Source organism: Bradyrhizobium sp. CW1 (assembly GCF_023100665.1).
GTDB classification, from domain to species: domain Bacteria; phylum Pseudomonadota; class Alphaproteobacteria; order Rhizobiales; family Xanthobacteraceae; genus Bradyrhizobium; species Bradyrhizobium canariense_D.
Genome location: NZ_CP064684.1, coordinates 8,142,561 through 8,199,610 on the forward strand (window position 1 = coordinate 8,142,561; position 57,050 = coordinate 8,199,610).

Sequence of the window (57,050 nt, forward strand, 5' to 3'; positions counted from 1 at the left end):
GCGTTCAATGGGCGGGCTGGATTTGTCATGAGATCGATGCTTGCGGCAACACTGATGTTTGCGGCTGCGACAGGCGCGAACGCCCAGATGACGACACCGCAGCTTCCCGGCACCAAGCCGAAGCCGGTCCAGACCGTTCCGATCCGGCCTCCTGCATTGCAGACGCCGGCTGCGACGGCCGATGCCATGGCGCAGGCGGAGCGGCTGTCGCTGCAGTCCGACCTCGCCTGGGTCGGCCAGTATAACGGCGCCATCACCGGCGACGTCAGCGCGCGCCTGGTCGAGGCCATCAAGGAGTATCAGAAGGCCAAGGGCGGCAAGGCGACCGGCGTGCTCAATCCGCAGGAACGCGCAGCGCTCGCCGAGACCGCGCGCCGCAAACAGGACAGCGTCGGCTGGAAGATCGTGACGGAAATGACCAGCGGCGCGCGGCTCGGCATTCCCTCAAAGCTGGTGCCGCAGCAGGCGACCGACGCCAACGGCTCGAAATGGACCTCGCCCACTGGCACGGTGCAGGTTCTGCTCAGCCGCCGCAAGGAGGCGAACCCGACCACAGCCAAGCTTGCCGAAGCGGAGAAGAAAGAGCCGGGTCGCAAGGTCGACTACACCGTGGTAAAGCCCGACTTCTTCGTGCTGTCGGGTCTGCAGGGCCTGAAGAAATTCTATTTGCGCGGCACCTCCAGGGGTGACGAGGTCCGCATCATGACGATCCTCTACGATCAGGCGACCGAGAACACGGTCGAGCCGGTCGTGATCGCGATGTCGAGCGCCTTCAACGCGTTTCCGTCGGGGCCACAGGCGGGGCCGCCGCCACGCAAGACCGTCGAATATGGCACCGGCATTGTCGTCAGCGACGATGGCGCGATCCTCACGGACCGCCTCGTCACTGATAGCTGCCTCGCGATCACGATCGCCGGCTATGGCAGCGCCGACCGTCTCGCCGAGGACCGGGAACACGACCTCGCGCTGCTGCATATTTACGGCGCCCGCGGCCTGGAGCCCCTCAACCTCGCGGCCGGCGCAGCGAAGACGAGTGTCGATGTCATCGGTATCGCGGATCCGCAGAGCCAGGGCGGAGCCGCGGGTGTGTCGAGCCTCAAGGCTACGCTGGCATCCGTCGGTGGTGGCGATTCCCCACTCTCACCGCCACCGTCTGTCGGCTTCTCCGGCAGCCCCGCCATCGACGGCGACGGCAAGTTCGCCGGCATCGCACTATTGAAGCCGGCGATGGTTGCGGGCCCCGCGACGTCGGTGCCGGCGTCGCAGGCGGTGATGGTCTCCGCGGAGACGGTGCGCGATTTCCTGAAGGCGAACGGTGTCGCGGCGAACGGAACGTCCACAGATGCGAAAGCCGCTGTCGTGCGCGTGATCTGCGTGCGCAAGTAGCTCTCGTGTCCCGGGCGCGGTGCGGCATGAAATGCGCGCCGCTGAAGAAGCGCTGCGCTGCGTCCGGGGCATGAGACCTAGCTCAGCCTGAACCTGATCCCGGCCTTCGCAAGACCACCCGAGATCCCGACCGGCGTGCCGTCCGCACGCCAGCAAGCGGCGCCACTCATGGTGCCGTCGTCGTGGAAGGCGATACCATTCATGCCGCCGGCGACTGCCGCGACAGGCTGCACCTTGTGGCCGAGCTCCGCGAGCTTCGCGCGCACGCTCTCCGGCACCCTCTGCTCGACCTCAAGCGCATTGCCTTCGGTCCAGACCCGCGGCGCCTCGACTGCTTCCTGCAAGCTCATACCGTGGTCGATCAGATTGAGCAGCGCCTGCATCGCGCTCGGGAAGATTCGTTTTCCGCCGGGCAAGCCGAGCGCATAGCGCAACTTTCCATCACGGAGTGCCATCATCGGCGACATCGAGGTCGTCACCCGCTTGCCCGGCGCCAGCGACAGGGCGTGGCCTGGACGCGGATCGAACAGGTTCATGTAGTTGTTGGCGATGGCGCCCAGGCCCGGGATCATGATCTTGGCGCCGAACAGATTGTTGATGGTCTGCGTGGTCGCAACCACGTTGCCGAACGCATCCGCCGCCGTCATGTGCGTGGTGTGAGCGCCTTCAAGCTGCGACACGCCGGCGCCCCAGCTCTGCGCCCGTGCCGGATCGATCGCAGCGCGGCGCTCCTCGGCGTAGGCCTTCGAGGTCAGCCGCTCCACGGGGACGCCGACATAATCAGGATCGCCGCTGGCCGCGGCGCGGTCGGCGAATGCGATCTTCAGGACCTCGGCAAGATAGTGGATGGTCTCGGGCGTACCGAAGCCGAGGCCTTGGATGTCGTAGCCTTCCAGGATGTTCAGCATCTGTGCGATATGCACGCCGGAAGCCGCGGGCGGCGGCGGGCCAAAGATAGTCCAGCCGCGGTAATCGGCGCGGATCGGCTGCCGTTCGACGGTCTTGTAGCTGGTGAGATCGTTGCGCCGGATGAAGCCGCCGGCCTTTTCCATATAGTCGACCAGGATATCGCCAAGCGGCCCCTCATAGAGCGCCTTTTCGCCGTGGTCGGCGATATGCCGCAACGTCTCGGCATACTCGGCCTGTACCACGCGCTCGCCGACCTTGAGCGGCTCGCCGTCTGGCAGATAGATCGCCGCGATCGGCTTGTCCTTGCGCATCTCGGCGGCGCTCTCGGTGATGCATTCGTGCAGATAGGGTGTCGTCGCATAGCCGCGCGCGGCGTGCTTGATCGCGGGCTGCATGACGTCGGCAAGGCTCATGGTGCCGAAGCAGCGCAGCGTCTCGCACCAGGCTTTCAGCGAGCCCGGCGTGGCGACCGCCTTTGGTCCGTTGAGATTTTCATTGCCGACGGTGTCGAACACATCATGCGCGGAACCCGGCGTGGGGGTGTAGCTGGTGTCAAGCACCGCCGCGGGCACGGTGCTCTGTCCGTCGATGAAACGGTGGCTGCCGTCGGCGAGCCGGATGTGCGCCATGCCACCGCCGATGATGCCCACCATCATCGGCTCGACCACGGTCAGCGTGAACAGGGTCGCTATCGCGGCGTCGATGGCGTTGCCGCCGGCGGCCAGCATCTCCGCGCCGGCGCTGGAGGCCAGTGGATGGTTGCTGACCACCATGCCGCGGCTCGATACCGCCGGCATCTTCTGGCATTCGAAATTCGTCGCCGTCCGGTCGCGCCAGTTTCCGCCCATGCCGCTTGTCCTTATTATTCACGGCTGCAAGCACAGCACACGGACGAGTACGGGTCCAGTAATGGTACGGATTCGTTGGCATTCCCGATTCCGCCATCATCGTGACTGCTGATTCGGACCTCCGCGATCCCCTTTGGATCGGGCCGGCACGTCCTGAGCGAGAAGAGCTCAGCATCGAGATCGATGCACGTTCGCGTGGCGTTTCCCGAGACCCAAGCACTCCAAAGGATTGATCTTCAATGCACACGATCGCACTGGCCACCCAAAAGGGTGGCAGCGGCAAGAGCACGCTCGCCATCGGCCTCGCGCTGGCAGCCAAGCAGGCCGGCTTCACCGTTCGCCTGATCGAAACCGACCCGCAGGGCACACTGTCGAACTGGCAGCGCCGCCGCACCACCGATGATCTCGTCGTCGAGCCGATCTATCACGCCGCCGATATCGAGCCGCGCCTGAAGATGCTCGCCGACGGCGGTCTCCAGATTGCGATCGTCGATACCGCCGCCGGCCTCAGCGCCGCGACCACCGCCGCGATCCGCCATTCCGACCTCTGCCTGATCCCGGCACGCCCGAGCGTCGCCGACATCGAAGCGACCGTTTCGACGCTGAGCGTCGCGCGCGCCTGGAAGCGGCCTTACAGCTTCGTGCTGAACCAAACCCCGATCCGCGGCCAGCGCATCGACAACGCCGCCAACACGCTCGCCGAGGAAGCAGCGCTTGATCTCGCCGAGGTGCTCGCGCGTCCCCTGATCGTGATGCGCAACGATCACCAGGACTCGCTCGCCAGCGGCCTTGCGGTGAGCGAATTCGCGCCGAACGGCAAGTCGACCGAGGAGATCCGCGGCCTCTGGCATTGGATTGAGACCCGGCTCGAGCTCGACGTCACGACCAATGTCTTGATCGACCAGGTCATCGCGGCCGCGGACGGAATGTTGCACGTCGCCGCCGAGCTGGCCGCCGATGAAACTACGATACTGGCGTCCTGAGCGGGGGTATCGCTCGGATGGCAGCCGGACCTTCACCATCCGGAAGGGCCTTAGCGACGAAGCAATCCGGCCACCAGCCCGGCCGGATTGCTTCGCTTCGCGTTTTTGGGAAACTCTATCTCCGCTGTCATTGCGAGGAGCTTTGCGACGAAGCAATCCAGACTGCTTCGTTGGAAAGCTTCTGGATTGCTTCGCTGCGCTCGCAATGACGGTCGTGGTGGGCTCGTCACCGCCGCTGAACTTACGACCTCTCGGATACGAGCCTGATTTTCACTTCTGACATTTCGGACACCAGAAGGTCGACCGGCCGTTCTGCGTAAAACGCTTGACGATGCCGCCACATCGCGGCGTGGTGCATTTCTCGCCCTCGCGATCGTAGACCTTGAACGAGTGCTGGAAATAGCCGAGCTCGCCCGAGGTCTGGCGATGATCGCGCAAGCTGGAGCCGCCGGCCTTGATGGCGTCGTTCAGCACGGTGTGGATCGCGCCGACCAATCGCTTTGCATGGTCGGTCGGCTCGCCCCCGGCAACGCCCTTGCGTTGTCCGGCCTTGGTCGACAACGTCGCGGCGATCCGGCGCGGCGACAGATGCGAACGATGCAGGGCTTCGCAGACATAGATATTGCCGAGCCCGGCGACCACGCGCTGATCGAGCAGCGCGGCTTTCAGGCTCGTGGTCTTGCCGGCGCAGGATCGCGCCAGCATCGCGGCGTCAAATTCGTTGCCAAGCGGCTCGGGCCCGAGCCCGCGCAGCAGCGGCTCCTCGTCGAGCGCGCTGCGCGCGATCACTTTCATGTAACCGAAGCGGCGCGGATCGTTGAAGATGATGTCGGCGCCGGAGGACATCCGAAACAGCACGTGATCGTGCGCGGAGTCCTTGGCTCGCGGATAGTGAAACTCGCCCGGCGCCGCCTCGTTGTCCGGCTTGATGACGCGAAACGAACCCGACATGCCCAGATGCATCAACAGCACGTCGCCGGAGGTGAGATCGGCCATGAGATATTTTGCACGGCGGCCGAGCCCCGTGACGACCTGCCCCTTCAGTCGGGCCACGAAGTCCGGCTGGAAAGGAAAGCGCAAATCAGGCCTGCGGGTCTCCGCGACCAGGATTTTCGCACCCTCCATGACAGGCTGAAGGCCGCGGCGGACGGTCTCGACTTCGGGCAATTCGGGCATGGTCAGGCATTCACCTTATGAGAGCGGTGTGATAGCGCCATTGCGGCGGGCGCGCTATGGTCCGCCTCGTGGAGTAGAGTAATGGATCGGCCGGGCGAAACCACGCATTTTGGCTTCAGGGACGTCCCCCTGGGCGACAAGCAGACGCTGGTGAACGATGTGTTTCACAGCGTGGCGTCGCGCTATGATTTGATGAACGATTTGATGTCCGGTGGCCTGCATCGGGTCTGGAAGGACATCATGATCACCGCGCTCGACCCGCCGCGAGGCGACCGGCGGTTCGCGCTGCTCGACGTTGCCGGCGGCACCGGCGACATCTCGTTCCGCGCCGCCAAGGCCGCAGGCCCCGGCTTCCATGCCACCGTCTGCGACATCAATTCCGGGATGCTGGAGGTAGGCCGCGAGCGCGCCGCAAAGCGGCATCTCAAGACCCAGGTCGATTTCGTCGAGGGCAATGCGGAAGCGCTCTCCTTCGCCGACCGCAGCTTCGACGCATATACGATCGCTTTCGGCATTCGCAACGTGCCTCGGATCGATCTCGCGCTGGCCGAGGCCTATCGCGTGCTCAAGCCAGGCAGCCGCTTCCTCTGTCTGGAATTCTCCACCGTCGAGATGCCCGGACTCGATCGTCTTTATGACCTGTTCTCGTTCAAGGTCATCCCGCCGCTCGGCCGCATGATCACGGGTGACGCCGAGTCCTACCAATATTTGGTCGAGTCGATCCGCAAGTTCCCAAGACCCAACGCCTTCGCCGATATGATCCGTAATGCCGGCTTCGCCCGCGTGAACTGGCAGATATTGTCCGGCGGCATCGTCGCACTGCATTCGGGCTGGCGTTTGTGATCTCTGCCATAACCCATAGTGCGCGCCTGATGCGCGCCGCGTTCGTTTTCGCGCGCGAGGGCGTGTTCGGCGCCGTCGATCCCAGCCTGGTGCCGCCGCCCGGACAGCTCGCGCTGAAGCTTGCGCGCATCGTCGAACGGGGCGGCCCTAAGGACGGGCCTCGGCTGTCGCGCGCGCTGACCCGGATGGGCCCGGCCTATCTCAAGCTCGGGCAATTTCTGGCGACGCGCCCCGATGTGGTCGGCGTTGCCATGGCGCGCGATCTGGAAAGCCTGCAGGATCGCCTGCCGCCGTTTTCGCAAGTCGAAGCGGAAGCCGTGATCGCGACGTCGCTGGAGCGTCCGCTGACGGACGTATTCGCGAGCCTCAGTGCGCCGGTCGCAGCGGCCTCGATCGCACAGGTGCATCGCGGCGAAGTCTTGCGCGATGGCATCCGCAAGGCGGTCGCCGTGAAAGTGCTGCGCCCCAACGTGGCCGCACGCTTCCGCCGCGACCTCTCCGACTTCTTCTTCGTCGCATACAAGGCCGAGTCCTATTCGTCCGAGGCGCGGCGCCTGCGTCTCATCGAGGTCATCAACACCATGTCGCGCTCGGTCGCGATGGAGATGGACCTGCGCCTCGAGGCCGCGGCGCTGTCGGAGATGGCGGAGAACACGCGCGACGATCCTGATTTCCGCGTACCGACCGTGGACTGGGACCGCACCACGCACAACGTGCTGACGATGGAGTGGATCGACGGCATCGCGCTGAACGATCACAAGCGCCTGGCCGAGTCGCAGGTCGACCTGCCCGATCTCGGCCGCAAGGTGATTCAGAGTTTCCTGCGCCACGCGCTGCGCGACGGCTTCTTCCACGCCGACATGCATCCGGGCAATCTGTTCCTGGATGACGCCGGTCGCCTCGTCGCGGTTGATTTCGGCATCATGGGCCGGCTCGGCATGAAGGAGCGGCGCTTCCTTGCCGAAATCCTGCTCGGCTTCATCACCCGCGACTATCGTCGTGTCGCGGAAGTGCATTTCGAGGCAGGCTACGTCCCGGCGCATCACTCGGTCGAGAACTTCGCGCAAGCGATCCGCGCCATCGGCGAGCCCATTCATAACCGCACGGCGGAAGAGATCTCGATGGCGCGGCTGCTGACGCTGCTGCTCGAGGTCACCGGCCTGTTCGACATGACCACGCGGCCCGAGCTGATCCTGCTCCAGAAAACAATGGTGGTGGTCGAGGGCGTGGCACGCGGCTTCGATCCCAAGCTCGACATCTGGAAGGTCGCCGACCCCGTGGTGCGGGAATGGATCGAGCGCAATCTCGGTCCGATCGGCCGGGTCCAGGGCGCGATCTCCGGCACCGGCGATCTCGCGCGCATCCTGATGCGCCTGCCTGATATCGCCGCGCGCTCGGTTACGGTGCTCGAACAGCTGGAGACCATGACCCGGGAGGGCATCCGGCTGTCGCCGGAGAGCATCGCGGCGATGGGCCGCAGCGAAGGCCGCAAGAACCGTTGGCGCACCGTGGCGCTCTGGATCATCGCCGCGACCTTCATCGGCATCCTGATCGCCGTCCGGAATCTTTGATTGCAGTGCAATCATGCGAATGATAGCATCGCCATCATTTGTGCTGGAGGGGTGTCATGGCGAGCCTGACCATTCGCAAGCTCGATGAAGGCATCAAAACTTACCTTAGGCTGCGCTCGGCCAGGAACCGCAGGTCGGTCGAGGAAGAGGTCCGGGTCATCCTCGGCGAGCTGATCGAGGGCCGCGAGGAGCCCCTGACGCCGTTCACGGCGCCGCCCGCGGCTTCCGCCACCCCCACGCCCCAGCGCAGCGGCGCCCTCCCCGAGGCCAACGTCACCCTGATCATCGGCGGCGGGATCGCGGCCTACAAATCGCTCGACCTGATCCGCAGGCTCAAGGAGCGGCGGATCGAGGTCCGCTGCGTGCTGACCAAGGCGGCGCAACAATTCGTCACGGCATTGGCCGTGAGCGCGCTCTCGCATGAGCGCGTCCACACCGACCTGTTCGATCCCGAGAGCGAGTTCGACGCCGGTCATATCCGGCTGGCGCGCGAGTGCGACCTGATCGTGGTGGCGCCTGCGACCGCGGATTTGATGGCCAAGATGGCCAACGGCCATGCCGACGATCTCGCCAGCGCCATCCTGCTTGCGACCAACCGCAAGGTCCTGCTCGCGCCGGCGATGAACCCGCTGATGTGGAACAACGCGGCGACGCGGCGCAACGTCGCGCAACTTCAACGCGACGGCGTGATGCTGATCGGGCCGAATTCCGGCGAGATGGCGGAAGCCGGTGAAGCCGGCATCGGTCGCATGTCCGAGGCGATCGAAATTGCGGCTGCCACCGAGCGACTGCTGCGGCCGCCGTTGCCGCGCCCCCTCGCCGGCAAGCGCGTGCTGATCACGGCTGGTCCGACCCACGAGCCGATCGATCCGGTGCGCTACATCGCCAACCGATCCTCCGGTAAGCAGGGCTTTGCGATCGCCGCCGCGGCACAGGCCGCGGGCGCCGAGGTAATCCTGGTCAGCGGCCCGGTCGATCTCAGCGATCCCCAGGGCGTGACAGTCAAGCATGTGGAATCGGCACGGCAGATGCTGGAGCAGGTGCAGGCCGCGCTCCCCGCTGACATCGCGATCTTCGCCGCCGCCGTCGCCGACTGGCGGGTCGCCAATGAAGGCGAGCAGAAGCTGAAGAAGACTTCGGCCGGCATGCCGCCGCTCCAGCTGGTCGAAAACCCCGACATCCTCGCGACGATCTCCAAGCTGACCGACCAGCGGCCGCCACTGGTGATCGGCTTTGCCGCCGAGACCGAGCACCTCATCGACAACGCCAAGTCGAAGCTTGCCCGCAAGGGCTGCGACTGGATTGTCGCCAACGACGTCTCCCCCGCAACCGGGGTGATGGGCGGAGACCGCAACACCGTGCACCTCATCAGCAAGAGCGGTGAGAAGAACGATGAGAAGGATGGCGACATTGCAGTTGATTCCTGGCCGGCGATGACCAAGGAACAGGTCGCCATTCGATTGGTCGCGCATATCGCAAAGAGCGTGACCGGCAAATCCCGGGAGCCCGCATCTTGAGCACCAAAGTCACCGTCGAACTGCAACGCCTGCCCCATGCGGAGGGGCTGCCGCTGCCGGCCTATCAGACCAATGATGCCGCCGGTCTCGACCTGATGGCGGCGGTGCCCGAGAACGAGCCGCTGACGCTCGCGTCCGGCCAATACGCGCTGGTGCCGACGGGACTCGCGATCGCGTTGCCGCCCGGCTACGAGGCGCAGGTGCGGCCGCGCTCCGGGCTTGCGGCCAAGCACGGCGTCACCGTGCTGAACTCACCGGGCACGATCGACGCGGACTATCGCGGCGAGATCAAGGTGATCCTGATCAACCACGGCCAGACCGCCTTCGTGGTCAAGCGCGGCGAGCGCATCGCGCAGATGGTGATTGCGCCAATGGTGCAGGCCGCGCTGGTTCCCGTGTCGACATTGTCCGCGACCGATCGCGGGACCAGCGGATTCGGCTCGACCGGCCGCTAACACACCGAATCACCCGAGGAATTACGCGAATTGGAACACCGCCTTCGGCATTTTTTTGGGACCGCCGTTGCGTTCACGATCTGGACTCTTACCGGTGGAGTCACGGTGAGGGTATTGTCGTTTGATTCGCGCGCGACGGGGGTCGCCGCGCGCAAATTCGTGCGATCTTGGGGCAACTATGTCAGGCGTGATCGTGTCGATGCGTCGGACGCTGCTGTCGTGCACATCGCTGGTGCGCAACGGCTTGTTGGGAAGCGCTCTCGCGGCGCTGCTGCCGGCTGCGCCGGCTGAGGCCGCCGACCTCGTCGACACACTCTCAACGTTGCTGGATTTCAACCGGCAGGAGCTCGCGGTGCTGGCCACCGCGCTGGCCTTGCTCGGCTTCTCGGTGGTCGCCGCGATCCTCCTGATGCGCACGCGCGTGCGCACGGCGAAGAACGAGGCGCGGCTGCGCGCCCGGATCGGGGAACTCCAGCTCCAGGCCGACCGCTTCGGCGCATTGCTGTTCGCCGAGCCGCAGATCCTGATCTCTTGGCCGGCCGGCGACAATCGCGCGCAGATCTCCGGTGACATCTCCATGGTGCTGCCGCGCGACTCCTCTCCGCAGCGCGTGCTCGCGTTTGGAACCTGGTTGCCGCCGGAACCGGCGCTGCAGATGGATCACGCCGTCGATGCGCTGCGCGACCGCGGCGACGGGTTCCAGCTGACGCTCACCACCGCGCATGGCCACACGCTGGAGGCCATCGGCCGCGCCATCGGTGGCCAAGCCATCGTCAGGATTCGCGAACTCTCGGGGCTCCGCCGCGATCTGGCCGAGACCAATCTGCGTTACAAGGCACTTTCCGACGAGACGGAGATGTTGCGCGGCTTCGCGACCGCCGCCCCCTGGCCGATCTGGGCCAAGGGCGAGAACGGCGCGCTGGCTTATGCCAATCCCGCCTATGTCCGTGCGACCGAGGCGGCGAGCATCACCGACGCCCAGGAGCGCAAGCTCGAGCTGCTCGACAGCGCCGACCGCACCGCGATGGAGCGGGGACTGAAGGAAGCGGCCAATTTCACCTCGCGGCTGCCGATCGTGATCGGCGGCGAGCGGCGCATCTATGATGTGCGCGCCGTCAATGTCGGTGGCGGCAATGTCGGCGTTGCCATCGATGCCAGCGAGGCGGATGCCTTGAGCTCGGCGCTGGTGCGGATGGCGGAGGCGCATCGCCGTACGCTGGACCAGCTCTCCTCGGGCGTTGCCGTGTTCGATGGCCAGCGCCGGCTTGCCTTCTACAATGATTCCTACCGCCAGCTGTGGGACCTCGACCGCACCTTTCTCGACGCCAACCCCGATGATTCCAGCGTGCTCGACAAGCTTCGCGCCGCGCGCAAATTGCCGGAGCAGCCGGACTTCCGCGCCTGGAAGGCCAAGCTGCACGAGGCTTATCGGGCGGTCGAGGCCGCCAAGGACACCTGGTATCTGCCCGATGGGCGCGCGCTCTCCGTCGTCACCACGCCGAATCCCGAGGGCGGCGTCACCTATCTGTTCGACGACGTCACCGAGAGCCTGGAGCTCGCCCGCCGCTTCGACGGCATGATCCGGGTCCAGCGTGAGACGCTGGATAGCCTCGCCGAGGGCGTTGCGGTGTTCGGCAGCAATGGCAGGGCGCAGCTGTTCAACCCGGCGTTCGTCCGGATGTGGAAGCTGTCCGCTGACGCCATGCGCGACGAGCCGCACATCCAGACGGTCGAGGGCTGGTGCCATCAGCTGTTCGACGACGCGATCGTTTGGCGGCAGATCCGCGAGGCCGTCACCTCGATCGAGAGCCGCGCCGACATTCCGCTGAAGCTTGAGCGCAAGGACGGCAGCGTGCTCGACGGCATGATCCGGCCGCTGCACGACGGCGCCACGATGCTGACGTTCCAGGACATCACCGACACCGAGAACGTCGAGCGCGCTCTGCGCGAGCGCAACGAGGCGCTGGAGGCGGCCGACCAGATGAAGGTGGATTTCGTCCACCACGTCTCCTACGAGCTGCGCTCGCCGCTCACCACCATCATCGGCTTTGCGCATTTCCTCAGCGATCCCTCGACCGGGCCGCTGACCCCGAAACAGGCCGAATATCTCGACTACGTCACCAAATCGACCAATGCGCTGCTGGCGCTGACCAACAACATCCTGGATCTCGCCACCATCGACGCCGGTGCCATGAAGCTGGAACTCGGCCCGGTCGACGTCAGCAAGACCATCGAGCTCGCCGCCGAGGGTCTTCAGGACCGGCTCGCCACCGACCGCATCCGCCTCAAGGTCGAGATCGCGCCCGATGTCGGCAGCTTCACCGGCGACGAGAAGCGCGTGGTGCAGGTGCTCTATAATCTCCTCGCCAACGCCGTCGGGTTTTCTCCACCGGATTCCACCGTCGGCATCAGCGCCCGCCGCACCGAACGCAGTGTGGTCTTCACTGTGACAGATTCCGGGCCTGGAATACCTGCCGACATGAAGGACAAGGTGTTCAACTGGTTCGAGAGCCGCTCGCAAGGCTCGCGTCATCGCGGCGCCGGGCTCGGCCTGTCGCTGGTGCGCTCCTTCGTCGAGTTGCATGGCGGCAATATCCGGGTGGATTCGATCGTGGGCAGGGGCACGGTCGTGATCTGTGACTTCCCGACCGACCAGGCGGCGCATCGCGACGCCGCCGAATGACTGCGCCAACCACATTCGCCGTCGCGCTCCGCAACGAGACAGCCACTGCGCAACTAGTGGCCGACCTCGCGCTGCTGGTCGGCCCCGGCGATGTCATCACGCTCACCGGCGATCTCGGGGCCGGCAAGACCGCGGCGGCGCGGGCCATGATCCGCTACCTCGCCGGCGACGATGCACTGGAAGTGCCGAGCCCGACCTTCACGCTGGTGCAGGGCTACGAGCTGCCACCGTTCCCGGTGATGCATGCCGACCTCTACCGCGTCGAGGACGAGAGCGAGCTCGAAGAGATCGGGCTGTCGCCGCTGCCGGAAGCAACCCTCGTCCTGATCGAATGGCCGGAGCGCGCGCCGTCGGCGATGCCTCAAGACCGCATCGACATCGCGCTGACGCACCGGCCGGCGCTGGGCTCGAATGCACGCGCCGCCGACATCACCGGCCATGGCAAGGCTGCCGCCATCGTCGCGCGGCTGCAGGCGCTGCGCGAATTCCTCGATGCATCCGGCTACATGGAGGCAACGCGCAAACGCATGGCGGGCGACGCCTCGACGCGCTCCTATGCGCGGCTGCAGCGCGACGACGAGATCGTCATCCTCATGAATTCGCCGCAGCGCCCCGATGGTGCTGCGATGTACAACGGAAAATCCTACAGCGCCGCGGTGCATCTCGCCGAAAACATCAAACCCTTCGTCGCCATCGACGAGGGCCTGCGCGCGCAGGGAATCTCGGCGCCCGCGATCCATCATTCCGACCTCGACCACGGGTTCCTGATCAGCGAAGACTTCGGCACCGAAGGCGTGATCGAGGGCGATCCGCCGCGCCCGATCGCCGAACGCTACGAAGCCGCGGCCGATCTGCTGGCCGTGCTGCACGGCAAGACGCTGCCGCAAACGCTGCCGCTCGGGCGGCAGACCTACGCCATTCCCGTCTTCGATATCGAGGCGCTGCTGATCGAAATCGGCTTGATGCCGGAATGGTACCTGCCTGATCGCAACGCGCCGCTGGACGACGCGAAGCGCGCCGAATTTTTCGCCATGTGGCGCGAGTTGCTGCAGAAGGCGCAGGCCGCGCCGAAGACCTGGATCATCCGCGATTATCACTCGCCGAATCTGATCTGGCTCAGCAATCGCACCGGCATCGAACGCGTCGGCGTGATCGATTTCCAGGACACCGTGCTGGGGCCGCAATCCTACGACGTGGTGTCGCTGCTCCAGGACGCCCGCATCGACGTGCCCGAGGCGATCGAGCTGACGCTGCTGTCGCGCTACATCAAGGCGCGCCGCGCCAGCGAGGCGAGCTTCGATGCGGCCGGCTTCGCCGAGCTCTACGCCATCATGTCGGCGCAGCGGAACACGCGTCTGCTCGGCACCTTTGCCCGCCTCAACCGCCGCGACGGCAAGCCGCATTATCTGCGTCACCAGCCGCGGATCTGGACCTATCTCCAGCGCTCCCTGGCGCATCCCACGCTCGCCCATCTGCGCGACTGGTATCTCGCCAACGTCCCGCCGCCCCAAAGGCAGGCCCAAGGCCCGGCCCAAGGCTGAGGCCCAAGGCGGAAAAGGCTAGTAGGGGCTGAAAAGGCTGATTCAGGGCTCGATTTACCGGCTGTTAGCCAAGACGCCGGTAACCTGGCGGCGGAGCAGCCGGATGATTACGGGGCTGGAGCAGGGCAGATGGCGGTGAAGACGGACCAGCGCGGCAACAGCCGGGTTGTTTTCGAGCGCGGGATCGCGGCCCAGATGATGGGTATCGACGGCACCTGGCGGCGCGATTGCACCATGGAGGACGTCTCCGACAGCGGCGCCAAATTGACCATCGACGGCTCAGTCGAAGGCCTGCATCTGAAGGAGTTTTTTCTGCTGCTGTCGTCCACCGGACTTGCGTACCGACGCTGCGAGCTCGCCTGGGTGAATGGTGACCAGATCGGCGTCAACTTTCTCAAGCTCGGTGACAAGAAGAAAAAGGCGCGGTCAACGTCCATCGGGGCGTAACGGCAACACCTGTCGTACAAGCGTCACGGCAGGTGGTTAAGGCGGTTAAGACGCGGTGCGGTCGGTCGAACCTCATGTTAGGATTGCTGCGAACGCGAGATCAGTAGGTCTGAGAAAGCGAAGGATGCCCGTCAAACCGACCAAAGCCATGGTGCTCGCCGCAGGGTTCGGCCTGCGCATGCGTCCGTTGACGGACAAGATGCCGAAACCGATGGTTCCGGTGGCCGGCCAGCCGCTGCTCGACCATGTGCTCGACAAGCTCGGTCGGGCCGGCGTGAGCGAGGCGGTGGTCAACGTGCATTACCTGCCGGACCAGATCATCGATCACACCGCATCCCGCCAGCATCCGCGCGTGACCATCTCGGACGAGCGCGACCAGGTGCTCGGCACCGGCGGCGGCGTGGTCAAGGCACTGCCGCTGCTCGGGGACGCACCGTTCTTTCACGTCAATTCCGACACGCTGTGGATCGACGGCGTACGCTCCAACCTGACGCGGCTCGCCGAAAACTTTGATCCCGCGCGGATGGACATTTTGCTGCTGATGGCGCCGACGGCGACCAGCATCGGCTATAGCGGCCGCGGCGATTACGGCATGCTGGCCGACGGTGCCCTGCGCAAGCGCAAGGAAAAAGAGGTCGTTCCGTTCGTCTATGCCGGCGCTGCGATTTTGTCGCCGTCGATCTTCGCCGATGCCCCCGCGGGCGAGTTCTCGCTGACCAAGATGTTCGATCGTGCCAACGAGCAGGAGCGGCTGTTCGGCCTTCGCCTCGACGGCGTCTGGATGCATGTCGGCACGCCTGATGCCGTGCACGCGGCGGAAGAGGCGTTTCTGGAGAGCGTGGCGTAGGGCTGCGCCATTGTCCCCTACGGCACCTGTTCTGGTCCGGCAAACAGCGGGGACTATCCCACCTCCGCCCATGACCATTTGACTCCGCCTCCCTATATTGGCGCCTGATTCCCGAATCAGGCAGCTCATGCGCGTTTTCAGCGTTCCCATCTCAGTTCCGTTCCTGCGCACCGTCGTCTCAGGCTTGCTCGACGGCCGGCTGGTCGAGGGCTTTGAGGCACGCAAGGAGCCGGCACGGCTGGCGGATGCCACGCTGTACCTGCCGACACGGCGCGCCATGCGCGTCGTCCGCGAGATCTTCCTCGACGAGATGAAGGCGGAGGCTGTCGTGCTGCCGCGGATCGTCGCGCTCGGCGACATCGACGAGGATGAGCTCGCTTTCGCCGATGAGGGCGAACAGTTTTCCGGCGCAACGCCGCTCGACATTCCGCCGCGGCTCGGCGAGCTCGAACGGCGGCTGACACTGGCGCAACTCGTCGCGGCCTGGGCCAAGGGTCCGGTGCTGTCTCCGCTGGTCGTCGGCGGCCCCGCGTCGACGCTGGCACTGGCGTCCGATCTCGCGCGGCTGATCGACGACATGGTCACGCGCGGCGTCGACTGGAGCGCGCTCGATGGCCTCGTGCCCGATATGCTCGACCGCTACTGGCAGCATTCGCTCGAATTCCTGCGCATCGCGCGCATCGCCTGGCCCGGTCATCTCGCCGAAATCAAACGCATCGAACCCGCTGCCCGCCGCGACCTCCTGATCAATGCCGAAGCCAGGCGGCTGACCGTGCATCGCCATGGCCCCGTGATCGCGGCCGGTTCGACCGGCTCGATGCCGGCCACGGCAAGATTTCTCCACGCAGTCGCTTCGCTGCCGCATGGCGCCGTGGTGCTGCCCGGCCTCGACACTGATCTCGATGACGATGCCTGGCGCAGCATCGGCGGCGTCCGCGATGCGCTCGGCAAGTTCGCGGAGCATCCGGTCTCGAACCATCCGCAATATGCCATGCACGCGCTGCTGGATCGCTTTGGCATCAAGCGCAGCGACGTCGATATCCTCAAGCCTCCGGCGGAAGGCGGTCGCGATCTGCTCGCCTCCGAATCGATGCGGCCATCGGCCAAGACCGAGATCTGGCACGATCGGTTGAAGCAGCCGGATGTGGCCTTAAAGATCACCGGCGGTATGAAGAACCTCGCGGTTGTCGAAGCTCCCAACCCTGAAATGGAAGCGCTCGCCATCGCCATTGCGATGCGCGAGGCGCGGCACCTCGACAAATCCGCCGCACTTGTCACGCCCGATCGCGCCCTGGCGCGGCGGGTGATGGCCGCGCTGACCCGGTGGGATCTCGCATTCGACGATTCCGGCGGCGACGTCCTGATGGAAACCTCCGCCGGCGTCTTTGCCCGACTGACAGCTGAGGCTGCGACCAAGGGACTGGAGCCGCCGACGCTGCTCGCAATGTTGAAGCATCCGCTATGCCGGCTCGGCCGGGCCCCTGGCGCATGGAAGGCTGCGATCGAAGGCCTGGAGCTCGCCTTGTTGCGCGGCACGCGCCCGCCTGCAGGCACCGCCGGCCTCTTGCGCGAATTCAATCGCTTTCGCGAGGAGCTGGCCAAGCTGTGGCGCAGCGAAGTCTCCGCGCTGCATAAGGCCGAGCCGCGCGCACGTCTCAAGGCGGAAGACCTCGATCGCATCCAGGCGCTGATCGATGCCTTACGACAAGCCTTGGCGCCGATCGAGAGTCTTGCGTCATCAAAACCGTATGACTTCGCCGAACTCGCGCATCGGCATCGCGAGATCATGATCGAGCTGTCGCGCGACGAGCAGGGCATTTCCGTGGCCTTCGAGGACCGCGAGGGCCTCGCGCTCGCGAGCGCCTTCGACGATCTCCTGCGCGGCGGCACGACCAGCGGACTGATGGTCACGCTGCCCGACTACGCAGACGTGTTCCAGACCGCGTTCAGCGATCGCGCGGTGCGGCGGCGGGACAGGCCAGGCGCGCGGCTCCAGATCTACGGACCGCTGGAATCACGCCTGATGCAGGCCGACCGCATCATCATCGGCGGGCTGATCGAGGGGGTCTGGCCACCGGCGCCGCGCATCGATCCGTGGCTGAGCCGGCCGATGCGGCACCAGCTGGGCCTCGATCTGCCGGAACGCCGTATCGGCCTCTCCGCGCATGATTTTGCGCAACTGCTGGGCGGCGACGAGGTCATCCTCACCCACTCCGCCAAGGCTGGCGGTGCCCCGGCGGTTGCCTCGCGCTTCCTGCACCGGTTGGAGGCGGTCGCGGGCGATGCGCACTGGAAGGCCGCGATTCGCGCGGGCGAGAAATACGTGCAGTTCGCAGCCGCGCTGGACCAGCCCGACGAGGTGAGGCCGATCAAGCAGCCCGAGCCGCGACCGCCACGCGCGACCCGGCCGCTCAGGATGTCTGTGACTGGGATCGAGGACTGGCTGCGCGATCCCTATACGATCTACGCAAAACACATTTTGCGGCTCGACGCGCTCGATCCCGTCGACATGCCGCTGTCGGCCGCCGACCGCGGCTCGGCGATCCACGATGCGCTCGGAGAGTTCACGGAACGCTACGCCACCGATCTGCCCGACGATCCGGCGCGCGTGCTGCGCGCGATCGGCGAAAAATACTTTGAGCGGCTGATGGAGCGACCCGAGGCGCGGGCGCTGTGGTGGCCGCGCTTCCAGCGCATCGCACGCTGGTTCGGCGAATGGGAGACGGCGCGGCGCGACGCGATCGAGGCGATCGCCGCGGAAACTCGCGGCGAGATCTCGATCCCGCTCGACCATGGGCGCAGCTTCCGTCTCTCCGCGCGCGCCGACCGCATCGAACGGCGCCGGGGCGGCGGCTACGCCATCCTCGACTACAAGACCGGCCAGCCACCGACCGGCAAGCAGGTCCGCATGGGCCTGTCGCCGCAGCTCACGCTGGAAGCCGCGATCCTGCGCGAGGGTGGTTTTCCCGACATCGATGCCGGCGCGTCCGTGAGCCAGCTCGTCTATGTTCGCCTGAGCGGCAACAATCCGCCGGGCGAAGAACGCATTCTCGAACTCAAGTTCAAGCAGGGCGACGAGCCGCAGCCGCCGGACACCGCGGCTGCCGAGGCCAGGGCCAAGCTCGAGGCGCTGATCCGCGCCTTCGAGGACGAGAACCAGCCCTATACCTCGTTGAACCTGCCGATGTGGACCAATCGCTACGGCGCCTATGACGATCTCGCCCGGATCAAGGAATGGTCCGCGGCCGGTGGATTGGGGATCGAGGAATGGTGAAGGCACCGCGCCCCATCCCGGATGAGGTGCGCGCCAGGCAAGCGCGCGCATCGGACCCGTCCGCGTCGGCCTTCGTGTCGGCCAATGCCGGCTCGGGCAAGACGCATGTGCTGGTGCAGCGCGTGATCCGCCTGCTGCTCGCGGGCGTGCCGCCGGAAAAGATCCTCTGCATTACCTTCACCAAGGCGGCTGCCGCCAACATGGCCGAGCGCGTGTTCACCACGCTCGGGCATTGGGTGACGCTCGACGACACGGCACTCGATGCGGCGATCCGCGCGGTCGGCATCCCGCATCCCACTGCAAAATTGCGGCGCGACGCACGAAAGCTGTTCGCCTGTGCGCTGGAGACGCCGGGCGGGCTCAAGGTGCAGACCATCCACGCGCTGTGCACGCGTTTGCTCCAGCAGTTTCCGTTCGAGGCCAATGTCCCCGCGCGCTTCGCCGTGATCGACGAGCGCGACCAGACCGACATGATGGAACGCGCCAATCTGAAGGTGCTGCTGGAGGCCGCGCGCGACCCAGACAGCGTGACCGGCCGCGCGCTGCTGACCGCGATGGCGAGCGCCGCCGATGTCACCTTCAAGGAGGTGGTGCGCGAGGCTTGCCTGAGCCGCGATCACTTCATGGCCTGGACCGATGAAGCCGGCAGCGCGGAGCTGGCTGCCGTGCAGATGGCAGCGGCGCTGGGGGTGGACGCGAACGATCGCATCGAGGACGTCGAGACGGAGATTGTCGACGGTCCGTTCCTGCCGCGATCGCGCTGGAACGAGATCGCCTTTGCGCTGGAGGACGGCAGCAAGTCCGACAACGACCAGGCCTGCCGGCTTCGCGAGGCAAAGGTCTTTTCCGGCGCCGCGCAGGTCGATGCCTATCTCAGCGTTTTCCTCACCGACGAAAAGCTGCCGCGCAAGGCGGTGCTGACCAAGAAGTTTTGCGATCACAACCCGTCCGTCGCCCGCCTGTTCGAGAACGAGGCGCAGCGCGTCGCCGGATTGGTCGAGACGCGCCGTGCGGTGACCATGCGCGACCGCACCGCGGCCCTGCTGCATATCGCGACCGCGGCTGCCGCAAACTACCGCCGCGAGAAGCAGGAGCGCGGGCTGCTTGACTATGACGACCTCATCGACAAGTCGCTGGCGATGCTCGATCGCGTTTCCTCGGGCTGGGTGCATTACAAGCTCGACCGCGGCGTCGATCACGTGCTGATCGACGAAGCCCAGGACACAAGTCCGCGGCAGTGGGACATCGTCGCGCACATCATCTCGGAGTTCACCGCCGGCGAAGGTGCGCGCGAGGGCCTGAACCGCACCGTCTTCGCTGTCGGCGACGAGAAGCAGTCGATCTTCTCGTTCCAGGGCGCCCAGCCCCGGGAATTCGATGCACGCCGGCGCGAACTGCACCGCAAGTTCACGGCGGCCGGACTGAAATTCGATCCGGTCGCCTTCACCTATTCGTTCCGCTCCGGCGCCGCGATCCTGCATTCGGTCGACCACGTCTTCCGCGAGCCCGCGATCTACAAGAGCATCCATTCGCTCGAGACCGGTCATCCCCTGCACAATGCACTCGGCGATGCCGGCCCCAGCGTGATCGAGCTGTGGGACCTTGCGGAAGCCGACGACAGGCAGGAAATCGAGGGCTGGCGCGCGCCGTTCGACGGCGTCGCCGCCACCAGCCCCGAGGTGAAGCTCGCGCGCCGGATCCAAACCGAGATCAAGCGGCTGGTCGAGAGCGGCACGCTGACCGGGCACGAAGGCGAGCGGCGTCCCTTGCGCTATGGCGACATGCTGATCCTGGTGCGCCGGCGCGGCAATGCGTTCGATGCCGTGATCCAGGCGCTGAAGCATGCCAACGTTCCGGTCGCGGGCGCCGATCGGCTCAAGCTCACCGAGCACATCGGAATCATCGACCTGATGAACCTTGCCGATGCGCTGCTGCTGCCGCAGGACGATCTCGCGCTCGCGGTCGCGCTGAAGAGCCCGCTGTTCGGGCTCGATGACGACGATCTGTTCCAGCTGGCCCATGACCGCAAGGGATCGCTGCGCCGCGCGCTTGGCGAGCATGCCACGACAAGCGAGACATTCGCTGCGGCGTTGCGAGGCCTCGAAGCCTGCGAAACGCGGGCGCGCGAGGAGACGCCGTTCGCCTTTTACGCCTGGTTGCTCGGGGGAGACGGCGGACGCGCGCGCATGCTGCGCCGGCTCGGTCATGAGGCCAATGACGCGCTCGATGAGTTCCTGGAGCTGGCGCTGAACTACGAGCGCAAGGCGCCCGCCTCGCTGCAGGGTTTCATGGCCTGGCTGCGCTCGGCCGATACCGAGGTGAAGCGCGACATGGAGATCTCCCGCGATGAGGTGCGGGTGATGACCGTGCACGGCGCCAAGGGCCTGGAGGCCTCGGTCGTGTTCATGGTCGACACTACATCGTCGCCAGCGGATTCGCAGCGGCTGCGGCTGATCCATGTCCCGCGCGGCAATGGCGGCGAGGTGGTGGTCTGGGCCGGACGCAAGGCGGATGATCCCAAACCCGTCGTCGAGGCGCGCAAGGCGATGCTCGAGGAGACCGAGGACGAATATCGCCGCCTGCTCTACGTCGCGATGACGCGCGCCGCCGACCGGCTCATCGTCGGCGGCTGCATGCCCGGCAACATGAAGACGGTTCGCAAGCTGAGCTGGTACGATCTGGTCGACACCGGGCTCGCCGGCTCGGGCCTGACGAAAGAGACGATCGAGACGCCGCTGGGAAAGGCGACGCGCTTCTCCCGACCGGAGGATGTCGTGGCGCTGGGCACGCCCGCGGCCTCGTTGGACCAGGCGACCGCGCTCCCGGACTGGCTGCGGACGCCGGCACCGCGCGACACCATCGACGACGATCCGGTGCGCCCCTCCGGCCAGCCGTCCGGGGACGGCCGCGCCGTGCAGTCGGGCGAATCAGTGCAGTCCCGCGCGCTCGCGCTGCAACGCGGCACGCTGGTGCACCGGCTATTGCAATCGCTCCCCGACATCGCCACTGAGCGCCGACGCGAGGCCGCGCTCGGCTTCATGGCGCGCAACGCGGCGGATTGGGCGGAGGCCGACCGGACCGCGCTGGCCGACAAGGTGCTCGGCTTGATCGCCGAGCCACGGTTTGCGCCCGTGTTTGCGGCCGGCAGCCGGGCGGAGGTCGCGATCGTCGGCCGGCTGGAACGGCCGGGCCACGCCCGGGCGCTGGTGTCGGGGCAGATCGACCGGTTGGTCGTTCGGCCGGATGAGGTCCTGATCGTCGATTTCAAGACCAATCAGGCGGCTCCCAGGAGCGCCGATGCGGCGCCCGCCGCCTATGTCCGGCAGCTTGCGCTCTATCGGGCGGTGCTATCGCGGCTTTATCCCCAAAAGCCTGTCCGCGCCGTCCTGCTTTGGACCGAGGCCCTTGAATATATGGAGATTTCGGCTCCCGCGCTGGACGCGGCGCTGGCATCTCTTCATCTCGGTGTGAGCGTCCTTGACCCGGCAAGGAGCCATTCATAGGTTGACGCCATGATCTTGGCGCGATTCCCGTCGCGCCGTTCTCTCAGGTACGAGGTACTCCCATGGCCGTTGGTAAGGTTTCTGACACCGATTTCGAAGCCGAAGTGCTCAAGGCAAACGGCCCCGTGGTCGTCGATTTCTGGGCCGAATGGTGCGGCCCCTGCCGCATGATCGCACCCGCGCTCGACGAGATCGCCGGCGCGATGGGCGACAAGGTCAAGATCGTGAAGCTCAACGTCGACGAGAGCCCGAAGACCGCGTCGAAATATGGCGTGATGTCGATCCCGACCCTGATGATCTTCAAGGGCGGCGAGATGGCCTCCCGCCAGGTCGGCGCGGCGCCGAAGGCGAAGCTGCAGCAGTGGATCACTTCCGCGGTCTGATCCGCCGCGCGCAAGATTATTTTTGGAAACGGCCGGCGAAAGTCGGCCGTTTCGCGTTGATGGGACATGTCCAGCGTATGATGAGTCCCGCCTGTTGCCTCCTCCTCCCGCAAAACGCGCGCGAAAGTCGGACCCCCTCGTGGCGATGGAGGCGCGCTCGGTCGACGCGATCCCGCGCAGCAAGGAGTGGCAATACGAGCCGAAATGGGATGGCTTTCGTTGCCTGCTCTCGCGCAACGGCGGCAGCATTGATCTGCGCTCGAAATCCGGTGAAGACCTTGCGCGTTATTTCCCCGAGATCGTCGCCGCGGCGCTGAAGCTGAAGGCGGATCGCTTCACCCTCGACGGCGAGATCGTCGTGCCGCACGGCAAGGGGTTTTCCTTCGACGCGCTGCTGCAACGCATTCACCCTGCGGCGAGCCGCGTGAAGAAACTCTCGGAGGAGACGCCGGCGCTCTATCTCGCCTTCGATCTGCTTGCGACGGCCAGGGAGAAGCAGCTTGCCGGGCAACCGCTGAGGGAGCGGCGACCGGCGCTGGAAGCGTTTGCCAAGGCGAATCTGAAAAGCAGCATCTTCCGCCTCTCACCGGCGACGACGAGCTACGCCCTTGCGAAAAAGTGGCTGGCGCAATCCGGCGGCGGCTCGGACGGCGTCATCGCCAAGCGCGTCGACCTGCCCTACCAGGCGGGAAATCGCGACGGCATGCAGAAGATCAAGAAATTCCGCAGCGCCGATTGCGTGGTCGGCGGTTTCCGCTATGCGACCAACAAGATCGCCGGCCGGAGCGTGGTCGGTTCGCTGCTGCTCGGGCTTTACGATGACGATGGTCTCCTGCACCATGTCGGCTTCACCTCGGCGATCAAAGCGGCGGAAAAGCCTGACCTGACCGATCGGCTTGAGGCATTGATCGGCGAGCCCGGCTTCACCGGCAACGCGCCGGGCGGCCCCAGCCGCTGGTCCACCGAGCGCTCGGCGAAGTGGTGTCCGCTCAAGCCGAAGCTGGTGATCGAGGTCTGCTATGACCATTTCAGCGGCGACCGCTTTCGCCACGGCACCTCGATCCTGCGCTGGCGCCTCGACAAGGCCCCGCGGCAATGCAGCTTCGAGCAGCTGAAGCAGAAGGCGGTGGATCCGATGAAGCTGCTAAAACAGCCGTAGCCGTAGCCGCTAGGCAAGCCATCCCGTCGCCAGCGCGTTCGCCAACTCCGGCTGGCCGTTGCGGCGAGCGAGCGTGGCCATCGCCTCGTGATCATAGACCACATGGCGGAACGTGACCTGCCAGGCACCATCGGTTAGCTCAAGGATCGCATAGCGCGCGTGCGGCGTGCCGGCCTCGACGACATGCGGGAACGGATGCTTGTCACGGAAGCCCGGGCCGCCCACGCTGCCGGGATTGACGATCAGCCTTCCGTCGCGAAGTCGCACGGCACGGGCGAGATGGGTGTGGGCGCACAGGATCAGCGATTGCGTGATGCCTTGCGCAAATTTCTCGATGCGATCGAGCGGCGACAGCGCCACCGCGCCGTCGGGATGCACGGTATCGAGCCAATAGACTTCGTCATTGTCGGGCGTCGCGTGGCAGAGGAACACCTGATCGCGAAAGACGCGCGTCATCGGCTGCGCGCGCAGCCAGTCGAGTTGCGCGGCATTGAGCGCGGCATGGGCCGGGCGATCCCACGAGCCCATCTTCTCGGGCGGACGGTCGAGCAGATAGCGGTCATGATTGCCGAGCACGTGCACGGCATCGAGCTGCATCAGGATTTCGATGGTCCGGCGCGCATCGAGCGGGCCGCTCAGCATGTCGCCGAGATTGACGATCTCGGAGACGCCTTGCGCGCGGATGTCGGCGAGCACAGCTTCCAGCGCCAGGTAATTTCCGTGGACGTCGGCAATCGCGGCAAAACGCATGGGTCTTCCCGTAGCTCGGATGGAGCGAAGACTATACAGGAGGCGTGCCGTTGATGGCGAGCACGTGGCCGGCGAGATAGAGCGAGCCGGTGATCAGAATGCGCGGCGGCACTTCGTAGGCGAGCTTCGCCAAGGCGCGCAGTGCGGCCTCCACGCCGGGCGCGGGCTCGACGCGCATGCCGAGGCTGCGGGCGGCATCCGTAAGGCGGTCGACCGGCATCGCGTTGTCGGTGTCGGGAATCGGCACTGCGATGATGTGACGGGTCAGACCGGCGAAATTGGCGAGAAAGCCTTTCGCGTCCTTGTTGGCCATCATGCCCACGATCACGACCAGCGGCCGCGACACCCGCTCTTCGAGATCGCCGAGCGCGGCCGCCGCGACGCGGCCGCCTTCCGCATTGTGGCCGCCGTCGAGCCAGATCTCCGAGCCCTGCGGGCCGAGAGCGAGCAGCTCGCCCGAAGCGATGCGCTGCATCCGCGCCGGCCATTCCGCACCGACGATCCCCGCCTCGAACGCCGCCTGGTTGATCTTGAAGGCGTTGGTGGCCCGCAACGTCGCGATGGCGAGACCGGCATTGTCGAACTGGTGCCGGCCGAACAGGCGCGGCGCTGTGAGATCCATCAAGCCGCGCTCATCGGAATAAACCAGCCGCCCGTTCTCGACATTGACATGCCAGCTCTCGCCCGCGGCAAACAACGGCGCGCGCATGCGCCTGGCCTGCGCCTCGATCACGGCCATCGCCTCAGCCGGCTGCTCGGCGCAAACCACGGGCACGCCACGCTTGATGATCCCAGCCTTTTCGCCCGCGATCGACGTCAAGGTGTCACCGAGGAAATCCATGTGGTCCATGCTGACAGGCGTGATCACGCAGGCCGCCGGCGCGTCAACCACATTGGTTGAATCAAGCCGACCGCCAAGGCCGACCTCCAGCAGAACCACATCGGCCGGGTTCCGCGCGAACAGATGAAATGCAGCCGCCGTCTTGAGCTCGAACACGGTGGCCGGCTCGCCGGCATTGACACGCTCGACCTCTTCCAGTGCCGCGCGCAACTCGTCGTCGCCGACCAGCACGCCGCCCCCGACGCGGCCGAGCCGGAAGCATTCGTTGATGCGAACGAGATAGGGTGAAGTGTAAGCGTGGACGCGCAGGTTAGCTGCCTCCAGCGTCGCGCGCAGATAAGCGAGCGTCGAGCCCTTGCCGTTGGTACCGGCGATGTGGATCACCGGCGGCAGCTTGCGCTCGGGATGACCGAGCCGCTCGAACAGGCGGTGCATCCGCTCCAGCCCGAGATCGATGCGTTTCTGGTGCAGGGCCGACAGCCGCCCGATCAATTCGTCGAGCGGCGGCTTTGCGCGGTCGGAGGAAGCGTTCACGCGTGCGGCGCGGCCGGCGCCGTTTCGGGAGCCGATACAATCTGCGCCGGACTGACGACCGGCTGCACCGGCTTTGACGCGGTCTCAAGCGCCGGCGCCCTGGTCAACAGTCGGCAGAGCCGCGCCAGGGTCGGGCGCAATTCGTGGCGATGCACGACCATGTCGATCATGCCGTGCTCCTTGAGGTATTCGGCGCGCTGAAACCCCTCGGGGAGTTTTTCGCGGATGGTCTGCTCGATCACGCGCGCGCCGGCAAAACCGATCAGCGCACCGGGCTCGGCAATCTGCACGTCGCCGAGCATCGCATAGGACGCAGTGACGCCGCCGGTGGTCGGGTTGGTCAGCACGACGATGTAGGGCTGTTTTGCTTCACGCAGCATCTGCACCGCGACCGTGGTGCGCGGCATCTGCATCAGCGACAAGATGCCTTCCTGCATGCGCGCGCCACCACTGGCGGCGAACACGATGAAGGGTGACTTCTTCTCGACCGCGAGCTCGAGCCCGCGCACGATGGCTTCGCCCGCGGCCATGCCGAGCGAGCCGCCCATGAAGTCGAAATCCTGCACCGCGACGACGACGGCGGCACCTTCGAGCTTGCCGTAGCCGACCTTGATCGCGTCGTTCAGATTGGTCCGCGCGCGGGCATCCTTGATGCGATCGACGTACTTCTTCTCGTCACGGAACTTGAGCGGATCGGGCGTGACGTCAGGCAGCGCGACGTCGTACCAGGTCTCATTGTCGAAAATCGACTTCAGACGCGCCACCGCATTCATGCGCATATGATAGTTCGAGCCGGGGATGACGAACTGGTTGGCCTCGACGTCCTTGTAGAACACGAGCTGTCCGGAATCCGGGCACTTGATCCACAGATTCTCCGGCGTCTCCCGCCGCAGCATGTTGCGGATCTTCGGCCGGACCACATTGGTAAGCCAGTTCATGGTTTGCTCCGATGTGCGATCCCGCCTGGGGACCACCTGAAGGGATATATGGCGGCCGGGACCCGGCCCGGCAAGCCGCCGTATCGTCCGCCTTGCTCGTCGGACTTGGCCGCGGAATTAAGGCCTATTCCGCCGCCTGTTGCGCGCCCTTGACGCCCTGGGCCAGTGCCGCCGTCAGCTCGGCGACGGCGTTGACGGTTTTGGCCGTCGCGCGCCCTTCCGCATCGAGGCTGTTCTTGAGCGCATCGACCAGCGCGGTGCCGACTACCGAGCCATTGGCCTTTTCGGCAATGGCGCGCGCCGCCTCCGGCGTGCGGATGCCGAAACCGACGCATATCGGGAGCTTGGTATGCCGCTTGATGCGCGCGACCGCGTCGCCAACGGCATTGGCGTCCGCCGCCGCTGCGCCGGTGATGCCGGCGATAGAGACATAGTAGACAAAGCCTGACGTGTTCGCGAGCACCGCGGGCAGGCGCTTGTCGTCGGTGGTCGGGGTCGCCAGGCGAATGAAGTTCAGGCCCGCCTTCAGCGCGGGAATGCAGAGCTCCTCGTCTTCCTCGGGTGGCAGATCGACGATGATCAGGCCGTCGACCCCGGCCGTCTTGGCATCAACCAAAAACTTGTCGACGCCGTAGATGTAGATCGGATTGTAATAGCCCATCAGCACCAGCGGCGTGACGTTGTCGTCCTTGCGGAAATCACGCACCAGTTCCAGCGTCTTCTTCAACGTCATGCCGTTCTTGAGCGCGCGCAGACCGGCAGCCTGAATCGAGGGACCATCCGCCATCGGATCGGTGAAGGGAATACCGAGTTCGATCACGTCGGCGCCTGCCTTGGGCAACGCCTTGACGATATTGAGCGACGTCGTGAGATCGGGATCGCCGGCCATCACATAAGTCACGAAGGCCGAGCGGCCGGCTTTCTTCAGCTCGGCGAAACGGGTGTCGATACGCGTGGTCACTTGCTCTTGCCCCTCAGGATGTCGCCGACCTGCGGGACGTCCTTGTCGCCGCGGCCGGAGAGGTTGACGACCATCAGGTGATCTTTGGTCCGCTTCGGCGCGAGCTCCATCACTTTGGCGATGGCATGTGCCGGCTCGAGCGCGGGGATGATGCCTTCCAGCTTTGACAGCAACTGGAACGCTGCGAGGGCCTCGTCGTCGGTCGCGGAGAGATAGTTCACGCGGCCGATCTCGTGCAGCCAGGAGTGCTCGGGGCCGATGCCGGGATAGTCGAGCCCGGCGGAGATCGAATGCGCGTCCTGGATCTGGCCGTCGGCGTCCATCAGGAGATAGGTGCGGTTGCCGTGCAGCACGCCGGGACGACCGCCCGCGATCGACGCCGCATGCAGTTGCGTCAGCCCGTGGCCCGCAGCTTCGACGCCGAAGATCTCGACGGTGGAATCGTCGAGGAACGGATGAAACAGGCCCATCGCGTTGGAGCCGCCGCCGATACAGGCGACCAGCGAATCCGGCAGGCGGCCTTCGATCTCCTGCATCTGCACCTTGGTCTCGTTGCCGATGATCGACTGGAAGTCGCGGACCAGCGTCGGATAGGGATGCGGACCCGCGACCGTGCCGATGCAGTAGAAGGTGTTGTGCACGTTGGTGACCCAGTCGCGCAGCGCCTCGTTCATGGCATCCTTCAGCGTGCGCGTGCCCGACTGCACTGGAATGACCGTTGCGCCCAACATCTCCATGCGGATGACGTTGGGCTGCTGCCGCTCGACGTCGACGGCGCCCATATAGACGATGCATTCCAGGCCGAAGCGCGCACACAGCGTCGCGGTGGCGACACCGTGCTGGCCGGCGCCGGTCTCGGCGATGATGCGCTTCTTGCCCATGCGTCGCGCCAGCATGATCTGGCCGAGCACGTTGTTCACCTTGTGCGAGCCGGTGTGGTTGAGCTCTTCGCGCTTGAGGTAGATCTTGGCGCCGCCCAGATGCTCGGTCAGACGCTCGGCGAAATAGAGCGGCGAGGGCCGGCCGACATAATTCTTGAGATAGCCGTTCATCTCGATCTGGAAGGCCGGGTCGACCTTGGCCTCGGTGTAGGCTTTCTCCAGATCGAGGATCAGCGGCATCAGGGTTTCGGCAACGAAGCGTCCGCCGAAAATGCCGAAATGGCCGCGCTCGTCGGGGCCGCTGCGATAGGAATTGGGTTTTGCAACATTCATCGGACGCTCAACTCTTGACTTGCATCTTGGCTTGCGCGCGCGGCGCGAATGAAGGCCTTGATCATCTCGGGGTCCTTCACGCCCGGGGCGCTCTCGACACCGGAGGAGACGTCGACGCCACCGGCCCGGGTGACGCGAACGGCTTCGGCGACGTTGTCGGCGCTGAGGCCGCCCGAGACCATATACGGCAACGCGAGCTCCAGGTTTCCGAGCAGATGCCAATCGAATGGTGCGCCGAGGCCGCCTGGCCGCGTTGCGTCCTTCGGTGCGCGCGCATCGAACAGGATGCGTTCGGCTATCTCGGCGTAACCGGGCAGCACGGCGAGATCCGCTGACGTTGCGACCGGCACGACCTTCATCACCGGACGACCGACCCGTTGCCTGATGTCGCGCAGCCGGGCCACGCTCTCCGTGCCATGAAGCTGGAAAATGTCCGGCGACAGCGCGTCCATGATGTTGTCGAGCGTGGCATCGTCGGCATCGACGGTGAGCGCGACCTTGAGCGCGCGCCGCTTCACCTGCCGGCCGAGCTCCCGGCCGGCTTCCAGCGACAAATGCCGCGGCGACGGCGGGAAGAACACAAAGCCCACCATGTCGGCACCCGCCTCGAGCGCCGTTTCGAGCGTCTCGGGCGTGGACAGGCCGCAGATTTTGACGAGCAAGGACATGTTCTCGACGGATATGGGCTCAAAGCAAATGGAGGGCCGCGGGTCCGCGGCCGGAAAACGGGCTTTTCGGTTGCGGCCGCTTCTACAACGTCGCGCGCTGCTTGTCTCGCCCGACGGGCCCGTAAAGCCCCACACCGGAGGGAACGGGGAGGCGCTGGGACTCAGGCCTTGCTGCGGCAGACTGGGCCCGCAGATCAGCCAGCTCGCCTCGCGCGGCCCGGGCATCCGCGTCATGCCGGCGCGCCGCACGCCGCCAGTGCCGCTGGCCGAACCAGACGGCACACCCGCCCACGAGGACCCCGAGCGCAGCCACCACGATCAGGAGCAGGAACAGCGGCAGCGTTGCCGAGAATGACGGGTCGTTGGAAACGAAGGGATCGAACGAGACCGTGACGAAATGCCGGTTGGCGACGGCAAAGACCATCAGGACCAGGCCCAGCGGAATCACGACCAGCGCGCTCAGGAATTTTCGCATCTCGGCTCGCTCGCCTTGAATCAAGGTTGCGGCCGCATCACTGGCGACCGCGGGAAACCCTGAGGTGGACCTCAGTCTGGCGCGCCTGGATCCGGATGGTCGCGATTCAGCCGTTCGCGCATTTCCTTGCCGGTCTTGAAGAACGGAACGCTCTTCTGATCGACAGGCACATGGGCGCCGGTGCGCGGATTGCGCCCTGCGCGCGCAGGGCGATGCTTGACCGAGAAGGCACCGAAGCCGCGCAACTCGACGCGATCACCGCGCGCGAGAGCCGCTACGATCTCTTCGAGAATCGCATTCACAATGTTCTCGACATCCCGCTGGTACAGATGCGGGTTGTGCTCGGCGATACGCTGAACAAGTTCGGATTTGATCATCGAGAGATAGGACCCGGGAGCGTGCGGACGACCATTTCCGTGAAAATACCGTGATCTGTCAAGACGCTAAATGAGGGTTGAGCGTCGTGAAAACACGTGACAAATGCCGAAAAAGCGGGCTGGACCTACACGCGCCGAACGGGAAAAACCTCTGTGGCTCGCCCGGTTCCGGTCAGTTCGACGCCGCCGGCTGCCACAAGGCGAGCATTCCATCCATTCCGAGCCGATCGACCGCCTGTGCGACGCCGGTTTGTCCGATTTGATGCGCAATCGAGCCTAAACCCAGTGCTTCCAGCGTTACTGCGGCCGCCGTCTTGAGGAACGGCAGATCGCTGAAGCGCGGCTGCAGCTTGTAATCGCGCACGGAGAGCCCCTTCTTGACGCCCTTCTGCTCGACCAGCCAGGTCACGGCGGTCTTCTCGTCGCCGATCTGATCGATCAGCTTGAGATCGATGGCCTGGCGTCCGGTGAAGACACGGCCATCAACCACTTTCTCGAGCTGCGTGTCATCCATGCCACGCCGTTCCTTCACCAATCCCTTGAACCAGGCATAGGAATCCTTCACCAACGCATCGAGCGCCGCCCGTGCCTCAGGGCTGGTTGGCTCGAAACCGTTGGGCGCGGCCTTCAGCGGCGTGGACTTTACCTCCTCGACCTTGACGCCGACGGTCTTCAACAGCTCCGAGACGTTCGGAAACTGGAACAGCACGCCGATCGAGCCGACCAGCGAGCTCTGCTGGGCGATGATGTGATCGCTGGCGATCGCGGTGATGTAGCCGCCGGAGGCGGCGAGGCCTTCGACGACGACAACGAGCGGCTTCTTTGCCTTCAACCGTACAAGCGAATCATAGAGCTGCTCGGAGCCGGCGGTGGTGCCGCCCGGCGAATTGATGTGAACGATGACGGCGGCGGCCTGCGAATTCTCCAGCCGCTCGAGCGCCTGGGTGCGATCGGAATCGCTGCGGATCAGGCCCTCGATCTGGACCCGCGCGATCGAGCCGGCGGACGCGAACGTGCCGCGCGCACCAGGCGTCGCGACCAGCGCGAAGCCTGCGATCGCCGCGATCGCGATCAGCGCGGCCAATACGCGCCAGAACGTCAGCTTGCGGCGGATCCTGCGGCGATCGACGATGATGTCCGAATCGAGTGACATCTCAATATCTCCAAATGAAAGGCCAGGCGCGTTGTGCCGTCGCAGCGTCGCCATTGGCTTATCTGGATACATCAATTGCGGCGCAATTAGAAGAAAACAAGGCCGGCTGCCGCGTAGCCCGGATGGAGCGCAAGCGTAATCCGGGGTTCTCGCCTCACGGAGAGGCTTTCCCGGATTTCACTTCGCCCCATCCGGGCGACGACCTCACTACAAAAAAGCCCCGGCTCGCGCCGGGGCTTTGATGCAGTGAAACCTGCGTTTCGCTTACTTGGTGTCGCGGTTCTTGAGCGCGGTGCCGAGGATGTCGCCGAGCGTTGCTCCCGAATCGGAAGAGCCGTACTGCGCGATGGCTTCCTTCTCTTCGGCGACTTCGAGCGCCTTGATCGACACTTGGACCTTGCGGGCCTTCTTGTCGAACTGGATCACGCGGGCATCGACCTTCTCGCCGACGGCGAAGCGTTCGGCGCGCTGATCGTTGCGGTCACGAGCGAGCTCCGAGCGCTTCACGAACGTGGTGAAGTCGGTACCGGTGATCTTCACCTCGATGCCGCTCTCCTTCACTTCGATCACTTCGCAGGTCACGACCGCGCCCTTCTTGACATCGCCCGGCTCGGCGAAGGGGTCGCCTTCAAGCTGTTTGATTCCAAGAGAAATGCGCTCCTTCTCGACGTCCACATCGAGCACCACGGCCTTCACCATGTCGCCCTTCTTGTAGTTGTCGATCACCTGCTCGCCCGGCTGCTTCCAGTCGAGGTCGGAGAGATGGACCATGCCGTCGACGTCGCCCTCGAGGCCCAGGAACAAACCGAATTCGGTCTTGTTCTTGACCTCGCCCTCGACCGTCGAACCGGTCGGGTGACCTTCGACGAAGACCTCCCACGGGTTGCGCATGGTCTGCTTGAGGCCGAGCGAGATGCGGCGCTTGACGGAATCGACTTCCAGCACCTGCACTTCGACTTCCTGCGAGGTCGAAACGATCTTGCCGGGGTGCATGTTCTTCTTGGTCCACGACATCTCGGAGACGTGGATCAGGCCTTCGATGCCCGGCTCGAGCTCGACGAACGCGCCGTAGTCGGTGATGTTGGTGACGCGACCGGTGAAGCGGGCACCCAGCGGGTACTTGGCTTCGATGCCCTGCCACGGATCGTCCAACAGCTGCTTCATGCCCAGCGAGATGCGGTGCGTCTCGTGGTTGATCTTGATGATCTTGACCTTCACGGTCTGGCCGATCGAGAGCACCTCGGTCGGGTGGTTGACGCGGCGCCACGCGATGTCGGTGACGTGCAGCAGACCGTCGATGCCGCCGAGATCAACGAACGCACCGTAATCGGTGATGTTCTTGACCACGCCGTCGATGACCTGACCCTCTTCGAGGTTCTGCACCAGCTCCTGACGCTGCTCGGCGCGGGTCTCTTCGAGAACCGTGCGGCGGGACACGACGATGTTGCCGCGGCGGCGGTCCATCTTGAGGATCTGGAACGGCTGCGAGTTGTTCATCAGCGGCGCAACGTCGCGGATCGGACGGATGTCGACCTGCGAACGCGGCAGGAAGGCCACGGCACCGTCGAGGTCGACGGTGAAGCCGCCCTTGACCTGGTTGAAGATGACGCCGTTGACCTTCTCGTTGTTCTGGAAGGCCTTCTCGAGCTTGCCCCAGCTCTCTTCGCGGCGCGCCTTGTCACGCGACAGCACGGCTTCGCCGAGGGCGTTCTCGATCCGATCGAGGAACACTTCCACCTCGTCGCCGACCTTGAGCTCGCTGTCACGGCCGGGGCCGGAAAATTCGCGCAGGGCAACGCGGCCCTCCGTCTTCAGGCCGACGTCGATGACGGCCATGTCCTTTTCGATTGCAACAACCTTGCCCTTGATGACTGAGCTTTCCTGCAGGTTGCCGCCTGCGAAGGACTCGTCGAGCATCGCGGCGAAATCGTCGCGCGACGGGCTATAGGTATCAGCAGAAGTCGAAGCCATTTGTTCTCCAGTTGCGGATGTCATGCCGGCCGTTGGGTTCTTGGGCGCACCGTACGCGCAGTGTCGGAAGGTCCGCAGAACCTTCGAGCGACCGCTCGCTGCTCCGACCTGGAGGGCGGAACAGCGGAAGCGGGCCGGCTGAGGCCCGCGCGTTCGATACGTGGAAATCTTTTGTCCGGAACCTGGATCGCGTCGGCCCCGAGCAGGGACCGAGAGTATCGACCTCAAAGAGCGGGAGCGGGCGCTTCCTCCAATGACGGCAGCGGCTTAACCCCGCGACCGGCCCGCTCGGACGGCCTCGATAATGTCGATGGCGGCCCGGACGCCGCCTTCTATATCCAGTTGGGAGTTATCTAGCAAGTAAGCATCCGGAGCCGGCTTCAGGGGGGCGATCGCCCGGTTCTTGTCGCGCTCGTCGCGCTGGATGATATCGGCGAGCACGGCCGCCTCGTCCGCCTCCTCGCCCCGCGCCTTGGCCTCCATGGTCCGGCGGCGGGCACGGACCTTGGGGTCGGCGACGACGAAGATCTTCACGTCGGCATGGGGGCAGATCACGGTTCCAATATCGCGCCCATCGAGCACGGCGCCGGGCGGATCGGCGGCGAATTGCCGCTGAAAGTTGATGAGGGCCTCGCGCACCTTGGGGATCGCCGAGACGATCGAGGCGCCCTCGCCGGCCTTCTGGGTCTTCAGGGCGGGATTGCCGAACTTTTCGGGATCGAGTTCCAGCGCCGCAGCGACCGCCGCCGCCTCGTCCCGGAGATCATGACCGGACTGCATCAGGGAATAGGCCACCGCGCGATAGATTACGCCGGTATCAAGGTGACGGTAGCCGTAATGGTGGGCAAGGCGCTTGCCGAGGGTGCCCTTGCCCGACGCCGCGGGCCCGTCGATGGCAATGATCATGAAAAATCGGCCCCAAGCGAACGCATCATCGGGATGAAATCCGGAAAACTGGTGGCGATGAAGGCGGTGTCATCGACGGTTACCGGCTGATCGGAGGCGCAGCCCATCACCAGCGCGGACATCGCGATGCGATGATCCATGTGGGTGGCCACCACGCCGCCGCCGGGAACGTGGCCGCGGCCTTCGACGATCAAATCGTCGCCGCAGACCTCGACCTTGACACCGTTGACGCGGAGCATGGCGGCGGTGGCCTCCAAACGGTCGGATTCCTTCACGCGCAGCTCCTGGAGGCCGCGCATGATGGTCGTGCCCTCGGCAAAGGCGGCCGCCACCGCCAGCACCAGATATTCGTCGATCATCGACGGTGCACGCTCCGGCGGCACCTCGACACCGCGCAATTTCGAGGCGCGTACCCGCAGCTTTGCCATCGGCTCGCCAGCGTCGCCACGAACTTCGCTTTCCTCGATCGAGGCACCCATTTCGCGCAGCGTGGTGAAAAGACCGGTGCGCAGCGGATTGGTCATGACGTCGGACAGGACGATTTCGGAGCCTTCGACGATCAGCGCAGCAACGATAGGGAACGCCGCCGACGAGGGATCGGCGGGCACGACGACATTGGCGCCATGCAGCTCCGGCTGCCCCACGAGCGTGATACGGCGGCCGTGCTGACCTTCTTGCACTGAGGTGATCTCGGCGCCGAAATGCTTGAGCATCAGTTCGGTGTGGTCGCGACTGGCCTCGGTCTCGATGACGGTCGTGGCGCCCGGCGCGGCCAGGCCCGCGAGCAGCACGGCGGATTTGATCTGGGCCGAGGCCACAGGCGTCTTGTAGGTGATCGGCAGCGGATCGCGCGCACCCTGGACGGTCAGCGGCAGACGGCCGCCCGCGCCGCCGGAGACGACCTTCGCGCCCATCTTTTCCAGGGGATCCAGGATCCGGCGCATGGGCCGGCTGCGCAGTGAGGCATCGCCGTCGAAAACCGCGGAGATCGGACAGCCGGCGACGGCGCCCATGACGAGCCGGCAGCCGGTGCCGGAGTTGCCGAAATCCAGCGGCGCTTTGGGCTCCGCGAAGCCTGCGACACCCACGCCGTTCACCTTCCAGGCGAAATCTCCGGTACGCTCGACCCCGGCGCCGAGCGCCTGCATGGATTTGGCGGTGTTAAGGACGTCCTCGCCCTCCAGGAGGCCCGAAATCCGCGTCTCTCCGACCGCGAGCGCGCCGAGGATGAGGGCACGGTGGGAGATCGACTTGTCTCCGGGCACCCTTACTTTCCCGGTCAGGGGACCGCTGGCGCGCGACTGGAGCGGCGTCGGCTTGTCGGAATCGGTCAAGTTCGTGTCCTTGGGTAGGCCCGAAACGTCCCTGTGGGACTCGCGGGGCAGGTACCACATGGTCTCCCCGCCGTCACGGGCATGTCGTTCTCCCGCAATGCGCTATTGACAGCGGGCCGCCAACTAGCCAAGTGAAGCACCGCTTTTCAGACATTTCCAGGATTCCTCTGCCGTGGCCAAGTCCGAACTCGGAACTAAACGTATTTGCCCGACCACGGGCAAAAAGTTCTATGACCTCAACAAGAATCCGGTGATCTCGCCCTATACCGGTGAAGTCGTGCCGATCGCGCCCATCGCGCCGGCTCGCGCACCCCGCGGTGCCGAAGCCCGTCACGCAGCCGCTGCCGCCGACGCCACGCCAGAGCCGGCGGAGGTCGAGGAGGTCTCGCTCGAGGAGGCCGATGCCGAGGAGAACACCGGCAAGGTCAAGGCCGTCGTGCCCGAATCCGAGGACGACATCGAAGTCGATGAAACTATCGAGGACGATGACGACGATGATTCGACCTTTATCGCCGACGACGAAGAAGGCGATGAGGACGTCACCGACATCATTGGTGATGTCGGCGGTGACGAAGAGACTTGAGATAATTCCAGAACTGTGGTTCTGGGTCTTTCCCGACGCGTCGCCCAAGGCGCGTCGGACGGTTAAGGGGCCATAGCTCAGCTGGGAGAGCGCTTGCATGGCATGCAAGAGGTCGGCGGTTCGATCCCGCCTGGCTCCACCACGCTTCGCCCTTCGGGCTACGCGTGGCGCAGCCGCGCGGAGCTCGAAGGGCGAAGCGTGGTGTCCGGCGAAGCCCGAAGGGCGAAGACGGACTGGTGAGACTCCCACGCAGCGGCTGCCCGGGCGATAATCGTCAATGTGGTACGTCTACATCCTCCGCAGCATCGAATTTCCCGAGCAGGAATACGTTGGGGCTACGGAAGATCTGAAGCGCCGGTTTCCAGAGCACAATGCTGGCAAATCCACCCACACTGCCAAGTTCAAGCCTTGGAAGCTGAACTGGTACTGCGCCTTCCCTGACAAGCACAAAGCGCTCGCTTTTGAAGCCTACCTGAAGTCTCACTCCGGCCGAGCCTTCACAAAGAAGCGGCTGTCCTAAGAGCGCACCTCTAACCCTACTCCCCGATCACCGCATTCAACCGATCGCGCAACGCCACAATCTCGTCCTTCATCGCGACAAGCTCCGAGACCGAGCAGTCCGATGCCGCCAGAATCGATTGCGGCACGGCCCGCGCCTTGTCCTTCAAGGCCTGGCCCTGCGGCGTCAACGCGATCAGCACCTGACGCTCGTCCTCGCTCGAGCGCGTGCGCTTGACGAGGTGGGCCGCCTCGAGCCGCTTGAGCAGCGGTGTCAGCGTGCCCGAATCCAGGTGCAGCTTTTCGCCGATGCTCTTGACCGGCACGTCGTCGCGCTCCCACAGCACCAGCATCACCAGATATTGCGGATAGGTCAGGCCGAGCCGGTCCAGCAGCGGCTTGTAGACGCGGTTGAACGCATGCGCGGCGGAATAGACCGCGAAGCAGATCTGGTTGTCGAGGCGCAGCGGCGCGTCCGCTGCCGAATGTTTCCGGGGCATCGAGAATCTCACAGGACTTGCTCCATTCTGGGGCCGGCCGTCGCTACATTCAATTGCGAACAATTAAATGTGAGACGCTATAATTTCAATTGCGCGCAATCTAATTGCCTGCGATAAAGATGGCGCCCCCACCCCGAAAACACAGGGAGACAAAAATGTCAGTGAACGTCCTCTACAAGACCAGCGCAAAGGCCACCGGCGGCCGCGACGGCCATGCCGCGACCCTCGACGGCGCGCTCGACGTCAAGCTCACCACGCCGAAGGAGCTCGGCGGCGGAGGCGGCGCCGGCAACAATCCCGAGCAGCTGTTTGCTGCGGGCTATGCCGCCTGCTTCATCGGCGCGATGAAGTTCGTGTCCTCGCAGGGCGGCCCCAAGGTTCCGGCCGACGCCTCCGTGACCTCGACCGTCGGCATCGGCCCGCGCGCGGCCGGCGGCTTCGGTCTCGACATCGACCTTGCCGTCTCGCTGCCGGGCCTCGCCCGCGCGGAAGCCGAGGCGCTGGTCGAGAAGGCGCACCAGGTGTGCCCGTATTCCAACGCGACGCGCGGCAATGTCGACGTCCGTCTGACGGTCGTCTGATCGGTTAGCTGAAGCGGCTGGCCCGAGATACCCCTCGGGCCGGCCGCCTCCCTTGATTTGCCATCCCGCGGGATTGCGGCGAGCGGCCTGCATGACGCCCTACGCGCGAAGCCATTGCCGGCTCGGACGAACCTCGTTAGGCCTGTGATCAATACCGACACAGGGGACGCGAAGGCATGACTGAAGCCGCCAGTTCTGGAGCTGCCATGGGTGCAATGAGCGGCCTGCGCGTCATCGATCTGACGCGCGTGCTCGGCGGCCCCTATTGCACCCAGATCCTCGCCGACCATGGCGCCGACGTGATCAAGGTCGAGCCGCCCGCAGGCGACGAGGTACGCGACTGGGGCCCTCCCTTCCACGAGGAAGACGCGGCCTATTTCATCGGCATCAACCGCAACAAGCGCTCGATCGGCCTCGACCTCGCCTCCGAGGGCGGCCGGACCGTGCTGCTCAAGATGCTGGAGAGCGCCGACGTCCTGATCGAGAACTTCAAGCCGGGCACGCTGGAGAAATGGGGCATCGGCAACGAGGTGTTACGCGAGAAATTTCCGCGCCTCGTGCATTGCCGGATCTGCGGCTTCGGCGCCGACGGCCCGCGCGGCGGCAATCCCGGCTATGACGCCATCATCCAGGCCATGACCGGCATGATCGCGGCGACCGGCTCGCCCGAGAGCGGACCGATGCGGATCGGCGTGCCGCTGGTCGACATCGGCACCGGCCTCTATGCGGCGATCGGCATCTTGATGGCGCTGTCGGAGCGGCAGCGCTCGGGCCAGGGCCAGTTCCTGGAGACCACGCTGTACGAGACCGGTCTCGCCATCATGCATCCGCACACCGCGAATTATTTCATGCATGGCAAGCCGCCGTCGCTCACCGGCAACGAGCATCCCAACCTCGTGCCCTATGCGATCTTCCCGACCAAGACCGACGACATCTTCATCGGCGTCGGCAATGACGGCACCTTCCGCAAGCTCGCCAAGGAGATCGGCAAGCCCGAGCTCGGCACCGATCCGCGCTTTGCGCGCAACAAGGATCGCATCGGCAATCGCGAGGCGCTGCGGGCCGAGCTTGCCGCCGTGTTCAGCCAGCACGAGGCCGAGCCGCTGTGCAATCGCCTGCTCGCCGCGGGCCTGCCCGCCGGCCCCGTGCAGAAGATCGACCAGGCATTGACCAACCCGCACACGATCGCGCGCGGCGATATTATCGAGAAGGATTGGTACAAGGGCGTGGCGTCGCCGATCCGGCTCGACCGCAGCAAGCCGAGCCTGCGGCGCCTGCCGCCGAAATTCAGCGAGCACGCCGCCGAGGTCCTGGGCGAATTCGGCTACTCCAGGTCCGAGATCGACGCGATGGTCGAGCAGGGCACTGTCTGCGGCCCCGAGCGCAAGCGCTAGCGCCCTCGCCTTCCACATCCCACGGCAATGCCGCAGTGCGGTGCGGGCGCTCTGTGCACCGCGAACGGAGGACGCTGCGCGCGCGGCATTCGCCTATTTGACGGCTTCCCTTTTCCAGCGCTTGCCGCTTTCGTTTCGGCCGCTTACACAGTCATGTGAACGTCATATGGCGCTGCTAGCGCAAGCGATCATTTTTGACGGCCCAAGGGAGGTTTACTTGATGGCTCTTCGACATTTTGGAGCGGCTGCCGCTATTGCACTCACGGTTGGACTATCGGCCTCGCCGGCCTTGGCCGTGACCGAAATCCAGTGGTGGCACGCGATGACCGGCGCCAACAACGACGTCATCGTCAAGCTCGCCACCGACTTCAACGCGTCGCAGAGCGACTACAAGGTGATCCCGACCTACAAGGGCAACTATCCCGATACGATGAACGCCGGCATCGCGGCGTTCCGCGCCGGCAACGCCCCGCACATCATGCAGGTGTTCGAAGTCGGCACCGCGACCATGATGGCCGCGACCGGCGCCGTGAAGCCCGTCTACAAGCTGATGGCCGACGCCGGCGAGAAGTTCGACCCCAAGATCTACCTGCCCGCCATCACCGGTTATTATTCGACGTCGAAGGGCGAGATGCTGTCCTTCCCTTTCAACTCGTCCTCGACCGTGATGTGGGTGAACCTCGACGAGCTGAAGAAGGCGAACGTAGAGATCCCGAAGACCTGGCCCGAAACGTTCGAGGCCGCCAAGAAGCTGAAGGCTGCCGGTCATGACACCTGCGGCTTCTCGGGCTCCTGGATCACCTGGGTCAATCTCGAGCAGCTCTCGGCGTGGCACAACGTGCCGCTCGCCAGCAAGGCCAACGGCCTCGACGGCTTCGACACCGTGCTCGAGTTCAACGGACCGCTTCAGGTCAAGCATCTCGAAACCCTGGTCGAGCTGCAGAAGACCAAGACCTATGACTACGCCGGCCGCACCAACACCGGCGAAGGCCGCTTCACTTCGGGCGAGTGCCCGATCTACCTGACCTCGTCGGCCTTCTTCGGCAACGTCAAGGCGCAGGCCAAGTTCAACTTCACCGCCGTGCCGATGCCGTATTATCCCGACGTCAAGGGCGCACCGCAGAACTCGATCATCGGCGGCGCTTCGCTGTGGGTGATGGGCGGCAAGTCGGCCGAGGAATACAAGGGCGTCGCGAAATTCCTGACCTTCCTCTCCGACACCGATCGCCAGGTCTACATCCACAAGGCCTCCGGCTACCTGCCGATCACCAAGGCGGCCTACGCCAAGGCGAAGGAAGAAGGCTTCTACAAGGATCAGCCCTATCTCGAGACCCCGCTGCTCGAGCTGACCAACAAGGAGCCGACCGAGAATTCGCGCGGTCTGCGCCTCGGCAACATGGTGCAGCTGCGTGACGTCTGGTCGGAAGAGATTGAGCAAGCGCTGGCCGGCAAGAAGACCGCCAAGCAGGCGCTCGATGCCGCCGTCGAGCGCGGCAACACGATGCTGCGGCAGTTCGAAAAGACCGCCGTCAAGTGAGGCAATGAGCGGCAGGCCGCGACCCGGCCTGCCGCTCTGCTGGCATCATGCAAAAGCAAGCCATCTTCCAGTCAAGACTGTTACCGTACGCGCTGGTTGCGCCGCAGCTCGCGATCGTCCTGATTTTCTTCTATTGGCCGGCCCTGCAGGCGGTGATCCAGTCCTTCCTGCTCCAGGATGCGTTCGGTCTGTCGACCACCTTTGTCTGGTTCGAGAATTACGTCGAGCTGTTCAAGGACGCAGCCTATTTCGAGGCGATCGTCCGGACCTTCTTGTTCTCGTTCGCCATCGCCGTCTCGTCGCTGTCCTTTGCGCTGCTGCTCGCCGTGATGGCGGACAAGCCGCTGCGTGGCTCGATGCTCTACCGCACGCTCCTGATCTGGCCCTATGCGGTGGCACCGCCCGTGGTCGGCGTGCTCTGGATCTTCATGCTGCATCCCTCGCTCGGCGTGCTCTCGCGCTATCTGCGCAATATGGGCGTCGACTGGAATCCGCTGCTCGACGGCGACCAGGCCGCGGCGCTGATCATCCTCGCCGCCGCGTGGAAGCAGATCTCCTATAATTTCCTGTTCTTCCTCGCCGGCCTGCAAGCGATCCCAAAGAGCGTGTTCGAGGCCGCCGCGATCGACGGCGCCCGTCCGATGCGGCGGTTCTGGACCGTGACCTTCCCGTTGCTGTCGCCGACCATCTTCTTCCTGCTGGTGGTCAACATCGTCTACGCCTTCTTCGACACGTTCGGCATCATCGACACGATGACCCGCGGCGGCCCCGGAACGTCGACGGTCACGCTGGTCTACAAGGTCTATTCCGACGGCCTGCTCGGCGGCAATCTCGGCAGCTCGGCGGCGCAGTCGGTGATCCTGATGGTCATGGTCATCGTGCTCACCGGAATCCAGTTCCGGTTCGTCGAACGCAAGGTGACCTACTGATGGTCGAGGAAGAGGGCTTCCGGCGCAACATCGCCCACATCATCCTCTGGATCGGGATCGCGGTCGTCGCCTTCCCCGTCTACATCGCGTTCGTCGCCTCGACCCAGGACAACGCGCTGATCGCCAACGGGCAAATGTCGCTGCTGCCGGGCGGCCATTTCTTCGAGGTCTACTACCAGACCATTTTCGTCGGCACGAGCGGATCGACCCGCGAGCCCGTCGGCAACATGATGCTGAACTCGCTGGTGATGGCGCTGCTGATCGCGGTCGGCAAGATCGCGATCTCGATCATCTCGGCCTACGCGATCGTCTATTTCCGCTTTCCCTTCCGGATGCCGATCTTCTGGATCATCTTCATCACGCTGATGCTGCCGGTCGAGGTGCGCATCTATCCGACCTACAAGATCGTCGCCGATCTGCACATGCTCGACAGCTATGCGGGCCTGTCACTGCCGCTGATCGCCTCCGCCACCGCGACGCTGCTGTTTCGCCAGTTCTTCATGACGGTGCCGGACGAGCTGCTGGAGGCCTCGCGCATCGACGGCGCCGGTCCCCTGCGCTTCTTCTGGGATACGCTGCTGCCGCTGTCGCGCACCAACATGGCGGCGCTGTTCGTGATCCTCTTCATCCTCGGCTGGAATCAATATCTCTGGCCGCTGCTGATCACCACCCGCGACGACATGCAGACCATCCAGGTCGGCATCCGCAAGATGATCACCACCACCGACGCGCTGACCGAATGGCCGATCGTGATGGCGACGGCCGTGCTCGCGATGCTGCCGCCGGTGTTCGTCGTCGTCGTGATGCAGAAACTGTTCGTGCGCGGACTCGTGGAGACGGAAAAGTAAATCCCATGGCTAACGTCACCCTGCGCAACGTCCGCAAAACCTATCCCGGCGGCTTCGAGGCCATCAAGGGCGTCAACGTCGATGTCGGCGACGGCCAGTTCTGCGTGCTGGTCGGGCCCTCCGGCTGCGGCAAGTCGACATTGCTGCGCATGGTCGCAGGCCTCGAAACCGTCACCGGCGGCGAGATCGACATCGGCGGCCGCATCGTCAACCAGATCGAGCCCGCCGACCGCGACATCGCGATGGTGTTCCAGAACTACGCGCTCTATCCGCATATGAGCGTCTTCAACAACATGGCTTACGGCCTGCGCAACCGCGGCATGAAGGAGGCCGAGGTCAAGACCCGCGTCGACGAAGCCGCCCGCGTGCTCGAGCTCACCTCGATGCTGGAGCGCAAGCCGCGCCAGCTCTCCGGCGGCCAGCGCCAGCGCGTCGCCATGGGCCGCGCCATCGTGCGCCAGCCGAAGGTGTTTCTGTTCGACGAGCCGCTCTCCAATCTTGACGCCAAACTCCGCATCGCGATGCGGGTCGAGATCCGCAAATTGCAGCGCCGGCTCAACACCACGTCGATCTACGTCACCCACGACCAGCTCGAGGCGATGACGCTCGCCGACATTCTCGTGGTGATGAATGGCGGCCAGGTCGAGCAGGTCGGCAATCCCTTGGCGATCTACGAGAAGCCGGCGACGACTTTCGTCGCCTCCTTCATCGGCGCGCCACCGATGAATCTGATGTCGATTCGCGCCGACGAGATCAAGTCGCAGCTCGGCAGCACCGACGCCGGCATCCTCGGCATTCGCCCGGAGGATTTCGTCATCACCGACCAGAGCCCGGCCGGCGGCGTCGCCCTTCCGCTCACCGTGGAAGCGATCGAGCGCGTCGGCGCTGAAACCTTCGTTTACGGCACGCGGGCTCAGGACGAGCAGCGCATCGCCGCCAACCCCGGCGAACTGCCGCCCGGCGAGGTCATCGTCCGCATTCCCGGCTCAGAGGCGCCTCCGATCGGCGAGAAGATCCGCGTCGCAGCAATGCGCCAAAAGCTGCATCTGTTCAGCGGCGATGGGCGGACGCGGATCGAGGCCTGATCGGGTTCCGCTGGGCCGTCGATTAAAAAACGCGAAAACAACCCCATGCACAGTAGAAGGGGGTTTGTTTTTGTTGAGAAAAATCACACCGCAATTTCGTCGGGCCGGCTTGTGGCAGGCGTTTCGCGCCATGGCGACAAGTCAGCTTTTGCGGGTGAGCTGCCAGTCCACAGCCCCGGCTACGTCCTTGAACCCACACGCGGATATGCCCATATTGCTGATCAAGGGGTGCCTGTACGGGCCCTGATGCACCAAAGTCGCTTCGAGAGGACTTTGTAAACTATGTCTCGTGTTCCCATGCTTTCCAGTCCCTTCCTTCTGGGCTTCGACGAGATCGAGCGCGTGCTCGATCGGGTTGTCAAAGGCGCCGACGGTTACCCTCCCTACAATATCGAGAGGTGCGACCGGTCGGAGGGCCAGCCCGAGCGTCTGCGGATCACGCTGGCGGTCGCCGGATTCACCCGCGACCAACTCGATGTAACCATTGAGGAAAACCAGCTCGTCATTCGCGGGCGGCAGCAGGACGACAAGACCCGGCAATACATCCATCGCGGCATCGCCGCGCGCCACTTCCAGCGCACTTTCGTGCTGGCGGAGGGGATGCTGGTGCTGGGTGCGGATCTGAAGAACGGATTGCTGGCGATCGATCTTGCCCGGCCGGAACCGGAGAGGATCGTTAAGACAATCGCTATCAATGAGCACGAATAATGGAACGAGTAGCGGACTCGACCGCTTAGTTTCGAGAGAGGAGTCGAGACCATGAGTGAAGGTCACGTTGCGTTCGAATACGAAGCCAAGAACGTCTCGCCGGAAACGCTGGCAACCCTCGGCGAAGGCCATATCGCCTATGTGAAGCAGATCCGCTCTGAGGATGTGCCGGGCCTGTTTCCCGAAGCGCCGAAGATCGCGCCGGGCCTCAAGCTCTTCGCGCTCCACGCCGCCGACGGCACGCCGATCATGCTGACCGACAGCCGCGAAGCCGCAATCGCCAACGCCTGGAGCAACGAGCTGCAAGCGGTGAGCGTGCACTGAGCACGCGCGCGTCGCACGAATAGGGTTTCAAGCGGGCATGCCTTCGCAGGAAGGCGTGCCCGTTTGCTTTGGGGGATCCAGAATCTTTCCGTGGCAAGATTTTGGATTGCTTCGCTCGCTCGCAATGAGGCAGTGTGCGGCGATGGCTCGCGTCCCGGATGCACCTCAACGCCCGGCCGGAAGCAGTGCCCGCAGGATGTCCGGCTTCCAGGCTTGACGCGCGCTGTCGAAGGCCGCGAAATCATGATCGAACTGCCAATAGGCCCAAGCCCAGCCAAGCCGCTCTGCGCTCCGCGCCACGAATGACAGATATCTGGTCCGTGCTTCGGCTGGAGCGGCCTCGTACACGCCGAACTCGCCGAGATAGATCGGGCGCTTTTCTCTTTGGGACCAGGACCGAATCTTCTCGAAATCGGCGCGGGCCTTCTGTTTATCCTCCGGGGTACCCCAGTCGAGCGGGCCGATTCGCGAGAATGTGGGCGACCACGGTGCGCCCTGATGGGTGAAACGGATCGGCGCGTAATAGTGAAACGTGACGATCAGATTCCGGTCATCCGACGGCAGGACCAGGTCCTCGACCGGCATCTCGTCGACGTTGAGAACCGAAGCGATGACCGTCCGCCGGGGATTGGTGGCGCGGATGATGCTGAGGCACTCGTTCAGAAGGCCGTTCCAGCCGGTGGACGACATCTGCCCGCCCGGCTCGTTGAGGACCTCGAAGACAAGTGCTGGATATTTCCCGGCGTAGCGCGCGGCGATTTGGGTCCAGAACGATTTCAGCTTGTCTGTGCACTCGGAGATGTCGCGCTGACAAACATGGGTATCGTGCTCGTCCAGGATGGGGATGAGATTTCGGGCGAGCACTTCCTCGATGACGCCATCGAGCCGCCTCAAGACGACTTCATCCATTACCTTCTCCGGATTCATGAATCTAAAGCCGAAGAAATTTATCCGAACGTGCGAGAACCCGGCGCGTCTGATCGCAGTGAGGTTGTCCAGACGAAATGGCGCGTTTCGGCCTCCCTCCCAGACGCCGTCGTAGCCGAGGATGTTGATGCCGCGCCCCAATTTTGGAGCAGGGGGCGTGTTGGCCTGTCCGGCTGCCTCGGTCCGGAAGCAGATCGGAAGCACGGATAGTGCCAAGACAAGACGAAAGGCTATCGTCCAGCGGACGCGGATGGCATTCATCCTGTTTGCCCCGTCATTGCTGCAGGCCCCTGCTGGGGCACCGGCCTGCACACTGCGAAGAAGAATGCGACGAGCAGCACCGACGTGAACATTGTCGAGCGAAGAAACATCGTCTCCGTGAAGTTCGATTGAAAGCTCAGGACGACGAAGCCGATGATCAGCGCGCAGTGATACCGATCGATCGACCGGGTGGCGATCAAATAGAGGACCTTTTCCGAGAACAGATAAACGCTCGTGACGAACAGCAAATATCCCAGAAATCCAGTTTCAATCGCGACCGCGATGTAACCGCTATGATAATTGTCGAGCACCCAGCCATGATTCTGGTTGAAATAGTCGTAGATCGCGGGGCGCGTCCAGAATCCGTTGATGCCGAAGCCCAGCAGCGGCGCATCGTTGAAATGGCCGATGGCGTACTGCCAAATGAAGGTCCGCTCGGTCAAATCGACGGTCGCCTCGCCGAGATGGATGGAATCGTACCCCGTCACGTAAAAATACAGCATCAGCAGAGCGGCCAGGATGCACATGATGAATGGCAACACCGCATAGATTTTCATGCAGCGGATCGACCACATGGAAGTCACGAGCAGCCCGCCCGCCGCGAATGCGACAGCGCCGGCACCACGCGACTCCGAGGCGATGACGCAGGTCGATGCCAGAACAAGCGACACGAGGAATGCAATCCATCCCTGCCCCGTGATCTTCTGATAACAGGCAAAGAACATCAGATATGCGCTGATAAAGCCGAGCGTCTGCTTCGATTCGTAGATTCCTTGCCACTGGCCGTTGTGCATCCAGCTCTGGTCGACGCCGATCTCGGGCACGAAGACGGCGCACAACGCCGAGGCGGCGACCAGAACGAACAGCCCAAGCGCCGTGGATCCGACGATCTCGTCGATGTCGATACGCGTGATGAGGCAATACGCACCGAAAGTCGTCACCACAAGTGCAACGCTCTTCATGATCGCTGCGATGGAAAGCGTGGTCCAGAGAACGGAAACGGCCGCGAGGGCATAAAATGTGACCAACGCGATGAGATCTGGATTGGGCTGGATCCGGACCCGCGGCCGTACGAAGACACTGGCATAGATCGAGACGATCCACATCAGCAGCGCGACCGCCTGCTGCACATAGCTCCACTCTGAAGGTAGTAATGCGGGGTGAAGAACACCCATTGATGCGACCACGTTGAGGGTGATCGAGCTGCGGATCACGTTTCTGGCCAGCCGTTCCACGCCGGCGCTTGGCGCTTTCCAGATCGCGCTTTCATATGCATCGGAGTCCGCTGCGGTATGCAGTCCGGCGCCAAGCTGACCACCCTGAAGCACGGCCGCGGGCCGCTCTTCCGCCCCGGCACCGATGTGCAGCGGCGCCCTTCCATTCCCAGTCACGTGCACTCAGTCCACAACGGCGAACGGCCCTTAACGATGTGAGGGCCGCCCCTATGCCCTACGTCTCAAACGGGAAGATATTCGCGTCTTCTACCTTCGAGATCAAGATGAGCATGACGAGATTGCTGCGCGCCGCGCAATCCAGGTGCCAGAATCGATCGGGCCTTATCCTGCAAGAAGGAGGGGAGTTACGCCGCGGTCGCCGGCGGCAGCGCGAGCACCGAATAGATCGCCTGGGCATCGCGCGAGGCGCGGAGCTTCTTGGCGATGTCCTGGTCGCGGAGCAGGCGGGCGATGCGGGCCAGCGCCTTGAGGTGATCGGCACCGGCGCCTTCGGGGGCGAGCAGCAGGAAGACGAGATCGACCGGCTGGCCGTCCATCGATTCGAAATCGATCGGGCGATCGAGGCGGGCGAACATGCCGAAGATCTTTTCCAGCTTGGGCAGCTTGCCGTGGGGAATGGCGACGCCGTAGCCGACCGCAGTGGTGCCGAGCTTCTCGCGTTGCAGGAGTACCTCGAACACGGAACGCTCGTTCTGCCCGGTCAACTCGGCGGCCTTGGCCGCGAGTTCCTGAAGCGCCTGCTTCTTGCTGTTGACCTTCAATGCCGGGAGAATCGCCTCGGGCGCGACCAGATCGGTAATCGGCATGGAAGTTTTCCGAGGTGAATGAAAACGTCAGGTTCCGAATTGGCCAGCCTGGACAAAGAACCTGGGCGGGCCGACGTCAAGAAGATGAAGCAGGAGGCGGACTTAGCTCGCCCCTGATGTGGGGGGCTTCTACTCCAACGCAATCCCGGTGCCAACTCCCGCGTGCAGCTTTGCCCCGGTCATTGTTAAGGCGGAAAGGGGCCCCGGCGCGGGGCCCCCAGAGCGTCGCCCGACGGCCTCACGCCTTGCCACCCACCTTGCCGTCCGTCTTGACCCCCGGGGGGTCTATCCAGCCGACATTGCCGTCGGCCCGGCGGTAAATGATGTTCACCCGGCCGGAGGAGCCGTGCTGAAACACCAGGCAGGGCGCCCCGCTGAGGTCGAGTTCCATGACCGCTTCGCTCACGGACAGCGGCTTCAGCGAGGTGGTGGCCTCGGCGATGATGACGGGGCTGTAGCCGGTGATCTCGTCCTCATCCTCACCCTCGCCCGGTGCCTCCAGCACGTAGCTGGTGGCATCCATCGCGGCCAGCGCCGCGGAGGCGACATGGGCCTTGCGGGCGGAGCGATCCTTGAGCCGGCTCTTGTAGCGCTTGAGCCGCTTCTCGATCATCACCAGCGCCTGGTCGGCACTGGCATAGGCGTCCGGTGCGTTGGAATCGGCCTCGAGCGTGATTCCCGAATCAAGATGCAGCGCACAGTCGGTGCGGAAGCCGAAGCCGTCCTTGCTCAGCGTGATGTGACCAGAGTAATTGCCGTCGAAATATTTGCGCAGGACCTCTTCAGTCCGGTCGTTGACGCGGCCGCGCAGGGCCTCGCCGACGTTGACGCTCTTTCCCGAGATGCGGAGAGTCATGTGAACCTCACTTGGTTCGTGCCTGGCCTGGATTTGGGCCCGATAGCAGATCGAGAGTAGCGCGATTTCGCGCCGGCGCAATCAGGCCGGTTCGGGATTGCGGGAGCGATCGGCCATGGCGGTGGAGACGACGTTACCAAGAGCGCTCTGCTTGTCGCGACGGCGTTGCACCGAGGAAGGAATGCGCATGGCTTCGCGGTACTTCGCGACCGTGCGGCGGGCGATATCAATGCCCGAGCCGCGCAAGCGTTCCACGATGGTGTCGTCGGACAGGATCGAGGAGGGCGCCTCCGCATCGATCAGCTGCTTGATGTGGTGGCGCACGGCTTCGGCCGAATGAGCCTCGCCGCCATCGGCCGATGCAATCGAGGCCGTGAAGAAATATTTCAGCTCAAACGTGCCGCGATTGGTCGCCATGTATTTGTTGGCGGTGACGCGCGACACCGTGGATTCATGCATCTGAATGGCGTCGGCGACGGCCTTCAGATTCAGCGGTCGCAGATGCGCCACACCATGGATGAAGAAGCCGTCCTGCTGGCGCACGATTTCGGTTGCGACTTTCAGGATGGTGCGGGCGCGCTGGTCGAGCGCACGCACCAGCCAGGTCGCGTTCTGAAGCGCATCGGTGAAATACGATTTGTCGCCGTCCTTGCCGATCTTCTTCGAGAGCTGCGAATAGTAGGTCTGGTTGACCAGCACGCGCGGCAAGGTGTCGCTGTTGAGCTCGACATGCCAGCCGCCATCGGGTCCCGGGCGGACATAGACATCGGGCACCATGGTCTGGAGCCGGGCCGTGCCGAACTTCATGCCGGGCTTGGGATTGAGCCGGCGGATCTCGCCGATCATGTCGGCGATGTCCTCATCGTCGACGCCGCAAACCTTGCGCAAGGCTCCGATGTCGCGCTTGGCGAGGAGGTCGAGATGCTCGACCAGGGCCTGCATCGCGGGATCGTAACGGTCGAGCTCGCGGAGCTGGATCGCCAGGCATTCGCTCAAATTGCGCGCGCAGACGCCGGGCGGATCGAATTTCTGCAGTACGGCAAGAACGTTCTCGACGTCCTGTTGCGATGCGCCCAGCCGTTCGGCGGCCTGCCCGAGATCCGGCGGCAGGTAGCCGGCTTCGTCGACGAGGTCGATCAGATACTGGCCGATCATGCGCTGCGCGGCCCCGGTGAAGGCAACCGAGAGCTGCTCGGCGAGATGGTCGCCGAGCGTGGTCTCCGCGGCGACAAAGGCTTCGAGATTGTAGTCCTCGTCACCGGAGGCGCCGCCGCCCCATTCGGTGTAGGTGGTCGGCGCCGCATCCTGGGCGTTGCGCGCGGCCGCCTCGGCCGGTTCCTCGGAGAAGACGTTGTCCAGCCCGGTGTCCATGGTCTGCTCGATCTCGGCGCGGGTGCCGAGATCCTTGCTCATCCACTCTTCCTGGCCGGGCTCGAAGGCTTCGCCCGGGCCGCCGCCCGGCTCGTCGTTGTGGCCGCCGTCGCTGTCATTGAACTGGCCGGTCTCGGCCGGGCCCTCGCCCGCGGGCGGCTCGTCATTGGCCCGTTCCAGCAGGGGATTACGCTCGAGTTCCTCTTCGACGAACGTCGTGAGATCGAGATTGGACAATTGCAGCAGCTTGATCGCCTGCATCAACTGCGGCGTCATGACCAGCGACTGCGATTGCCGGAACTCTAATCTCTGCGAAAGCGCCATGAAGCAAGAACCGATCCCAAAAGTTGGTCCGATTTTTGCTTATCCTAGTCCAAGCCCGATGTACACGTCTTGACGAATTGGAAAAACGGGCTAGAGGCGGAATTCCTCGCCAAGGTAAAGGCGGCGCACGTCCGGATCGGCGACGATCTCATCCGGGCTCCCCTCGGTCAGGATCTCACCGGCATAGACGATGTAGGCGCGATCGGTGAGGCCGAGCGTCTCGCGCACATTGTGGTCGGTGATCAGCACGCCGATGCCGCGGTTGGTGAGATGGCGGACGAGGTCCTGGATGTCGCCGACCGCGATCGGATCGATGCCGGCAAAGGGCTCGTCGAGCAGCATGTAGTTCGGACGCGTCGCCAGTGCGCGCGCGATCTCGACGCGGCGCCGCTCACCGCCGGACAACGCAATCGACGGCGATTTCCTTAGGCGCGTGATGTTGAATTCGTCGAGCAGCGAGTCGAGCTGCTGCTCGCGCTTCTTGCGCGACGGCTCGACCACTTCGAGCACGGCGCGGATGTTCTGCTCGACGGTGAGACCGCGGAAGATCGAGGCCTCCTGCGGCAGATAGCCGATCCCGAGCCGCGCGCGCTGATACATCGGCAGCTTGGTGACGTCGTGGCCGTCGAGCTCGATCGCGCCGCGATCGGCCTTGATCAGGCCGGTGATCATGTAGAACACGGTGGTCTTGCCGGCGCCGTTGGGGCCGAGCAGGCCGACCGCTTCGCCACGGCGCACATAGATGCTGACGCCGCGCACGACCTGGCGGCTGCCAAAACTCTTTTCCACGCTATGCACAGCCAGGAAGCCCGGCCGCTTCAAGAGCTGAGGCCCGCCGGAACCGTTGGGCCTGCCGGCAGCCCTCACGGGATGAACCGCCTGGGCCCGGGGCTGCTCGGCTTGATAGTCCCCTTGGAACTGATCGGGTGCGTGCATCGGCTGGTTACGGGCGATCGGCGGCGCGTCCCTGACAGGGCTGGCCACGAGGCCGCCGACGCTGTCAGCGAGCGCGGTGATGTCCTGGCGCGCAAATCCTGGCCGGCCGCGTTTGGCGGGGCGCCGACGGAACATGCTGAAGAGATCGACCATCCCCGCCTTCTAGCCTTTCGCGACGATCCTGCGCGGTCTTCGCGCGATCTGCCACGCCGGCTTCAGGATTCGCCGACGCAGCATGAATGAAGGGATGTCTCATGCCCAGTGAAACACGCCCGAAAAGCGGCGAACCCCGCTTCGAAAGCCCTTCGCGCTAGATACAGTCTCGGCGCGCAAGCTTCAACCTCGGATCGGCGATGATCGACCCAAGCGTCTGAAATCATTCTTCAAATTTACTTTGACGGGCTTGGGTCTACGCTGACTTATTTGGGTTTAGTTGCGCCAGGCAATTGCAGAGGTCCCGCGCCGGGCTTGCCCGCGCCTCCGGATCCGCAATCATTGCCGCCGCCCTGCGGCAGCAGCGCCTGCACCCGGCCGCTATCGGATTCCACACGCGACACGCCCGTGGTCATGTCGACCGCCAGCCGGTCGCCGCGCAGCACGTTCTTGCACTGCGTCAAGACGACGCCCCCGAGCATGGTGATGAGGTTGGTGCGGGTGTCGAACACGGCGGTCTCGCCCGTGACCACCTGGTCCTTCTGGGTGACGACGACATTGCCGCGCGCCTCCAGTCGCTTGATCGAGGAGTTGCCGCCCGGTCCCGGCGTCGCCGACTGCATCGGCGCCCCCTTGGTCGCCTTTGCCGCAGGCTGTGGCGCGGCCGGCTTGTCGCCGCCCGAATCGTAAAACACCACCAGCGTCTTCGAGGTCATGGTGGTGTCGCCCTGAATGACCTTCACATTGCCGGAAAACGTCGCTTCCTTCTTCTTGTCGCGCATCTCGAGCGAGGCGGCCTCGATCTGGATCGGCTGATCGCGGTTCTGCGAGAAGCCCTGCATCGCGTTGGGCACGCCTTGCATCGTGCTCTGCGCGATCGCCGCACCCGTTGCGACCAGTGCGATGCCGACGGCGAGCGCGGCCGCACCCGGGATGACGCGCCGCTTGCCGTCGTTGCGCGGAAAAAACCTGATCATGAAAATCACTTTGAATTGGCGGACTTGTTCTGGGGCGTACGTGTCTTCGCAGCCGGCGCGGGTTCAGTCGGCGCGGGCTGAGTGGCGGCAGGATCGTCCAGCTTGTCGAGGTGCATCACCACATTCCCTTCGAAGCGGATGACGTCGCCGCCTTCCGTGATCCGCAGCCGATCGGCCGTCAGCGTTCCGTTGGTCAGCTTGACGTCGACATGCTCGTCCGAGGAGACCGTGCCCTTGCCCATGTCGACGAAGGCCGAGTTCAGCCGCGCCTCGTAGCCGGTCGAGGTGCGCAGGAAGATGTCCTTGTGCAGGTCGAGCTGCTGCTGCTTGTTGTCGAACCGTCCAGTGCGGGCATCGAGGAACAGGGTCGATTGGTCTTCCATCAGCACCTTCGCGCGCAAATCATGGAGATCGACATGATCGGGATCGGTGATGTCCTGGGTCGCGGTCTTGGCCCAGAGCTCGTAGGGCCGCTGGTCCGGCGTGAAGCCGGACATGTGCGGCGATTCCATCGTGATCTTCGTGCCAGTGACCACGAGATTTCCGGAGTCGAGCTTCACGGGGATCTGGAACGGGTTGAAAATGGTCGAGATGAGGACGAGCAGACCCATGGCCGCGGCCACTGTCGTCGGCACCGCGATGCGCAGAATCCGCACCAGGCGGCTGTGGCGCGCCGCGCTGGCGAACTTCGCCGCGAGCGCGGCGTCGTAGGTGACATTGTGGGCCGAATTCACCTGGGCTCCTGAGGTGTCGCTCGCCTTGTCCGGCTGGCGGGCGCCCCATTGTAGCCGGCAACGCCAAAATATGCAGCCCGCGACAGGCCGTTACGAAAGTGTCTGAAACGGGGCGACCGCCCAGCTTGGCCGCCGCGCTAAACTCTAGGAATGCGCGAAAATGTCCTCTTCGGCCCAGCCCTGGAGATCGAGCAAAGCGCGGGTCGGCAGGAAGTCGAAACAGGCTTTGGCCAGCGCCGTGCGGCCTTCCCGCGCCAGCATGGCATCGAGCCGCTCGCGCAAGCCGTGCAGATGCAGCACGTCGGAGGCGGCGTAGGCGAGCTGCGGCTCGGTCAGGCTGTCGGAACCCCAATCGCTCGATTGCTGCTGCTTGGAGAGGTCGACATTGAGCACCTCGCGCACGAGGTCCTTGAGGCCATGGCGGTCGGTATAGGTGCGGATCAGGCGGGAGGCGATCTTGGTGCAGTAGATCGGCCCGGTCATGACACCAAACGTCTGGTACAGCACCGCGACGTCGAACCGCGCAAAGTGGAAGATTTTCGTGTTCGCGGGATTGGCCAAAAGCGCCTTCAAGTTCGGCGCGTCGGTATGACCTTTGGGGATCTGCACCACGTCCGCGCTGCCGTCGCCGGGTGAGAGCTGCACCACGCAGAGCCGGTCGCGATGCGGGTTCAGGCCCATGGTCTCGGTGTCGATCGCCACCGCTCCGGTATAGCGGGACAGATCGGGCAGGTCGCCGCGGTGCAGGCGTACGGTCATGGCGTTTCAAACCTCAATCGAATCGGTGCGCTTTGCAGGCTAATCCCCGGCACAGACGCTGGCGAGGGCCGGCCGCGATGTATCCGCTGGCAGCCGCCGGCGCAAGCATCAGGCGCGGCTGGTCATACAGAGCCGCGGCGCTGGTCGTCATTGTCTTTTGGCTTCGCCGGCGAAACCGGATTGCGGCCTGACGTAAACGGTCTCGTAAGCGCCGGTGTATTGCTCGCGCCAGCCTCGCCGCTCCACCAGAAATCGCCGCAGCTGTTCGTGCGCCTTGACCCACAGCACGGCGTCGATCCGGTATTTGTCGAGCACCATGTCCCACGCGGCTTCGTCGATCTCCCAGCTCACCAGCTTGAAATAGTCGCGCAGCAAATCGTCCGGATAGGCGGTCGCGGCGCGACCGTCGACGAATGGGGGGACGGTGCCGTGCGTCGCGAAGATCAGGTAGCCGCCGACGTTCCAATTGTTCAGGACCCGCCGACCTGCGAGATGCTTTCGCAGATAGCCGGCATCTTCACTCGACAGCATCGGCGGAAGTGCGAGCGCCGGTGCAACGTTCAAATAGGCCATCGGCAGGGTGCCGAGACCGACGATGCCGGCGGCCAGCAACGCTCCCCTCACGTCCCGACCGGTGAGACGCTCAGGCAGCAAGCGGCTGAGGTGAAGCGCCATCGGCGCGGTCGAGAAAATGAAGAAGAAAGCGATGTACCTGAACTGATACAGTCCCAGAATCAGAAACAGCCAGGACATCAATCTCGGCTCGAGCGGGATCGGTCTGGAGTTTCTGTAGCGAAGCTCGAGCGCGACGAAGGCCAGCATGTACAGGATGCCGGGAATGCTGCCCGGCATTTCCATGTTGTGATAGTAGGACAGCCATTCGCCGATATTGCCCTGGACGAAGTGCCCCATCGTCGCGGCGGCACCGGCATAGATATTCCAGCCGAGCGGATTGATGGAGGTCGCGGCAAGGCACCCGATCCCCGCGAGAGCAAGGATCCGGAGCTCGGCCCAGGCCCCTCTGAGCACGGCGCCGCCGCAGAAGACGCCGATCACGAAAAAGCCGAGCAGAAAACCGCCATGCAGATTGGCCCAGAGCACCATCAACACGGGAAGCACGAACCATCGCGTTCGTCGCAGGCATTCGCGATAGAAGACGACGCAGAACAACATCGTGCATGTATTCGGCGAGACCGCGAGATACATGTTCGGCGAAGCTTCGTAAGCGGGATAGAGCAGGCAGGCCAAGAAGACCGAGACGCAGACCGCGATCGCCGACGCGCCGTAGCCGAGAGAGATCGCGGTCAGGATGCCGACGATCGCTGCGCCGCAGGCCACCGTCAGCAGGACGAGGCTGCCAAAGCCTGCGTATTGAAACGTCGCACTGGCAAGCGCGTCCCAGAGCCAGGACAGATTGAGCCATGGCTTGTCGCCGTGGGTGAACGACCAGGGGTCGTGGAGCGGGATGGCGTTGCGCTCCCGGATGATATCTCCGGCCGCCAGATGCCAGCCCAGATCGTAATGGCCGAGCAGAAGCGGCGCGTTCAAGACGTAGAACAGGCAGATGAACGAGATCAGGAACAGATAAATTCCCGATCTCAGGAGAAACGGGCTGATCGCGTTCGCAGCCTTGTCGAATGCCGGCTCGTGCCAGACCTGATGCTGATCCACCGCTTCCCCCACGATAAAGCGAGCCCGATGGCTCCGCGCTCGCCGACGGCCGGATGCGAGCCTGCCCGCTGACTAAGAGCTAGTTTGTCTAAAGCGGGGTAAATTCGGACGATGCAACCGAGGGGGGATTGGCGGAATGAAATTCCGCTCAACGGCGGGCTTCCGAGGTCTCCCAAGCAGCTGTTTACACTTGGAAATCTTCGAAGCGGACCTGCATCGTCTCATCCCCGAGCTGTTATTAATGGCATTGCTGGAAAATGCCCGAAATCGCTTCAGCTACCGGTTTCGGCAGCGGCGGCGGCGCAGTCACCGGCTTCGGGGGCGGAGGTGGTCTCACCGGCGGGAGCGATTCAACGACCTGGGTTGGGTGTGGTGCCCAGGAAAAGACTCGATCGTCACCTTCAGTTGTCCAAATGGAGGCCCGCGAGACCGCGACCGCGCAGCGTGGAGATCGCCAGTGCGTGCCTTAAGCGGTCCCGCCGTCATTATTCGTCAGCGTAGCTCCTGTTCCACATTCAGGTGAACCAACGCTGGGCCTTCGATGACCAAAGTTGCATGTATCACCTATTGGTCGAAAATCCCGTAAGTCAGGTCAAGGCACATCAAAGGCATTGATTGGAGAGGGCGTAGCCGAAGCCGCATACCCCCTCGTTTTCCCTTCGCACTCGCCGTCCGGCCCTTCCGCCACATCCGCCGGTCTACCGTCTCGCTGAGCTTCATGCGCTCGCAGTGGTGTTCTGTTCCATATTTTCGATGCGTCGAACGGAGATCTCCAATGAAGCTCAAACTTGCCGTCGCGATGCTCGCCGCAAGCCTCCCGATCGCATCGATGGCTTTCGCCCAAGGCATCGCGCCAGCCGAACTTGCGGTGATCGATGGCTGCCTGAAGACCGCGGAGAAAACCGGCGGTTTCGGCGGCGCGTGCGTTGGGCTCGTCGCCGACCCCTGCATCAAAGCGGCAGAGGGCGCGAATGACGATGTCGCCAAATGGAAAGCCTGCGCGGCGCGCGAACTCGCCATTTGGACGCAGAAAACCAATGAGGCGCTAAAGAAGGTTCAGGCCGGCGGGTTCGCCGACGCGATCAAGGCGGTCAATGACTCGCAGAAAACTTTCGCCGCGTCGCGTGATGGCTTCTGCGCGGTCTTCGACAAGGTCGATCCCGGCATGTACCGGGGCAGCGCGAGCTACTGCCGCCTGCGCGAGACCGCGAACCGCTCGCTGAGCCTGATCAAGCTCGGCGCCGCGGTCAACGAGCATTGAGACCTCTTAGGCGCTTGGGGTCATCAGCTTTGCCGACCTTTTCCCACATAGCGATGACGGCTTCGGCCGCGAGCGCGGTGGACGTCGGCGCGTAGCGCTTGCCTGAACGACTGAAGCCAGCCTCCAGATCGCCTGCGATCGCCGT

General features: G+C 64.4%; 51 protein-coding genes and 1 tRNA gene (1 of these 52 only partly in view). 26 read left to right on the forward strand and 26 right to left on the reverse strand.

Annotation, left to right across the window (positions count from 1 at the left end):
* Nucleotides 1-27 precede the first annotated feature (27 nt).
* The gene (locus tag IVB54_RS38835) at nucleotides 28-1,386 is read left to right on the forward strand and encodes a serine protease (protein ID WP_026233023.1); all 1,359 of its coding nucleotides are present in this window, start codon (nucleotides 28-30) and stop codon (nucleotides 1,384-1,386) included.
* Between the two features lie 77 nt (nucleotides 1,387-1,463).
* On the opposite strand, the gene ggt is transcribed toward IVB54_RS38835, so the two are convergent.
* Nucleotides 1,464-3,143 carry a gamma-glutamyltransferase gene (gene ggt, locus IVB54_RS38840; protein ID WP_247370542.1) on the reverse strand — a complete coding sequence of 560 codons (1,680 nt, stop codon included), beginning with the start codon at nucleotides 3,141-3,143 and terminating at the stop codon, nucleotides 1,464-1,466.
* A gap of 239 nt (nucleotides 3,144-3,382) precedes the next feature.
* On the opposite strand from ggt, the gene IVB54_RS38845 reads away from it, so the two are divergent.
* Nucleotides 3,383-4,126: a ParA family protein gene (locus tag IVB54_RS38845; protein WP_085362015.1), complete on the forward strand. Its 744-nt coding sequence runs from the start codon at nucleotides 3,383-3,385 to the stop codon at nucleotides 4,124-4,126.
* Nucleotides 4,127-4,396: 270 nt separating this feature from the next.
* Here IVB54_RS38845 and mutM read toward each other — a convergent pair whose 3' ends face one another.
* Entirely contained in the window at nucleotides 4,397-5,302 is a 906-nt protein-coding gene (mutM, locus tag IVB54_RS38850; protein ID WP_018455778.1) for a bifunctional DNA-formamidopyrimidine glycosylase/DNA-(apurinic or apyrimidinic site) lyase, read from the reverse strand.
* A gap of 81 nt (nucleotides 5,303-5,383) precedes the next feature.
* Between mutM and ubiE the strand changes: the two genes are divergently transcribed.
* From ubiE to IVB54_RS38910, 12 genes are all read left to right on the forward strand, one after another.
* On the forward strand, nucleotides 5,384-6,145 hold the full coding sequence (gene ubiE / locus IVB54_RS38855) for a bifunctional demethylmenaquinone methyltransferase/2-methoxy-6-polyprenyl-1,4-benzoquinol methylase UbiE (protein WP_247295877.1): 762 nt from the start codon (nucleotides 5,384-5,386) through the stop codon (nucleotides 6,143-6,145).
* The gene (gene ubiB / locus IVB54_RS38860) at nucleotides 6,142-7,716 is read left to right on the forward strand and encodes a 2-polyprenylphenol 6-hydroxylase (RefSeq protein ID WP_026233022.1); all 1,575 of its coding nucleotides are present in this window, start codon (nucleotides 6,142-6,144) and stop codon (nucleotides 7,714-7,716) included. The genes ubiE and ubiB overlap by 4 nt, the downstream gene beginning before the upstream one ends.
* A gap of 56 nt (nucleotides 7,717-7,772) precedes the next feature.
* Nucleotides 7,773-9,233, forward strand: a complete 1,461-nt coding sequence (gene coaBC, locus IVB54_RS38865; RefSeq protein WP_018455775.1) for a bifunctional phosphopantothenoylcysteine decarboxylase/phosphopantothenate--cysteine ligase CoaBC — start codon at nucleotides 7,773-7,775, stop codon at nucleotides 9,231-9,233.
* Nucleotides 9,230-9,688 (forward strand): dUTP diphosphatase, encoded by a 459-nt coding sequence (gene dut, locus IVB54_RS38870; RefSeq protein WP_018455774.1) that lies wholly within the window; start codon nucleotides 9,230-9,232, stop codon nucleotides 9,686-9,688. Before coaBC ends, dut begins: the two co-directional genes overlap by 4 nt.
* Nucleotides 9,689-9,866: 178 nt before the next feature.
* A complete protein-coding gene (locus IVB54_RS38875; RefSeq protein ID WP_018455773.1) occupies nucleotides 9,867-12,371 on the forward strand; it encodes a PAS domain-containing sensor histidine kinase in 2,505 nt (834 codons plus the stop codon).
* Entirely contained in the window at nucleotides 12,368-13,912 is a 1,545-nt protein-coding gene (locus IVB54_RS38880) for a bifunctional tRNA (adenosine(37)-N6)-threonylcarbamoyltransferase complex ATPase subunit type 1 TsaE/phosphotransferase (RefSeq protein ID WP_018455772.1), read from the forward strand. Before IVB54_RS38875 ends, IVB54_RS38880 begins: the two co-directional genes overlap by 4 nt.
* 129 nt (nucleotides 13,913-14,041) lie before the next feature.
* A complete protein-coding gene (locus IVB54_RS38885) occupies nucleotides 14,042-14,359 on the forward strand; it encodes a PilZ domain-containing protein (protein WP_018455771.1) in 318 nt (105 codons plus the stop codon).
* Between the two features lie 124 nt (nucleotides 14,360-14,483).
* The gene (locus IVB54_RS38890; RefSeq protein ID WP_018455770.1) at nucleotides 14,484-15,206 is read left to right on the forward strand and encodes a nucleotidyltransferase family protein; all 723 of its coding nucleotides are present in this window, start codon (nucleotides 14,484-14,486) and stop codon (nucleotides 15,204-15,206) included.
* Nucleotides 15,207-15,333: 127 nt separating this feature from the next.
* Entirely contained in the window at nucleotides 15,334-18,480 is a 3,147-nt protein-coding gene (addB, locus tag IVB54_RS38895; protein ID WP_247777011.1) for a double-strand break repair protein AddB, read from the forward strand.
* On the forward strand, nucleotides 18,474-21,983 hold the full coding sequence (addA, locus tag IVB54_RS38900; protein WP_247364368.1) for a double-strand break repair helicase AddA: 3,510 nt from the start codon (nucleotides 18,474-18,476) through the stop codon (nucleotides 21,981-21,983). The genes addB and addA overlap by 7 nt, the downstream gene beginning before the upstream one ends.
* 62 nt (nucleotides 21,984-22,045) lie before the next feature.
* A complete protein-coding gene (trxA, locus tag IVB54_RS38905) occupies nucleotides 22,046-22,366 on the forward strand; it encodes a thioredoxin (protein ID WP_007598398.1) in 321 nt (106 codons plus the stop codon).
* Nucleotides 22,367-22,511: 145 nt separating this feature from the next.
* The gene (locus IVB54_RS38910) at nucleotides 22,512-23,525 is read left to right on the forward strand and encodes an ATP-dependent DNA ligase (protein ID WP_247777570.1); all 1,014 of its coding nucleotides are present in this window, start codon (nucleotides 22,512-22,514) and stop codon (nucleotides 23,523-23,525) included.
* Between the two features lie 9 nt (nucleotides 23,526-23,534).
* On the opposite strand, the gene IVB54_RS38915 is transcribed toward IVB54_RS38910, so the two are convergent.
* The 12 genes from IVB54_RS38915 to aroA all read right to left on the reverse strand — a co-directional run bounded on the left by IVB54_RS38915 (nucleotide 23,535) and on the right by aroA (nucleotide 35,647).
* Nucleotides 23,535-24,275, reverse strand: a complete 741-nt coding sequence (locus IVB54_RS38915; RefSeq protein ID WP_083926409.1) for a metallophosphoesterase family protein — start codon at nucleotides 24,273-24,275, stop codon at nucleotides 23,535-23,537.
* Nucleotides 24,276-24,306: 31 nt separating this feature from the next.
* Entirely contained in the window at nucleotides 24,307-25,650 is a 1,344-nt protein-coding gene (locus IVB54_RS38920; protein WP_204513029.1) for a folylpolyglutamate synthase/dihydrofolate synthase family protein, read from the reverse strand.
* Complete coding sequence (gene accD / locus IVB54_RS38925) at nucleotides 25,647-26,588, reverse strand: acetyl-CoA carboxylase, carboxyltransferase subunit beta (RefSeq protein WP_018455765.1); 942 nt, start codon at nucleotides 26,586-26,588, stop codon at nucleotides 25,647-25,649. Before accD ends, IVB54_RS38920 begins: the two co-directional genes overlap by 4 nt.
* 124 nt (nucleotides 26,589-26,712) lie before the next feature.
* Nucleotides 26,713-27,549: a tryptophan synthase subunit alpha gene (gene trpA / locus IVB54_RS38930; protein ID WP_018455764.1), complete on the reverse strand. Its 837-nt coding sequence runs from the start codon at nucleotides 27,547-27,549 to the stop codon at nucleotides 26,713-26,715.
* The gene (gene trpB / locus IVB54_RS38935) at nucleotides 27,546-28,763 is read right to left on the reverse strand and encodes a tryptophan synthase subunit beta (RefSeq protein ID WP_018455763.1); all 1,218 of its coding nucleotides are present in this window, start codon (nucleotides 28,761-28,763) and stop codon (nucleotides 27,546-27,548) included. The genes trpA and trpB overlap by 4 nt, the downstream gene beginning before the upstream one ends.
* Complete coding sequence (locus IVB54_RS38940) at nucleotides 28,760-29,431, reverse strand: phosphoribosylanthranilate isomerase (RefSeq protein ID WP_018455762.1); 672 nt, start codon at nucleotides 29,429-29,431, stop codon at nucleotides 28,760-28,762. The genes trpB and IVB54_RS38940 overlap by 4 nt, the downstream gene beginning before the upstream one ends.
* Before the next feature lie 82 nt (nucleotides 29,432-29,513).
* Complete coding sequence (locus IVB54_RS38945) at nucleotides 29,514-29,906, reverse strand: lipopolysaccharide assembly protein LapA domain-containing protein (protein ID WP_204513028.1); 393 nt, start codon at nucleotides 29,904-29,906, stop codon at nucleotides 29,514-29,516.
* 71 nt (nucleotides 29,907-29,977) lie between these two features.
* Nucleotides 29,978-30,283, reverse strand: coding sequence for an integration host factor subunit beta (locus IVB54_RS38950; RefSeq protein ID WP_007598410.1), 306 nt, complete (start codon nucleotides 30,281-30,283; stop codon nucleotides 29,978-29,980).
* Nucleotides 30,284-30,455: 172 nt separating this feature from the next.
* The gene (gene sppA, locus IVB54_RS38955) at nucleotides 30,456-31,436 is read right to left on the reverse strand and encodes a signal peptide peptidase SppA (protein ID WP_018455760.1); all 981 of its coding nucleotides are present in this window, start codon (nucleotides 31,434-31,436) and stop codon (nucleotides 30,456-30,458) included.
* 264 nt (nucleotides 31,437-31,700) lie between these two features.
* Entirely contained in the window at nucleotides 31,701-33,407 is a 1,707-nt protein-coding gene (rpsA, locus tag IVB54_RS38960; RefSeq protein ID WP_027566167.1) for a 30S ribosomal protein S1, read from the reverse strand.
* Nucleotides 33,408-33,674: 267 nt separating this feature from the next.
* Nucleotides 33,675-34,313, reverse strand: coding sequence for a (d)CMP kinase (gene cmk, locus IVB54_RS38965; protein WP_018455758.1), 639 nt, complete (start codon nucleotides 34,311-34,313; stop codon nucleotides 33,675-33,677).
* A complete protein-coding gene (gene aroA, locus IVB54_RS38970) occupies nucleotides 34,310-35,647 on the reverse strand; it encodes a 3-phosphoshikimate 1-carboxyvinyltransferase (protein ID WP_018455757.1) in 1,338 nt (445 codons plus the stop codon). Before aroA ends, cmk begins: the two co-directional genes overlap by 4 nt.
* A gap of 172 nt (nucleotides 35,648-35,819) precedes the next feature.
* On the opposite strand from aroA, the gene IVB54_RS38975 reads away from it, so the two are divergent.
* The 3 genes from IVB54_RS38975 to IVB54_RS38985 all read left to right on the forward strand — a co-directional run bounded on the left by IVB54_RS38975 (nucleotide 35,820) and on the right by IVB54_RS38985 (nucleotide 36,750).
* Nucleotides 35,820-36,230, forward strand: coding sequence for a TIGR02300 family protein (locus IVB54_RS38975; RefSeq protein WP_007598417.1), 411 nt, complete (start codon nucleotides 35,820-35,822; stop codon nucleotides 36,228-36,230).
* Nucleotides 36,231-36,296: 66 nt separating this feature from the next.
* Nucleotides 36,297-36,372: transfer RNA gene (locus IVB54_RS38980), tRNA-Ala, on the forward strand.
* Between the two features lie 135 nt (nucleotides 36,373-36,507).
* A complete protein-coding gene (locus IVB54_RS38985; protein ID WP_247777012.1) occupies nucleotides 36,508-36,750 on the forward strand; it encodes a GIY-YIG nuclease family protein in 243 nt (80 codons plus the stop codon).
* A gap of 16 nt (nucleotides 36,751-36,766) precedes the next feature.
* On the opposite strand, the gene IVB54_RS38990 is transcribed toward IVB54_RS38985, so the two are convergent.
* Nucleotides 36,767-37,228 (reverse strand): MarR family transcriptional regulator, encoded by a 462-nt coding sequence (locus IVB54_RS38990; protein ID WP_018455754.1) that lies wholly within the window; start codon nucleotides 37,226-37,228, stop codon nucleotides 36,767-36,769.
* 155 nt (nucleotides 37,229-37,383) lie between these two features.
* Here IVB54_RS38990 and IVB54_RS38995 point away from each other — a divergent pair, with 155 nt between their 5' ends.
* The 8 genes from IVB54_RS38995 to IVB54_RS39030 all read left to right on the forward strand — a co-directional run bounded on the left by IVB54_RS38995 (nucleotide 37,384) and on the right by IVB54_RS39030 (nucleotide 44,634).
* Nucleotides 37,384-37,809 (forward strand): organic hydroperoxide resistance protein, encoded by a 426-nt coding sequence (locus tag IVB54_RS38995; protein ID WP_007598424.1) that lies wholly within the window; start codon nucleotides 37,384-37,386, stop codon nucleotides 37,807-37,809.
* A gap of 176 nt (nucleotides 37,810-37,985) precedes the next feature.
* A complete protein-coding gene (locus IVB54_RS39000; protein WP_026233020.1) occupies nucleotides 37,986-39,203 on the forward strand; it encodes a CaiB/BaiF CoA-transferase family protein in 1,218 nt (405 codons plus the stop codon).
* 220 nt (nucleotides 39,204-39,423) lie between these two features.
* Nucleotides 39,424-40,740, forward strand: coding sequence for a sn-glycerol-3-phosphate ABC transporter substrate-binding protein UgpB (gene ugpB, locus IVB54_RS39005; RefSeq protein WP_026233019.1), 1,317 nt, complete (start codon nucleotides 39,424-39,426; stop codon nucleotides 40,738-40,740).
* 47 nt (nucleotides 40,741-40,787) lie between these two features.
* Nucleotides 40,788-41,669 carry a sn-glycerol-3-phosphate ABC transporter permease UgpA gene (gene ugpA / locus IVB54_RS39010; RefSeq protein WP_018455751.1) on the forward strand — a complete coding sequence of 294 codons (882 nt, stop codon included), beginning with the start codon at nucleotides 40,788-40,790 and terminating at the stop codon, nucleotides 41,667-41,669.
* Complete coding sequence (gene ugpE, locus IVB54_RS39015; RefSeq protein WP_018455750.1) at nucleotides 41,669-42,517, forward strand: sn-glycerol-3-phosphate ABC transporter permease UgpE; 849 nt, start codon at nucleotides 41,669-41,671, stop codon at nucleotides 42,515-42,517. The genes ugpA and ugpE overlap by 1 nt, the downstream gene beginning before the upstream one ends.
* Before the next feature lie 5 nt (nucleotides 42,518-42,522).
* On the forward strand, nucleotides 42,523-43,602 hold the full coding sequence (locus tag IVB54_RS39020) for a sn-glycerol-3-phosphate import ATP-binding protein UgpC (protein ID WP_018455749.1): 1,080 nt from the start codon (nucleotides 42,523-42,525) through the stop codon (nucleotides 43,600-43,602).
* Between the two features lie 282 nt (nucleotides 43,603-43,884).
* Nucleotides 43,885-44,310, forward strand: coding sequence for an Hsp20 family protein (locus tag IVB54_RS39025; RefSeq protein ID WP_026233018.1), 426 nt, complete (start codon nucleotides 43,885-43,887; stop codon nucleotides 44,308-44,310).
* 51 nt (nucleotides 44,311-44,361) lie between these two features.
* Entirely contained in the window at nucleotides 44,362-44,634 is a 273-nt protein-coding gene (locus IVB54_RS39030; protein ID WP_007598581.1) for a DUF1150 domain-containing protein, read from the forward strand.
* A gap of 165 nt (nucleotides 44,635-44,799) precedes the next feature.
* Here the strand turns inward: IVB54_RS39030 and IVB54_RS39035 are convergent, their stop codons facing one another.
* The 10 genes from IVB54_RS39035 to IVB54_RS39080 all read right to left on the reverse strand — a co-directional run bounded on the left by IVB54_RS39035 (nucleotide 44,800) and on the right by IVB54_RS39080 (nucleotide 55,644).
* Nucleotides 44,800-45,822: a glycoside hydrolase family 5 protein gene (locus IVB54_RS39035; RefSeq protein WP_247295991.1), complete on the reverse strand. Its 1,023-nt coding sequence runs from the start codon at nucleotides 45,820-45,822 to the stop codon at nucleotides 44,800-44,802.
* Nucleotides 45,819-47,219: an O-antigen ligase family protein gene (locus tag IVB54_RS39040; protein ID WP_026233017.1), complete on the reverse strand. Its 1,401-nt coding sequence runs from the start codon at nucleotides 47,217-47,219 to the stop codon at nucleotides 45,819-45,821. Before IVB54_RS39040 ends, IVB54_RS39035 begins: the two co-directional genes overlap by 4 nt.
* A 182-nt stretch (nucleotides 47,220-47,401) precedes the next feature.
* Nucleotides 47,402-47,863, reverse strand: a complete 462-nt coding sequence (ptsN, locus tag IVB54_RS39045) for a PTS IIA-like nitrogen regulatory protein PtsN (RefSeq protein ID WP_018455745.1) — start codon at nucleotides 47,861-47,863, stop codon at nucleotides 47,402-47,404.
* Nucleotides 47,864-48,101: 238 nt separating this feature from the next.
* On the reverse strand, nucleotides 48,102-48,719 hold the full coding sequence (raiA, locus tag IVB54_RS39050) for a ribosome-associated translation inhibitor RaiA (protein ID WP_026233016.1): 618 nt from the start codon (nucleotides 48,717-48,719) through the stop codon (nucleotides 48,102-48,104).
* An 81-nt stretch (nucleotides 48,720-48,800) separates the two neighbouring features.
* The gene (rpoN, locus tag IVB54_RS39055; protein ID WP_247295847.1) at nucleotides 48,801-50,414 is read right to left on the reverse strand and encodes an RNA polymerase factor sigma-54; all 1,614 of its coding nucleotides are present in this window, start codon (nucleotides 50,412-50,414) and stop codon (nucleotides 48,801-48,803) included.
* Nucleotides 50,415-50,504: 90 nt separating this feature from the next.
* The gene (gene lptB, locus IVB54_RS39060) at nucleotides 50,505-51,503 is read right to left on the reverse strand and encodes an LPS export ABC transporter ATP-binding protein (RefSeq protein ID WP_018455742.1); all 999 of its coding nucleotides are present in this window, start codon (nucleotides 51,501-51,503) and stop codon (nucleotides 50,505-50,507) included.
* Nucleotides 51,504-51,769: 266 nt separating this feature from the next.
* Nucleotides 51,770-52,480: an LptA/OstA family protein gene (locus tag IVB54_RS39065; RefSeq protein ID WP_026233014.1), complete on the reverse strand. Its 711-nt coding sequence runs from the start codon at nucleotides 52,478-52,480 to the stop codon at nucleotides 51,770-51,772.
* A 5-nt stretch (nucleotides 52,481-52,485) separates the two neighbouring features.
* The gene (lptC, locus tag IVB54_RS39070) at nucleotides 52,486-53,214 is read right to left on the reverse strand and encodes an LPS export ABC transporter periplasmic protein LptC (protein WP_018455740.1); all 729 of its coding nucleotides are present in this window, start codon (nucleotides 53,212-53,214) and stop codon (nucleotides 52,486-52,488) included.
* 144 nt (nucleotides 53,215-53,358) lie between these two features.
* A complete protein-coding gene (locus tag IVB54_RS39075; protein ID WP_007598566.1) occupies nucleotides 53,359-53,973 on the reverse strand; it encodes a ribonuclease D in 615 nt (204 codons plus the stop codon).
* 147 nt (nucleotides 53,974-54,120) lie between these two features.
* On the reverse strand, nucleotides 54,121-55,644 hold the full coding sequence (locus IVB54_RS39080) for a hypothetical protein (RefSeq protein WP_018455739.1): 1,524 nt from the start codon (nucleotides 55,642-55,644) through the stop codon (nucleotides 54,121-54,123).
* Between the two features lie 799 nt (nucleotides 55,645-56,443).
* Between IVB54_RS39080 and IVB54_RS39085 the strand changes: the two genes are divergently transcribed.
* The gene (locus IVB54_RS39085; RefSeq protein WP_245288424.1) at nucleotides 56,444-56,905 is read left to right on the forward strand and encodes a lysozyme inhibitor LprI family protein; all 462 of its coding nucleotides are present in this window, start codon (nucleotides 56,444-56,446) and stop codon (nucleotides 56,903-56,905) included.
* Here IVB54_RS39085 and IVB54_RS39090 read toward each other — a convergent pair.
* On the reverse strand, nucleotides 56,892-57,050 hold the 3' portion of the coding sequence (locus IVB54_RS39090; RefSeq protein WP_157642950.1) for a hypothetical protein. It continues 27 nt past the right edge of the window; only the last 159 of its 186 coding nucleotides appear in the window; its start codon lies off the right edge, out of view; the stop codon is at nucleotides 56,892-56,894. The genes IVB54_RS39085 and IVB54_RS39090 overlap by 14 nt on opposite strands.

Excerpts from the sequence above, each read along its gene's own strand:
- IVB54_RS38835 (WP_026233023.1), top strand. The coding sequence starts at position 28 with ATGAGATCGATGCTTGCGGCAACACTGATGTTTGCGGCTGCGACAGGC.
- ggt (WP_247370542.1), bottom strand. The coding sequence starts at position 3,143 with ATGGGCGGAAACTGGCGCGACCGGACGGCGACGAATTTCGAATGCCAG.
- IVB54_RS38845 (WP_085362015.1), top strand. The coding sequence starts at position 3,383 with ATGCACACGATCGCACTGGCCACCCAAAAGGGTGGCAGCGGCAAGAGC.
- mutM (WP_018455778.1), bottom strand. The coding sequence starts at position 5,302 with ATGCCCGAATTGCCCGAAGTCGAGACCGTCCGCCGCGGCCTTCAGCCT.
- ubiE (WP_247295877.1), top strand. The coding sequence starts at position 5,384 with ATGGATCGGCCGGGCGAAACCACGCATTTTGGCTTCAGGGACGTCCCC.
- coaBC (WP_018455775.1), top strand. The coding sequence starts at position 7,773 with ATGGCGAGCCTGACCATTCGCAAGCTCGATGAAGGCATCAAAACTTAC.
- IVB54_RS38875 (WP_018455773.1), top strand. The coding sequence starts at position 9,867 with ATGTCAGGCGTGATCGTGTCGATGCGTCGGACGCTGCTGTCGTGCACA.
- IVB54_RS38880 (WP_018455772.1), top strand. The coding sequence starts at position 12,368 with ATGACTGCGCCAACCACATTCGCCGTCGCGCTCCGCAACGAGACAGCC.
- IVB54_RS38885 (WP_018455771.1), top strand. The coding sequence starts at position 14,042 with ATGGCGGTGAAGACGGACCAGCGCGGCAACAGCCGGGTTGTTTTCGAG.
- IVB54_RS38890 (WP_018455770.1), top strand. The coding sequence starts at position 14,484 with ATGCCCGTCAAACCGACCAAAGCCATGGTGCTCGCCGCAGGGTTCGGC.
- addB (WP_247777011.1), top strand. The coding sequence starts at position 15,334 with ATGCGCGTTTTCAGCGTTCCCATCTCAGTTCCGTTCCTGCGCACCGTC.
- addA (WP_247364368.1), top strand. The coding sequence starts at position 18,474 with ATGGTGAAGGCACCGCGCCCCATCCCGGATGAGGTGCGCGCCAGGCAA.
- trxA (WP_007598398.1), top strand. The coding sequence starts at position 22,046 with ATGGCCGTTGGTAAGGTTTCTGACACCGATTTCGAAGCCGAAGTGCTC.
- IVB54_RS38910 (WP_247777570.1), top strand. The coding sequence starts at position 22,512 with ATGGAGGCGCGCTCGGTCGACGCGATCCCGCGCAGCAAGGAGTGGCAA.
- IVB54_RS38915 (WP_083926409.1), bottom strand. The coding sequence starts at position 24,275 with ATGCGTTTTGCCGCGATTGCCGACGTCCACGGAAATTACCTGGCGCTG.
- accD (WP_018455765.1), bottom strand. The coding sequence starts at position 26,588 with ATGAACTGGCTTACCAATGTGGTCCGGCCGAAGATCCGCAACATGCTG.
- trpB (WP_018455763.1), bottom strand. The coding sequence starts at position 28,763 with ATGAATGTTGCAAAACCCAATTCCTATCGCAGCGGCCCCGACGAGCGC.
- IVB54_RS38940 (WP_018455762.1), bottom strand. The coding sequence starts at position 29,431 with ATGTCCTTGCTCGTCAAAATCTGCGGCCTGTCCACGCCCGAGACGCTC.
- IVB54_RS38945 (WP_204513028.1), bottom strand. The coding sequence starts at position 29,906 with ATGCGAAAATTCCTGAGCGCGCTGGTCGTGATTCCGCTGGGCCTGGTC.
- IVB54_RS38950 (WP_007598410.1), bottom strand. The coding sequence starts at position 30,283 with ATGATCAAATCCGAACTTGTTCAGCGTATCGCCGAGCACAACCCGCAT.
- sppA (WP_018455760.1), bottom strand. The coding sequence starts at position 31,436 with ATGTCACTCGATTCGGACATCATCGTCGATCGCCGCAGGATCCGCCGC.
- rpsA (WP_027566167.1), bottom strand. The coding sequence starts at position 33,407 with ATGGCTTCGACTTCTGCTGATACCTATAGCCCGTCGCGCGACGATTTC.
- cmk (WP_018455758.1), bottom strand. The coding sequence starts at position 34,313 with ATGATCATTGCCATCGACGGGCCCGCGGCGTCGGGCAAGGGCACCCTC.
- IVB54_RS38985 (WP_247777012.1), top strand. The coding sequence starts at position 36,508 with ATGTGGTACGTCTACATCCTCCGCAGCATCGAATTTCCCGAGCAGGAA.
- IVB54_RS38990 (WP_018455754.1), bottom strand. The coding sequence starts at position 37,228 with ATGCCCCGGAAACATTCGGCAGCGGACGCGCCGCTGCGCCTCGACAAC.
- IVB54_RS38995 (WP_007598424.1), top strand. The coding sequence starts at position 37,384 with ATGTCAGTGAACGTCCTCTACAAGACCAGCGCAAAGGCCACCGGCGGC.
- IVB54_RS39000 (WP_026233020.1), top strand. The coding sequence starts at position 37,986 with ATGACTGAAGCCGCCAGTTCTGGAGCTGCCATGGGTGCAATGAGCGGC.
- ugpB (WP_026233019.1), top strand. The coding sequence starts at position 39,424 with ATGGCTCTTCGACATTTTGGAGCGGCTGCCGCTATTGCACTCACGGTT.
- ugpA (WP_018455751.1), top strand. The coding sequence starts at position 40,788 with ATGCAAAAGCAAGCCATCTTCCAGTCAAGACTGTTACCGTACGCGCTG.
- ugpE (WP_018455750.1), top strand. The coding sequence starts at position 41,669 with ATGGTCGAGGAAGAGGGCTTCCGGCGCAACATCGCCCACATCATCCTC.
- IVB54_RS39020 (WP_018455749.1), top strand. The coding sequence starts at position 42,523 with ATGGCTAACGTCACCCTGCGCAACGTCCGCAAAACCTATCCCGGCGGC.
- IVB54_RS39025 (WP_026233018.1), top strand. The coding sequence starts at position 43,885 with ATGTCTCGTGTTCCCATGCTTTCCAGTCCCTTCCTTCTGGGCTTCGAC.
- IVB54_RS39030 (WP_007598581.1), top strand. The coding sequence starts at position 44,362 with ATGAGTGAAGGTCACGTTGCGTTCGAATACGAAGCCAAGAACGTCTCG.
- IVB54_RS39035 (WP_247295991.1), bottom strand. The coding sequence starts at position 45,822 with ATGAATGCCATCCGCGTCCGCTGGACGATAGCCTTTCGTCTTGTCTTG.
- ptsN (WP_018455745.1), bottom strand. The coding sequence starts at position 47,863 with ATGCCGATTACCGATCTGGTCGCGCCCGAGGCGATTCTCCCGGCATTG.
- raiA (WP_026233016.1), bottom strand. The coding sequence starts at position 48,719 with ATGACTCTCCGCATCTCGGGAAAGAGCGTCAACGTCGGCGAGGCCCTG.
- rpoN (WP_247295847.1), bottom strand. The coding sequence starts at position 50,414 with ATGGCGCTTTCGCAGAGATTAGAGTTCCGGCAATCGCAGTCGCTGGTC.
- lptB (WP_018455742.1), bottom strand. The coding sequence starts at position 51,503 with ATGGTCGATCTCTTCAGCATGTTCCGTCGGCGCCCCGCCAAACGCGGC.
- IVB54_RS39065 (WP_026233014.1), bottom strand. The coding sequence starts at position 52,480 with ATGATCAGGTTTTTTCCGCGCAACGACGGCAAGCGGCGCGTCATCCCG.
- IVB54_RS39075 (WP_007598566.1), bottom strand. The coding sequence starts at position 53,973 with ATGACCGTACGCCTGCACCGCGGCGACCTGCCCGATCTGTCCCGCTAT.
- IVB54_RS39085 (WP_245288424.1), top strand. The coding sequence starts at position 56,444 with ATGCTCGCCGCAAGCCTCCCGATCGCATCGATGGCTTTCGCCCAAGGC.